Source organism: Desulforamulus profundi (genome assembly GCF_002607855.1).
In genome coordinates this window covers 1-52,015 of the sequence record NZ_AWQQ01000041.1, presented here as the reverse complement: position 1 = coordinate 52,015, position 52,015 = coordinate 1, and the positions used below count along the sequence as shown (strand labels likewise).

The 52,015-nt window shown below is 53.0% G+C and carries 57 protein-coding genes, 1 tRNA gene, 6 pseudogenes and 2 riboswitches; of the genes and pseudogenes, 17 read left to right on the top strand and 47 right to left on the bottom strand.

Annotation, left to right across the window (positions count from 1 at the left end; all coding sequences use genetic code 11):
- Window positions 1-482: 482 nt before the first annotated feature.
- From P378_RS06020 to P378_RS21165, 15 genes and pseudogenes are all read right to left on the bottom strand, one after another.
- Window positions 483-556: transfer RNA gene (locus P378_RS06020), tRNA-Gly, on the bottom strand.
- A 213-nt stretch (window positions 557-769) separates the two neighbouring features.
- Window positions 770-1,258 (bottom strand): metallophosphoesterase, encoded by a 489-nt coding sequence (locus P378_RS06015; RefSeq protein WP_099082622.1) that lies wholly within the window; start codon window positions 1,256-1,258, stop codon window positions 770-772.
- A 3-nt stretch (window positions 1,259-1,261) separates the two neighbouring features.
- Window positions 1,262-1,867 (bottom strand): XTP/dITP diphosphatase, encoded by a 606-nt coding sequence (locus P378_RS06010; RefSeq protein WP_099082621.1) that lies wholly within the window; start codon window positions 1,865-1,867, stop codon window positions 1,262-1,264.
- A gap of 4 nt (window positions 1,868-1,871) precedes the next feature.
- Entirely contained in the window at window positions 1,872-2,618 is a 747-nt protein-coding gene (gene rph / locus P378_RS06005) for a ribonuclease PH (RefSeq protein WP_099082620.1), read from the bottom strand.
- 17 nt (window positions 2,619-2,635) lie between these two features.
- Window positions 2,636-3,602 (bottom strand): annotated as a pseudogene (locus P378_RS06000) (alanine-tRNA synthetase second additional domain-containing protein).
- A gap of 16 nt (window positions 3,603-3,618) precedes the next feature.
- Window positions 3,619-4,365 carry an MBL fold metallo-hydrolase gene (locus tag P378_RS05995; protein WP_099082619.1) on the bottom strand — a complete coding sequence of 249 codons (747 nt, stop codon included), beginning with the start codon at window positions 4,363-4,365 and terminating at the stop codon, window positions 3,619-3,621.
- 24 nt (window positions 4,366-4,389) lie between these two features.
- Window positions 4,390-5,139, bottom strand: coding sequence for an acyl-CoA dehydratase activase (locus P378_RS05990; protein WP_099082618.1), 750 nt, complete (start codon window positions 5,137-5,139; stop codon window positions 4,390-4,392).
- A gap of 5 nt (window positions 5,140-5,144) precedes the next feature.
- Window positions 5,145-6,122, bottom strand: a complete 978-nt coding sequence (locus P378_RS05985) for a 2-hydroxyacyl-CoA dehydratase family protein (protein WP_099082617.1) — start codon at window positions 6,120-6,122, stop codon at window positions 5,145-5,147.
- 83 nt (window positions 6,123-6,205) lie between these two features.
- Window positions 6,206-7,374, bottom strand: a pseudogene (locus P378_RS05980) (methylaspartate ammonia-lyase); the annotation flags it as partial.
- A gap of 27 nt (window positions 7,375-7,401) precedes the next feature.
- Window positions 7,402-8,853 carry a methylaspartate mutase subunit E gene (locus P378_RS05975; RefSeq protein ID WP_099082616.1) on the bottom strand — a complete coding sequence of 484 codons (1,452 nt, stop codon included), beginning with the start codon at window positions 8,851-8,853 and terminating at the stop codon, window positions 7,402-7,404.
- A 151-nt stretch (window positions 8,854-9,004) separates the two neighbouring features.
- On the bottom strand, window positions 9,005-10,393 hold the full coding sequence (gene glmL / locus P378_RS05970; protein ID WP_099082615.1) for a methylaspartate mutase accessory protein GlmL: 1,389 nt from the start codon (window positions 10,391-10,393) through the stop codon (window positions 9,005-9,007).
- A 12-nt stretch (window positions 10,394-10,405) separates the two neighbouring features.
- Complete coding sequence (gene glmS / locus P378_RS05965) at window positions 10,406-10,840, bottom strand: methylaspartate mutase subunit S (RefSeq protein ID WP_099082614.1); 435 nt, start codon at window positions 10,838-10,840, stop codon at window positions 10,406-10,408.
- A gap of 186 nt (window positions 10,841-11,026) precedes the next feature.
- On the bottom strand, window positions 11,027-12,382 hold the full coding sequence (locus tag P378_RS05960) for an N-acetylmuramoyl-L-alanine amidase (RefSeq protein WP_238472943.1): 1,356 nt from the start codon (window positions 12,380-12,382) through the stop codon (window positions 11,027-11,029).
- Window positions 12,383-12,387: 5 nt separating this feature from the next.
- Window positions 12,388-12,873 carry an SH3 domain-containing protein gene (locus tag P378_RS21170; protein WP_238472942.1) on the bottom strand — a complete coding sequence of 162 codons (486 nt, stop codon included), beginning with the start codon at window positions 12,871-12,873 and terminating at the stop codon, window positions 12,388-12,390.
- The gene (locus P378_RS21165; protein ID WP_099082613.1) at window positions 12,870-13,055 is read right to left on the bottom strand and encodes a hypothetical protein; all 186 of its coding nucleotides are present in this window, start codon (window positions 13,053-13,055) and stop codon (window positions 12,870-12,872) included. Before P378_RS21165 ends, P378_RS21170 begins: the two co-directional genes overlap by 4 nt.
- 274 nt (window positions 13,056-13,329) lie before the next feature.
- Here P378_RS21165 and P378_RS05950 point away from each other — a divergent pair, with 274 nt between their 5' ends.
- On the top strand, window positions 13,330-14,049 hold the full coding sequence (locus P378_RS05950; protein WP_274378649.1) for a L,D-transpeptidase family protein: 720 nt from the start codon (window positions 13,330-13,332) through the stop codon (window positions 14,047-14,049).
- On the top strand, window positions 13,986-14,285 hold the full coding sequence (locus tag P378_RS21160) for a peptidoglycan-binding domain-containing protein (protein WP_274378648.1): 300 nt from the start codon (window positions 13,986-13,988) through the stop codon (window positions 14,283-14,285). Before P378_RS05950 ends, P378_RS21160 begins: the two co-directional genes overlap by 64 nt.
- Before the next feature lie 46 nt (window positions 14,286-14,331).
- On the opposite strand, the gene P378_RS05945 is transcribed toward P378_RS21160, so the two are convergent.
- From P378_RS05945 to P378_RS05935, 3 genes are all read right to left on the bottom strand, one after another.
- Window positions 14,332-15,288, bottom strand: coding sequence for a quinate 5-dehydrogenase (locus P378_RS05945; protein ID WP_099082612.1), 957 nt, complete (start codon window positions 15,286-15,288; stop codon window positions 14,332-14,334).
- A gap of 121 nt (window positions 15,289-15,409) precedes the next feature.
- Window positions 15,410-15,607, bottom strand: a complete 198-nt coding sequence (locus P378_RS05940; protein WP_238472941.1) for a hypothetical protein — start codon at window positions 15,605-15,607, stop codon at window positions 15,410-15,412.
- A 23-nt stretch (window positions 15,608-15,630) separates the two neighbouring features.
- Complete coding sequence (locus P378_RS05935; RefSeq protein ID WP_099082610.1) at window positions 15,631-16,023, bottom strand: hypothetical protein; 393 nt, start codon at window positions 16,021-16,023, stop codon at window positions 15,631-15,633.
- A 203-nt stretch (window positions 16,024-16,226) separates the two neighbouring features.
- Here P378_RS05935 and P378_RS05930 point away from each other — a divergent pair, with 203 nt between their 5' ends.
- Together P378_RS05930 and P378_RS05925 are read left to right on the top strand one after the other, a co-directional pair.
- Window positions 16,227-17,588: an S-layer homology domain-containing protein gene (locus P378_RS05930; protein WP_099082609.1), complete on the top strand. Its 1,362-nt coding sequence runs from the start codon at window positions 16,227-16,229 to the stop codon at window positions 17,586-17,588.
- Between the two features lie 142 nt (window positions 17,589-17,730).
- Window positions 17,731-18,072, top strand: coding sequence for a hypothetical protein (locus P378_RS05925; protein ID WP_099082608.1), 342 nt, complete (start codon window positions 17,731-17,733; stop codon window positions 18,070-18,072).
- 91 nt (window positions 18,073-18,163) lie between these two features.
- Here the strand turns inward: P378_RS05925 and P378_RS05920 are convergent, their stop codons facing one another.
- A complete protein-coding gene (locus tag P378_RS05920) occupies window positions 18,164-18,874 on the bottom strand; it encodes a CAP domain-containing protein (protein WP_099082607.1) in 711 nt (236 codons plus the stop codon).
- 293 nt (window positions 18,875-19,167) lie between these two features.
- Here P378_RS05920 and P378_RS05915 point away from each other — a divergent pair, with 293 nt between their 5' ends.
- Window positions 19,168-19,500: an SIMPL domain-containing protein gene (locus P378_RS05915; protein WP_420795975.1), complete on the top strand. Its 333-nt coding sequence runs from the start codon at window positions 19,168-19,170 to the stop codon at window positions 19,498-19,500.
- A 32-nt stretch (window positions 19,501-19,532) separates the two neighbouring features.
- Here P378_RS05915 and P378_RS05910 read toward each other — a convergent pair.
- The 22 genes and pseudogenes from P378_RS05910 to P378_RS05825 all read right to left on the bottom strand — a co-directional run bounded on the left by P378_RS05910 (window position 19,533) and on the right by P378_RS05825 (window position 37,406).
- A pseudogene (locus P378_RS05910) lies at window positions 19,533-21,088 on the bottom strand (helicase-related protein).
- Window positions 21,048-21,461 carry a DEAD/DEAH box helicase gene (locus P378_RS21155; protein WP_238472940.1) on the bottom strand — a complete coding sequence of 138 codons (414 nt, stop codon included), beginning with the start codon at window positions 21,459-21,461 and terminating at the stop codon, window positions 21,048-21,050. The pseudogene P378_RS05910 and the gene P378_RS21155 overlap by 41 nt, the downstream one beginning before the upstream one ends.
- Window positions 21,365-23,467: a DEAD/DEAH box helicase gene (locus P378_RS05905; protein WP_238472939.1), complete on the bottom strand. Its 2,103-nt coding sequence runs from the start codon at window positions 23,465-23,467 to the stop codon at window positions 21,365-21,367. Before P378_RS05905 ends, P378_RS21155 begins: the two co-directional genes overlap by 97 nt.
- Before the next feature lie 173 nt (window positions 23,468-23,640).
- On the bottom strand, window positions 23,641-23,796 hold the full coding sequence (locus P378_RS05900) for a diguanylate cyclase domain-containing protein (protein WP_099082606.1): 156 nt from the start codon (window positions 23,794-23,796) through the stop codon (window positions 23,641-23,643).
- A gap of 116 nt (window positions 23,797-23,912) precedes the next feature.
- Complete coding sequence (gene cobD, locus P378_RS05895) at window positions 23,913-24,989, bottom strand: threonine-phosphate decarboxylase CobD (protein WP_099082605.1); 1,077 nt, start codon at window positions 24,987-24,989, stop codon at window positions 23,913-23,915.
- Between the two features lie 12 nt (window positions 24,990-25,001).
- Complete coding sequence (locus P378_RS05890; RefSeq protein ID WP_180260999.1) at window positions 25,002-25,907, bottom strand: GHMP family kinase ATP-binding protein; 906 nt, start codon at window positions 25,905-25,907, stop codon at window positions 25,002-25,004.
- On the bottom strand, window positions 25,859-26,548 hold the full coding sequence (locus P378_RS05885; RefSeq protein ID WP_238472946.1) for an adenosylcobinamide-GDP ribazoletransferase: 690 nt from the start codon (window positions 26,546-26,548) through the stop codon (window positions 25,859-25,861). The genes P378_RS05890 and P378_RS05885 overlap by 49 nt, the downstream gene beginning before the upstream one ends.
- A 198-nt stretch (window positions 26,549-26,746) precedes the next feature.
- Window positions 26,747-27,703, bottom strand: a complete 957-nt coding sequence (cbiB, locus tag P378_RS05880; protein WP_099082602.1) for an adenosylcobinamide-phosphate synthase CbiB — start codon at window positions 27,701-27,703, stop codon at window positions 26,747-26,749.
- Window positions 27,700-29,238 (bottom strand): cobyric acid synthase, encoded by a 1,539-nt coding sequence (locus P378_RS05875; RefSeq protein ID WP_099082601.1) that lies wholly within the window; start codon window positions 29,236-29,238, stop codon window positions 27,700-27,702. The genes cbiB and P378_RS05875 overlap by 4 nt, the downstream gene beginning before the upstream one ends.
- 32 nt (window positions 29,239-29,270) lie before the next feature.
- Window positions 29,271-29,897 carry a precorrin-8X methylmutase gene (locus P378_RS05870; RefSeq protein WP_099082600.1) on the bottom strand — a complete coding sequence of 209 codons (627 nt, stop codon included), beginning with the start codon at window positions 29,895-29,897 and terminating at the stop codon, window positions 29,271-29,273.
- A gap of 1 nt (window position 29,898) precedes the next feature.
- Window positions 29,899-30,117 (bottom strand): annotated as a pseudogene (locus P378_RS21150) (sirohydrochlorin chelatase); the annotation flags it as partial.
- Window positions 30,102-30,269 (bottom strand): sirohydrochlorin chelatase, encoded by a 168-nt coding sequence (locus P378_RS21145; RefSeq protein ID WP_238472936.1) that lies wholly within the window; start codon window positions 30,267-30,269, stop codon window positions 30,102-30,104. The pseudogene P378_RS21150 and the gene P378_RS21145, both read right to left, overlap by 16 nt.
- 36 nt (window positions 30,270-30,305) lie before the next feature.
- On the bottom strand, window positions 30,306-31,064 hold the full coding sequence (gene cobK / locus P378_RS05860) for a precorrin-6A reductase (RefSeq protein WP_099082599.1): 759 nt from the start codon (window positions 31,062-31,064) through the stop codon (window positions 30,306-30,308).
- Window positions 31,061-31,771, bottom strand: coding sequence for a precorrin-3B C(17)-methyltransferase (gene cobJ, locus P378_RS05855; protein WP_099082598.1), 711 nt, complete (start codon window positions 31,769-31,771; stop codon window positions 31,061-31,063). Before cobJ ends, cobK begins: the two co-directional genes overlap by 4 nt.
- The gene (locus P378_RS05850) at window positions 31,756-32,820 is read right to left on the bottom strand and encodes a cobalt-precorrin 5A hydrolase (RefSeq protein WP_099082597.1); all 1,065 of its coding nucleotides are present in this window, start codon (window positions 32,818-32,820) and stop codon (window positions 31,756-31,758) included. Before P378_RS05850 ends, cobJ begins: the two co-directional genes overlap by 16 nt.
- Window positions 32,798-33,543, bottom strand: a pseudogene (cobM, locus tag P378_RS05845) (precorrin-4 C(11)-methyltransferase). Before cobM ends, P378_RS05850 begins: the two are co-directional and overlap by 23 nt.
- 165 nt (window positions 33,544-33,708) lie before the next feature.
- A complete protein-coding gene (locus P378_RS05840; RefSeq protein ID WP_238472935.1) occupies window positions 33,709-34,131 on the bottom strand; it encodes a bifunctional cobalt-precorrin-7 (C(5))-methyltransferase/cobalt-precorrin-6B (C(15))-methyltransferase in 423 nt (140 codons plus the stop codon).
- Window positions 34,116-34,310 carry a class I SAM-dependent methyltransferase gene (locus P378_RS21140; protein WP_238472934.1) on the bottom strand — a complete coding sequence of 65 codons (195 nt, stop codon included), beginning with the start codon at window positions 34,308-34,310 and terminating at the stop codon, window positions 34,116-34,118. Before P378_RS21140 ends, P378_RS05840 begins: the two co-directional genes overlap by 16 nt.
- Window positions 34,303-34,929, bottom strand: a complete 627-nt coding sequence (gene cbiE / locus P378_RS05835) for a precorrin-6y C5,15-methyltransferase (decarboxylating) subunit CbiE (RefSeq protein ID WP_099082596.1) — start codon at window positions 34,927-34,929, stop codon at window positions 34,303-34,305. Before cbiE ends, P378_RS21140 begins: the two co-directional genes overlap by 8 nt.
- Complete coding sequence (cbiD, locus tag P378_RS05830; RefSeq protein ID WP_099082595.1) at window positions 34,908-36,020, bottom strand: cobalt-precorrin-5B (C(1))-methyltransferase CbiD; 1,113 nt, start codon at window positions 36,018-36,020, stop codon at window positions 34,908-34,910. Before cbiD ends, cbiE begins: the two co-directional genes overlap by 22 nt.
- The gene (locus P378_RS21135) at window positions 36,010-36,522 is read right to left on the bottom strand and encodes a hypothetical protein (protein WP_238472944.1); all 513 of its coding nucleotides are present in this window, start codon (window positions 36,520-36,522) and stop codon (window positions 36,010-36,012) included. The genes cbiD and P378_RS21135 overlap by 11 nt, the downstream gene beginning before the upstream one ends.
- Entirely contained in the window at window positions 36,465-37,406 is a 942-nt protein-coding gene (locus P378_RS05825; protein ID WP_238472933.1) for a cobyrinic acid a,c-diamide synthase CobB, read from the bottom strand. Before P378_RS05825 ends, P378_RS21135 begins: the two co-directional genes overlap by 58 nt.
- Before the next feature lie 203 nt (window positions 37,407-37,609).
- On the opposite strand from P378_RS05825, the gene lgt reads away from it, so the two are divergent.
- Window positions 37,610-38,368 carry a prolipoprotein diacylglyceryl transferase gene (lgt, locus tag P378_RS05820; protein WP_099082594.1) on the top strand — a complete coding sequence of 253 codons (759 nt, stop codon included), beginning with the start codon at window positions 37,610-37,612 and terminating at the stop codon, window positions 38,366-38,368.
- A 44-nt stretch (window positions 38,369-38,412) separates the two neighbouring features.
- Here lgt and P378_RS05815 read toward each other — a convergent pair whose 3' ends face one another.
- The gene (locus tag P378_RS05815) at window positions 38,413-39,591 is read right to left on the bottom strand and encodes a YibE/F family protein (RefSeq protein ID WP_099082593.1); all 1,179 of its coding nucleotides are present in this window, start codon (window positions 39,589-39,591) and stop codon (window positions 38,413-38,415) included.
- 305 nt (window positions 39,592-39,896) lie between these two features.
- Here P378_RS05815 and P378_RS05810 point away from each other — a divergent pair, with 305 nt between their 5' ends.
- Genes P378_RS05810 through P378_RS05800 form a run of 3 tightly spaced genes read left to right on the top strand, consistent with a single transcriptional unit; the run spans window position 39,897 to window position 42,349 of the window.
- Window positions 39,897-40,166, top strand: coding sequence for a FeoA family protein (locus tag P378_RS05810; protein WP_099082592.1), 270 nt, complete (start codon window positions 39,897-39,899; stop codon window positions 40,164-40,166).
- A gap of 3 nt (window positions 40,167-40,169) precedes the next feature.
- Window positions 40,170-40,958, top strand: a complete 789-nt coding sequence (locus P378_RS05805) for a FeoB small GTPase domain-containing protein (RefSeq protein WP_099082591.1) — start codon at window positions 40,170-40,172, stop codon at window positions 40,956-40,958.
- Complete coding sequence (locus tag P378_RS05800; RefSeq protein ID WP_099082590.1) at window positions 40,955-42,349, top strand: nucleoside recognition domain-containing protein; 1,395 nt, start codon at window positions 40,955-40,957, stop codon at window positions 42,347-42,349. Before P378_RS05805 ends, P378_RS05800 begins: the two co-directional genes overlap by 4 nt.
- A gap of 18 nt (window positions 42,350-42,367) precedes the next feature.
- On the opposite strand, the pseudogene P378_RS05795 reads toward P378_RS05800, so the two are convergent.
- Together P378_RS05795 and cobT are read right to left on the bottom strand one after the other, a co-directional pair.
- Window positions 42,368-42,801: pseudogene (locus P378_RS05795) on the bottom strand (metal-dependent transcriptional regulator).
- 301 nt (window positions 42,802-43,102) lie between these two features.
- The gene (gene cobT, locus P378_RS05790; RefSeq protein ID WP_099082589.1) at window positions 43,103-44,161 is read right to left on the bottom strand and encodes a nicotinate-nucleotide--dimethylbenzimidazole phosphoribosyltransferase; all 1,059 of its coding nucleotides are present in this window, start codon (window positions 44,159-44,161) and stop codon (window positions 43,103-43,105) included.
- 72 nt (window positions 44,162-44,233) lie between these two features.
- A riboswitch (cobalamin riboswitch) is annotated at window positions 44,234-44,416 on the bottom strand.
- Between the two features lie 154 nt (window positions 44,417-44,570).
- Window positions 44,571-44,748, top strand: a riboswitch (cobalamin riboswitch).
- A 112-nt stretch (window positions 44,749-44,860) separates the two neighbouring features.
- On the opposite strand from cobT, the gene P378_RS22790 reads away from it, so the two are divergent.
- From P378_RS22790 to P378_RS21125, 7 genes are all read left to right on the top strand, one after another.
- On the top strand, window positions 44,861-45,289 hold the full coding sequence (locus tag P378_RS22790; RefSeq protein WP_274378647.1) for a sirohydrochlorin cobaltochelatase: 429 nt from the start codon (window positions 44,861-44,863) through the stop codon (window positions 45,287-45,289).
- On the top strand, window positions 45,202-45,426 hold the full coding sequence (locus P378_RS22785; RefSeq protein WP_338013847.1) for a sirohydrochlorin cobaltochelatase: 225 nt from the start codon (window positions 45,202-45,204) through the stop codon (window positions 45,424-45,426). The genes P378_RS22790 and P378_RS22785 overlap by 88 nt, the downstream gene beginning before the upstream one ends.
- The gene (locus tag P378_RS22780) at window positions 45,372-45,689 is read left to right on the top strand and encodes a sirohydrochlorin cobaltochelatase (RefSeq protein WP_338013846.1); all 318 of its coding nucleotides are present in this window, start codon (window positions 45,372-45,374) and stop codon (window positions 45,687-45,689) included. Before P378_RS22785 ends, P378_RS22780 begins: the two co-directional genes overlap by 55 nt.
- Before the next feature lie 157 nt (window positions 45,690-45,846).
- Window positions 45,847-46,557, top strand: a complete 711-nt coding sequence (gene cobI / locus P378_RS05780; protein ID WP_099082588.1) for a precorrin-2 C(20)-methyltransferase — start codon at window positions 45,847-45,849, stop codon at window positions 46,555-46,557.
- A 4-nt stretch (window positions 46,558-46,561) separates the two neighbouring features.
- On the top strand, window positions 46,562-47,401 hold the full coding sequence (locus P378_RS05775; protein WP_099082587.1) for an ABC transporter ATP-binding protein: 840 nt from the start codon (window positions 46,562-46,564) through the stop codon (window positions 47,399-47,401).
- Window positions 47,398-47,748: an ABC-2 transporter permease gene (locus tag P378_RS21130; RefSeq protein ID WP_238472932.1), complete on the top strand. Its 351-nt coding sequence runs from the start codon at window positions 47,398-47,400 to the stop codon at window positions 47,746-47,748. The genes P378_RS05775 and P378_RS21130 overlap by 4 nt, the downstream gene beginning before the upstream one ends.
- On the top strand, window positions 47,739-48,131 hold the full coding sequence (locus P378_RS21125; RefSeq protein ID WP_238472931.1) for an ABC transporter permease: 393 nt from the start codon (window positions 47,739-47,741) through the stop codon (window positions 48,129-48,131). The genes P378_RS21130 and P378_RS21125 overlap by 10 nt, the downstream gene beginning before the upstream one ends.
- Before the next feature lie 37 nt (window positions 48,132-48,168).
- Here the strand turns inward: P378_RS21125 and P378_RS05765 are convergent, their stop codons facing one another.
- The 3 genes from P378_RS05765 to P378_RS05760 all read right to left on the bottom strand — a co-directional run bounded on the left by P378_RS05765 (window position 48,169) and on the right by P378_RS05760 (window position 50,173).
- The gene (locus tag P378_RS05765) at window positions 48,169-48,510 is read right to left on the bottom strand and encodes a GerMN domain-containing protein (protein ID WP_238472930.1); all 342 of its coding nucleotides are present in this window, start codon (window positions 48,508-48,510) and stop codon (window positions 48,169-48,171) included.
- Complete coding sequence (locus P378_RS21120) at window positions 48,459-48,689, bottom strand: hypothetical protein (protein ID WP_238472929.1); 231 nt, start codon at window positions 48,687-48,689, stop codon at window positions 48,459-48,461. Before P378_RS21120 ends, P378_RS05765 begins: the two co-directional genes overlap by 52 nt.
- 122 nt (window positions 48,690-48,811) lie before the next feature.
- Window positions 48,812-50,173, bottom strand: a complete 1,362-nt coding sequence (locus tag P378_RS05760) for a methyl-accepting chemotaxis protein (RefSeq protein ID WP_099082586.1) — start codon at window positions 50,171-50,173, stop codon at window positions 48,812-48,814.
- A 338-nt stretch (window positions 50,174-50,511) separates the two neighbouring features.
- On the opposite strand from P378_RS05760, the gene P378_RS05755 reads away from it, so the two are divergent.
- Window positions 50,512-51,915: an S-layer homology domain-containing protein gene (locus P378_RS05755; protein WP_099082585.1), complete on the top strand. Its 1,404-nt coding sequence runs from the start codon at window positions 50,512-50,514 to the stop codon at window positions 51,913-51,915.
- Window positions 51,916-52,015: the final 100 nt, after the last annotated feature.

The following is a 52,015-nucleotide window of genomic DNA, read 5'->3' as shown; positions in this document are numbered from 1 at the left end:
TTAAATTCCCTGGCGGCCGCAAGCCCATGACTGGAACGGGTGCGTGAAATATCGGTACATTAGTGGTGGAAGGAAAAGTTATCAACATTTATGGTCAACTTTCTTTTGCAGTAGTATTGCATGGGAAAAATTTACTTAATTACCAGTTAATAAATGGTTTTAATGGTAATATTTTTCTTATAAAATACACAAAGGAGGGAGAAAAACCACCTTAAACAAGTTCAAAAAAATGTCTTGACATCTTTAGCCACCATAATATTGCCCACCTCCCGGTAAAACCTGATTATCAATCTCTGCATGAGACTAGTATAGAAAATTATTTCTACAGATTTATTAAGTTTCCTCGCGCAAATTTAATAATGGGGAGAATCATCTCATCTAAGGGGATAAATAAACATAAGCCACTTTATGAATAATAAACGCAGTAACCAAGCCTTGGCTACTGCGTTATTATTTGTAGTATGGTATTCCATATAAATAAATGGAGCGGGTGATGGGAATCGAACCCACGTACCCGGCTTGGAAGGCCGGTGCTCTACCATTGAGCTACACCCGCAAAATTTCTATCATTTGTTGTCTTTACGGAACAGATATTATTATATCAAATTACTTACGTTTGTCAACAAAACTGAATAAAATTTTAAACGGTAATTGTTGCCTCTTATCGCCCTGTATATTTTCTTTCCTAAACATCATACTTTCCGAAAAAAGAAAAATGCACTTTCAATGTGCATTTTCCCTAAGACTATGTCATATGATAAGAGGTATTTTATGGGTAGAAATAATCAATATAAATGATTTCCACTTCGATGTCTTCCCCGTGTATTTCGATCAAGCCAACGGAAGGTCTGTCCTTGCCTCTTGGATGTTCCGGACTGCCGGGGTTTAAAAGAATAATGTCATCAACTATCCGAAAATCCGCAACATGAGTATGGCCGTAGATGGCCACTTTGGCCCCCAGTTCTTTGGCCCGTGCCAGGACGGTGTTGGCATCTCCCTTCACCCCGTGACGGTGGCCGTGGGTCATGTAGATTTTATGACCCGCCACCTCCAGCAGTTCTTCCAGGGGACCGTCGCCGGGAAAGTCACAGTTCCCCATGACACCCCGGGCGGGAATTTCCAGGGTGTAGGCCAGGTCATCACAATCCCGGTAGTGGTCGCCCGCATGCAGGATTAAGTCTACCTCTCCCAATTGCTCCAGTACATGATAAATGGCACCCAGCCGCCCGTGGGTATCAGAAACAACCAAAATTCGCAAGACTTAACCCTCCCGGTTAACGTAAAGGCGGTTCAAGATCTCCACAGCCTTTCGCAGGGCTTTGCCCCGGTGGCTGATGGAGTTTTTCTGTTTTAAATCTATTTCAGCAAAGGTTTGTTTATACGTTGGTACGTAAAACAATGGGTCGTAACCGAACCCACCCTCGCCCTTCAACTCTCTCAAAATAATGCCTTCGCAGGCGCCCTCCGCAGTGTGGACCCTGCCGTGGGGCTCCGCAATGGCAATGACACAGCGGAACCGGCCGGTGCGCTTTTCATCCGGCACATCCTCCAGCAGTTTGAGCAGTTTCCGGTTGTTGGCAGCATCATCCTTGAGCTCCCCGGCAAAGCGGGCCGAGTGAACTCCCGGGGCGCCGTTTAATGCGTCCGCCTCCAGACCCGAATCGTCTGCCAGGGACAACTCCCCGGTAAATTCGGCTGCCGCCACCGCCTTCTTGATGGCATTGTCCGCAAAGGTTTCCCCGTCTTCCTCCACTTCCTGAAAACCGGGGTATTCACCGATGGGAACCACCTGCAGGCCCAGGGGGTTTAACATTTCGGCCAGTTCTTTGACTTTGCCCTTGTTGTTGGTGGCTAAAACTAATTTCAACGGTTCACACCTGCCCCATCCCGGCGGATATTCTCTCGCCCAGCACCTGCCGCTGGACTTTGTTTAACTCCTGAATACCCGCTGTGGCCAGGTCCAGTAACCGGTTCATCTCATCCCTGGAAAAAGTGGCTTCTTCCCCGGTTCCCTGAACTTCCACAAAGCGCCCGGTACCGGTCATCACCACGTTCATGTCCACTTCTGCAGCAGAGTCTTCAGCGTAACACAAATCTATTACCGGTGTACCTCTGACGATCCCCACACTGGTGGCAGCGATAAAGTCATGTACCGGTATTTTCTCTAGCATACCCTGTTCTACCAGTTTATTCAAGGCTAAAATCATGGCTACGTAAGCCCCGGTAATGGAGGCCGTTCTGGTGCCACCGTCCGCCTGAATCACATCACAGTCCAGGGTGACCGTGCGTTCCCCCAGGGCTTCCAAATTCACCACCGAGCGGAGGGCCCGGCCAATAAGCCGCTGGATTTCCATGGTCCTGCCCCCCAGTTTACCCTTGGCAGATTCCCGCACGGTCCGGGTGCCGGTGGCCCGGGGAATCATGGCATATTCGGCGGTGACCCAGCCTTTGCCCAATCCCTTTAAAAAGGGCGGTACCCTCTCCTCCACTGTGGCGGTGCAGATCACCCGGGTATCTCCCACCTCGATGAGAACCGAACCTTCGGCGTACTTGTTGTAATTGGGTGTCATAAAGACCGGGCGTATTTGACCCGGTTTTCTTCCATCAACTCTTTCCATAGAAAGGGACAGCCTCCTTATGTGATCTCTTTAGAACGCCGGCGGGCCCGGCGAATCAGCTGGAATTGGTCCGGCGGTTCGGCCGGGCTCTCGCCCTCAATCACCGGTCCCACCAGGCCAACCAGCACGTAAAGTTCCTGAATGGGATCCCACATAAATTCCTTTACCAATCGAAAGTTGGTGACCTCACTGGTCCTTTTTACATGCAAACGGGGACCTGTGCAGGAAAAGGAACCCTCGCCAACCTTAATATGTGTTTCATCCTGGTAGTAAATACAGAGATCTTTATCAATAATCTCCTGAACCCTTTTTTCCAAAGCATCCAGATCAATGTTGGGCTTTTCGTCAAATTCCAACACAAACCCGTGCTTAATATCGCTGTGCACCTTGGGCTTTTTAATTCCCAGCTCATATTCCAGCAGCATGCCGGTAATGTCTTCGGCAGTATGGGCCATCTTGCGGTAGATCAGGGACTCATAGACAATGTCAGCAATTTCCTGGGGTTTTGGTCCAAAAATATTGGGGCGTGTTACGATCACCTCTTCCCCGATGCCGATGAGAATCTGCGCATTCATATGCAGCATAGGATAGAGCAGGTCAAAATGTTCCACAATGACCCGTCGGTCATGTTTAACTGCCTCCCGCACCGCTTCTACGATGGTCCACGGTTGCTGAAGGCCATTTCAAACCGCATATCCAGGTGATAGGTACGGCTGCGGAAGTGTTTTCGTTCAAAATCATCCAGCAGCGGCAGTGGCCGCACATTGATGCCGTCATCGTCGTTGGTAAGCTCCAGTCCGGGAAACATGCCCCGGATTAGCAGGGATTTCCCTGCCCCGGCATCTCCACAAAGCCGATCAAGTGGTCTTCGGGGCTAAGGTAGCGGTAGGCCAGGCTGCCCCCCAGGGCCAGCAAACGGTAGCGACCTCTGGGAGCAAAGTAGACCGCGTGCATCAAATATTCATGAAGAATCGAAACAGGCAAATTGAACTCTCCCCTTCTAAAACTCTACAGTGGCGCCTTCCCTGGCCAATTCCGTCCCCCGGCTAAAGCCTTCCTCCGCCTGTTTTTGCAGCTCGGAGAGAACATACTCGGGGTAGAAATGGGTGATCATCAACCTTTTCACCCCTGCGGCTTTTGCCAGTTGCCCGGCCTGCCGGGCGGTCAGATGATTCTCCTGCAGGTATTCCATATCCTGCTCCAGACCACTGGCCTCACACAGGAATAAATCTGCGCCGGCGGCCAGCTTGATTAGTTCCTCCTGGTAGGCGGTGTCGCCGGAATAAACAAACCGCTTGCTACCCTCTATGGATATACTATAGGCGGGTAAATTATGTTTACCGGGAGTAAATTTCACCTTGAAGCCCGCAATGAAAGCTTCTTTGGACTCCGGCATCCCGTCAATGACCTGGATGGTAAAGGCTTTGGTAAATTCAATAATTCGGTTGAAATCCTCTGCCGGGCCGGTGGGCAGATATAAGGGCACCCGTTTGTCCATGCGTCCTTCCCGGTTGGCCGCTTCGATGGCATGACGTAAAGAATAGATGTCCATTAAATGATCCGGATGCAGGTGACTCAACAGCACCCCGTCCAGGTCCTGAATATCGATGTGCTGCAGCAGGCGGCTCAATACCCCGTTGCCTGTATCAATGAGCAAGTTGCGGCCGTTCTCCTGTAGTAAATAACCGGAACAGGCCCCGCTCACCCTGGGGTAAGGGGCCCAGCAGCCGAGAATAGTAAGTTTCATTTGGTGCACCTCCGGTGGAGTTTGTTAGATGTAGGCGCAGCAGCCGATGGCCCCGTTGTACTGGGGGTGGGTGGGCACTACCACAGGAACTTTCATCTCATTTTCTATTATTTTAACCAGCGCCTGGTTGTGGGCAACCCCGCCGGTGAAAATAACGGTGTCCGAAAGGAGTTGTGTTAGCATAGGTTTGATGCGTTTGAAGATGGTATAATTCACCCCGGCTGCCAGGGAGGAAAGGGAATGCCCCTCCACCACCTTCCCGATCAACTCCGTCTCCCCAAAGATGGCACAGGTGGAGTTTAAGTCCACCGGGTCCTCATGGTGATTTGAAAGTTCTTCCATATCAATATCCAGCACCGCAGCCATGTTTTCCAAGTAACGGCCAGTGCTGGCGGCACATTTGTCATTGGTCTGAAAATCAACCATTTTGCCCCGGGCAACCAGAACTACTTTGCTGTCCTGTCCTCCCAGGTCCAGCAGGGTAAAATCCTGCAGGCCGGTCTGGTGAACGGCTCCCAGCACGTGGGCCTTGATTTCGGGAATGATTTCCGCACCCTTCAGGTTAATGGTCTGCCGGCCGTAGCCGGTGGCCACCACCTTTTCCGGGGTGCCCAGGCCCAGGGCGGCAAAATCCACCTGCAGCTGCCCGTCCACGCTCCTGCCGTGTTCCCGGTAAAAGGAAACGGTGTCAAACCTACGCAAGGTTAGGGCGCCGTCCTCCGCCATCAGGGCCACCTTAACATTCCGGCTACCCAAATCGATACCGCATAGCAAAGTCATCACCTCAACATATCCAGGAAGGCATCCAGCCGCATGCGGGTACGGGCGTCCAATTTGCTGGGTTTATCCCCTTCCAGGGTCAGGATGGGGTATTTGAGTTTCTTCCGTACGATTAAATCCTCGATCTGCCGGTAGCAGAAACTCTGAGCATAGTGGATCACCCCGTCCACCTGACGCCGCTCCAGTTCCCGGCTGATATCTTCCAGGCGGTAAAAGATGCCGTAGGGATAACTGTAGGCCCTGTATTGTTCCACAATGTCTTGTATTGCAAAGGGCATGGTAAACTGCCGCTGCACTTCGTTAAAGACAACCCGGGCGTCCCGCTCTTCCAGGTAGTCATAGAGATCGTCCACAATGGGAGGAACGCCGATGTAGGCCAGCCTAAGCTTTGCTTTAATGGGTTCTTTGTAGGGTAGTTCCCCCAGGTAAGCATCCGCTCTTTTAGCGAACTGTTCCGGGTCCCCGTCAAAGTCGCTGCAGCTGACCTGAAAGAGGTGATTGTCCCAACCGCTGACCTTGTCCCCCTGCCAGGTCAGCCGGTCAATCTCATGGACCTTGCGCCGGACTTGGTCCAGCCTTTCTTTGGTCCGGCAGACCTCCTGCCAGGTGGTACCCAGGGCCTCAACCAGTTTTTCCATCTGGAGTTTCAGCAAATCATAATCCCGGTCGAAGGGAAAGGCAAAGGGAATGACTTTAACCCCTGCCATCTCCAGGGTCTCCATCAGGGCATGGGTATTGCTGCAATCGCCCTGGGTCACTGCCACAATGGTCCGGATGTCTTCGTTCCGCAGGGTGGTGGCATAAATGCCCTTAATCCAGGCACAGAGGTTACGGGGATAGCCGGCCACTTCCGCCTCTTCCACCAGACCCTGGGGGTTTTCATGGGTAATAAAAATATTATTCAAATCCACCGGTATCATGCCGGCAGCATAAATTGCCTCCACCGGGACGGTGGTGGTCATTCCTACCTTCTGCATGCTTTAAAAAATACCCCCTTGGCCCGCAACAACGCTAGGGTACGGCTCATTTCATTATAGGTTATCATCAGGCCCTCGTCCACGCCCATACCCGGTTTGGCCAGGATTTGATCCGGCTGGGTGGCAATGCCGATATGGACGCAAACCCGGGAGGAACGGTCGGTTTCGTTGCAGGTTCCCCCAGGTAAGCTCCGGTGCCCCGTTCTTTGGCATACAGCACTGCTTCGATGGTATTGTTAATACCGCCTAAATCGGGGGTTTTGATTTGCACCATGTGACCGGCCCGGGCATCCACAAATTCCCGAATATCTTCTAAAGTGTTGCACCACTCGTCGGCCACAATCTCCACCACGCTGCCCCTGCTTTCCAGGAGCCGGCGCAGTTCCGCCAAGGCATCAATTTGCGCCGGTTTGCTGCCCCGGTCCATGGGACCTTCAATGCGGATTTTCAAAGGGGCGGCAGCCAATTCCAGCCGGGTCAGGTAATCTGCCATGCGGTCCGGGTTTTCGTCAAAGGCCTGCCCGATGGTGCCGTAAACGTCAATATGTAAAATAGGACGGTAGTCTTCGCCGCCCAGCCTGCGGGCCCGGTCCCTGAGCCAGGACACATAGTCCAGCAGCTTTTCCCCGTGGCGTCCCAGTTTTTCCCGTACGTTATTAATCAGCCCATGGGGCAGCACATCCGCCCGTTTTATGATAATTTTATCGGCGTTGGTATAGCGCTCATCGCCGGTCTGGCAGAAAATGGGCACCCGTTTGTCGGTCAACCTGCAGTTGTACTCTCTGGCCACCACCTCTGCCATGGTGCACCTGGCCTCCCTGGCGGCCGCATCCAGCAGCGCCTGGGTAACGCCGTAGCGGATGGCTGTGTGCAAGGGATTTCCCCCAGCATCGGCCAGATGATCAAATTCTTCTGCCAATTCCCGGAAGCCGGTGACTTCCCGGCCCACCAGCCTCGGCAGCAGGTCCCTTTCCAGAACCGGCATAAAATCCGCGGCTAAAAACAGGGGGTCCCGTCCGCCGGCGCCGGAATACTGCACAGCGGCACAGTCTCCGTAAGCGAACGAGCCGTCCTCCAGCAGGAGCATGACGGAAATGGCTTCACCGCGCTGGCGAACGGCAGAAAAACCCGGGGTGGCAGGCTCGCCCAGGTAGGCAAACCCGTCCTGCTCCCGACCCTTTTTTATGGCTTTCTGGTCATCAAAATAAAAGCCGGTCAGTCCCGGCGAAACAACAGCACCCGTAATTTTCATGTTTGGCCTCCGTTTTCACTTCTTAAATTAGCGGGGCTTTCCTACCAGCATGCCCTTACCGATGGCATAAATATCGTCAATCACCATCTGGAAACTGGGGTCCCTGCCTTCGGCTTTGCCCCTTTGCGCTATTTTTTCCCGGTGGACTTCCTTTATTTCTTCCCCGAAGGGTAAATTACCAAAATCCAATAAGCGCACCGCACCCTGGTAATCCCGGGCCGGCAGGAGGCGTCCCGCATTGTAGCGGCTGGGGGCAAAGGGTACATCGATAATCCCGGCCTGGAAGCCCCGGACGGTTCCCAGGGCAATGTCTCCTTCCCCGAATTCCAGCAGCCGTTCCAGGATGGCCCTGGTCTCTGCCTTGATTAAGCCTTTTTCACGCTGCAGTTCTGTAAATTCCACCAGGGGCTGGTCTTTCAGCATGTTTAATACCTGTTTGGTGGCCCGGATTCCCGCGGCATTGGCCTCCTTGGTGGGGATCCCCATGGCCTCATGGGGAGTCTTGACAATCACCTTGGTGGCTTTGGCCATGGCAGCGGTGGCCGCTCCCCAGCTGATAACACCAAAGGCCTTACTTTCATCCTGGGGGAAACCTCCCATCCACTGGTGAAAAACGGTGGTGACGACAACATCTTGATAGCCAAAGCGTGACAGGTATTCGTCCGCCAGTTCCTCCAGGGAACGTACCGCAGCCACGTCCTGCGTCAGGTTGCCGCACTGGCCGTAACCCAGGGTCAGGCTCTTAACGCCCTGTTCTGCCGCCAGCAGGGCCTCGATAATGGCAATGCTGTGAGAGATGCAGGGTGGCACCAGGGTGCCGGTCAGGGGACCGAAGGGTTCCCGGTTAACGGAGATGCCCTGTTCTTCGTAATAGCCCACCAGCCGGTCGGCATACTGCCAGTCCCGGATGGAACGCTCCAGGGGCACGTCCTTGGCATAGGGAATGTTGTAGGAAATGCCACCTCCTTCATAGGCGGTAAAACCGCCGGCCAGGGAAATTTCCGTGAGCAGCCGGGCATCCGGTGTGCCGTGACGGACCTGCACTGGAACTTTCACCGATTCCACCACCTCCCGGCAGGCGGCAACGCCGTGGTTGACGGCAGGAAAACCGTTCAGCATGGACCGTCCCACCGACCGGCTTTCTTCAATGCCCGCCTGGGCTTCATTGTAGCGGTTCTGCCGGGTGTAGCTGTCGATGGTGGTGGGCAGCAGGTCGGCGCCTCCCTCCTCTACCAGGTAACGCAGCAGCTCAATGTGTTCATGCACCAGAGCAACGCCCGCCCTGGGCTGGGCCAGGGTAATTCCTTCTCTTTTGGCCTGTTCCAGTTTTTCGGCAAAACGACGGCTGGCGGGTATCCCAGACTGATAGGCAATGGCCTCCTCCAGGTTTACTTCCTGTCCCGTGGGCCAACTGTTCAAGACTTCCTGGCGGATTTGCAGGAACTGGTCCCAGTCGAGTTTTTTATTGGTCAGCTGCAAGTGCTTTTCACTCCTTTTTGGCCATTGGCCTTTGGCTGTTGGCTTGTTGGTTCTTGTGATGGGAATTTAAATTAATAGGCATTCGCTCGCTTATTATTCTTCACTATTGAATAACAGATAAAAAGGCTAATGACTAATGGCTAACGGCCAATTATATTTCCACCATATATTTTTTCGCCAACTTCAGTGCCGCGGTTGGCTTTACCTCCGCCAGCAGTCCCACAGCGGCCAGAATATAATCCTTATCCAGCATCATCCTTGGTTTTTGGGGCCGCAGCACGGTGGGCTGTTCTTGCTTGTAAAGGGCCCCCTGTAATATTTCACCGGGGTTGGGATGGTTCACAATCACCCCGCCGGTACCGACCAGGTAGGGCACCTGGGTTAAGTCCTTGCCATGTTGGATGTACATGGCGCCCATGGGTGTCCAGGCGGTTTCCAATGTGCCGGCGTGCCGCTCCATCGCCAGATCCGTGGCCACCCGGGCCATGGCGGTATCGATTTTCCACTGGTTTTCACCGGCCGGCAGAAGTTCCACGTTGCCATGCACCGCATGAACATAGGAAACTACCTCTTCTTCCGGCAGTCCGGACAACGCAGCCAGTTTCCGGGCCCCCACTGTATCCAGCAGGGACAAGGCGCTGACCCGCATGCCCAGGTCTCCTTCCACCGTGCGCTTGGCAAAGGGTTCCGGCAGACCCTTGTAAGTGACCCCGGACCGGGTGGGGTGTCCTTCGGCCAGGGAATGAACATCGGTGGTGGCGCCGCCGATGTCGACAATGACCAAGTCGCCCCAGCCAGTCTCCTCCCCGGTGCCTGTGGCCAACAGTTTGGCCGCATTCAGCACCGCCGCCGGGGTGGGCATTAAAATTCCCTGAATATATCTTTCCGCCCGCCGCAGGCCCTTGACCTCCACGATTTTTTCCAGGAAGGTGGCGCGAATGGTTTCCCGGGCGGGTTCCACGTTTAACTTGTTTAATTCCGGCAGCACATTGGCGGTCACCCGCACGTCCTTGCCGGCTTGCACCAGGATATCCCGGACCTCCTCCGCAGCGGACTTGTTGCCTGCCACAATAATGGTATTGCCGCACCGGGCGGCAGCCAGCATTCTGGCATTGTGCAGGATGGTGTCTTTGTTTCCCCCATCTGTTCCTCCCGCCAGCAGGATAATATCCGGACAGTTGGCGTCAATTTGCTCAATCTCCGCAGCGGTCAGCTGGTGGGCAAACACTCCCAGCACCCTGGCCCCTGCCCCCAGGGCGGCCTGCCGGGCCGCCTCCACCGTGAGTTCCTTGACCAGCCCGATGGCCACCATGCGCAGTCCTCCGGCAGCGCTGCTGCAGGCCAGGCGGTGTTGAAACTCGGGCAGCACACCGCCAAAACGAGGTTTAATCCCCTCCAGGGCCTGCTCCAGGCCCTCCAGTATGTTGGTATCCACAGTGGTAAGCCCTTTGGCTGTGGCGATGACCTCGACCGCCTCCACATCCAACGCCGTGACCTTGGTATAGGTGCTGCCAAAGTCGATTAACAGGGCCAGTTCCATGCCGGTCCCCCCTTAGCATCTCTGGGTAAAACCAAAATCCCTCAACAAGTCATCAATGGCATCCTGGGGCATGGTTCCCGGGGGATACGCCCTGTCAAAGCCCATACCGATAAACTTCTTCTCCACTTCGCCCCAGTCTTGTTTTCCTACCACCAGGTTACCGCCCACATACATTCGGATACTGCCAATGCCTGCCTCCACCGCCTTTTCCCTCAGGCCCCGGCAGTCAATTTCCCCGTGACCGTAAAGAGAAGACACCAAAATGGCGTCGGCATTGGTTTCCACCGCGGCGGCGATGAATTCCTCCTGGGACGCCATAACGCCGATGTTAACCACCTTGAATCCTGCTTCAGTGAGAGCATATTCCAGAATGCGGTTTCCCACCGCATGAACGTCCGCCCCGATAACGCCTAATACTAAGGTTAGTTGCTTTTTCTCTTCTACCAAACGGCAGACCTCCTATGTAGAAACTTAACTTAGACAAAGGATTTTCTCTAGTTTCTCCTATTTTGTAAATTGTTCCTCCTTTTAAGCTGGAACTTCTTCAACTTTTTTATACCCTTGCCACAAGGGAAACATATCCGCATGGATAAAAACAGACCCGGTGAGGTTCGACTCACCGGGCCTGTTTCACTATTGTCCGCTAAAGTAGGCACTGATGCCTCTGGCAATGGCCTCGGCGGCCCTTTGCCGGAAGTCTTCCGCACCAAGCAACGCTTCTTCCTCGGCATTGGATACAAAGGCGGTTTCAATTAGAATACTGGGCATGATACTGGTACGCAGTACCGCAAAGTTGGCCTGCAATACGCCGATATCCCGGCGTCCCAGAGCTCCCACCAGCTCCCTTTGCACATCCTCGGCCAGCCGCCTGCGGTCATCCCTTTGCTCATACAACGCCGGTATGGCAGGTGGCGCATAGTAGTAGGTAGAGGTGCCACCAATGGCAGTATTGGGGTTGGCATTGCTGTGAATGCTGACAAAAACATCGGCGCTTTGGTCGTTGGCCATGCGGGTCCGTTCGTAAAGGTCAATGAAGGTGTCGTCAGAACGGCTGAAGAAGACATTGGCACCCTGTTTTCGGAGGATTTCAGCCACCTTCAGGGTAATATCCAGGTTGACGTCCTTCTCTCTCAGACCGTTTTTACCCGAGGCCCCGTTGTCATAGCCGCCGTGCCCGGCATCCAGGAAGACGTTCTTGCCTGCCAGCCCGTCGCTGTACGAGATTTTACTGATCTCCAGGGTAAGGGCCTTTTTGTCCGACGACAGGCTGACCTTAACCCTGGCGGCCTGTTTTAAGTCCAACACCAGCCGTGAAATGTAGGGGTCCTTACTGAAACCCGTCCTCACCTGCTGCACAAGATTCGTACCGGCCGGGATGATTTCCGGGGTTTTGTCCAGGTAGACATCCCTTAAATTCACCACATAACGGAAGGGATTGGACAAGGTGAATGTGTTATATTCAATGTCATGGTCACTAACGATGTTTATGTAGGTACGATCGCTCTGCTCTGAAATCTGAACATCCACCAGTTTAGCTTCCGGAATGTACTCCTTGTCCGGTTCCCGGGTCGGTTCTTGACCGCTCCCCGGTTCAGGTTGAGGCCCCGGCAACCAGCTCTTATCATCCTGCGGCGGTTGGGGGGGCTCCGGTTGGTCCACGAAGGAAACCAGCCAACCTGCCACCCAGGCCGGGGAACCATTCTCCCGGCTCACCTGTACCCAGTCCCCGGACCGGCTGATGACCGGCAAGCGAACGCCTCTGCTGACCTGTCCGGCCACATTGTGCTGGGTTCCCGGGCCGCTTCTCAAGTTGATATTATCTGCATTTATCACAGCCACCTGGATACCAGGAACCGGCGCAGAATTGGCCGGAGGGGCGGCAGGTTTGGCGGGTGTATTTTGTACGGCTTGTACAGATACCAGCCAGTTTGCCACCCAGCCGGTGGTACTGCCTGATTGTACTTTAATCCAGTCCCCGCTCTGGGACAATACAGTCAGCCGATCCCCCTTTTTACTTGCCCGGCAATACCGTGCTGGGTGCCCGGACCGCTTCTTACGTTCAGGCTGTCCGCTGTCACCACCGCAACCTTGCCGCTGCCTGCGGCAGGGGGACTTGACGGTGTGTTAACCGGCGCTGCGGGGGCATTTTGTACCTTGACTAACCAGCTGGCAACCCAGCCGGTGGTACTGCCTGATTGTACTTTAATCCAGTCCCCGCTCTGGGATAATACAGCCAGCCGGTCCCCCTTTTTCACCTTCCCGGCGATCCCGTGCTGGGTGCCCGGACCGCTTCTTACGTTCAGGCTGTCCGCTGTCACCACAGCCACTTTACTCTGGGCGCCGGCAGCTCCCCTTGAGGGACTGGCAATTTCCTGAACCCCCACCAACCAGCCTGCCACCCAGGCGGTTTTCCCGCCAACCTGAACCTGGTACCAGTCCCCGCTCTTACCGATGACCGGCAACTTATCACCTTTATTCACTTGTCCTGCCAGTGCAGTATGGTCCCCGGGCCGCTTCTCAAATTAAGCTTGTCCGCATTCACCGTGGCCACCTGGGCCGCCTGGGCCGGGCCCGTACCTCCAAAGGGGTTAAAGATAAGGGTTAACCCCAGCCCCACCAGGGCGGCGTAGCGAAAAAAAAGGTTGCCAAATTTAAACGTCATATCCACCACCACTTTGCAAAATTACATACCTAGAAAAATTTCTACTTAATTGACGAAAAATTTCTTGTTTTTGTTGCAGTCTGAGCGGTAGAAACAGGAATAACTTCTAAAATTCAGATTTTATGTTTTTATTACGACAAATAAAATCTCTTTGGTATGGTAAATTGGTTTTTGTTGTAAAAAACTCGCATAAGAGGTTACGTAAAGGTAAATATTTTTATATGATGCTGATTTTTTCCGGCCGGCAGACAACATTTTTATGGAGGGATTCTACTTGAGAGGACCCCTGAAAATTGTAACAGGTATCTTTCTTGCTATCTTGTTATTAAATCTTTTCGGCACCCCTTGTGCCGCACAGGAACAGGATACGGTTTTTAATTATTGTCCCTTCAATGAAGACATTGACCGCACGCTCATCCCTGCCAACCCTCCGGTGCAGGGGGAAGATGTAAAAAATCTGCAGGAGGAATTAAGGGCGATCCGTTACTATGACGGTTCCATCAGCGGTTTTTACGGTCCCCTCACACAAAAGGCGGTAAGACAGTTTCAGCGGGATCATGATTTAAAGGACGATGCGGTGGTAAACTGGGAAACCTGGCATGCCCTGGCCCTCAGTATTGAAAAACCTGTGGCCAAAACGGAGAAGATCCCGCCGCCCTCGGGAGAGATTGCCATTATCGTTGACACAACCAAGCGAAAACTGACGGTGATGGCCAACGGCAAACCCTACAAACAATTTAATATCGCCTGTGGCAAACCCTCTACCCCCTCCCCTGTGGGAACCTGGCAGGTGGTCCACAAGGCAACCAACTGGGGCACAGGTTTCGGTACCCGGTGGCTGGGACTGAATGTCCCCTGGGGCAAATACGGTATTCATGGCACCAATAAACCTTTTCCATCGGCAGTTACGCCAGTCATGGCTGCATTCGCATGCACAATTCCAGTGTGGAGCAGCTTTATCCCTGGATTCCCGGGGGAACTCCCGTGTATGTGATCGGCAGCCCCTTCGGAGTGCCCGGGCAGGGTCACAAAAAGCTGGTACGGGGGGACAGGGGATCGGATGTCTTTGAAGTGCAGCGCACCTTAAAAAGGCTGGGATATTATGAAGGAAAGGTGGACGGCATCTTTGGCTACGGTCTGGAAGCTGCCATTAAAAAATTCCGTAAAGCCAACGGTCTGCCCATGGATAACTGCGTGGACAGCAAGATGTATCAAACCCTGGGACTGTAAACCAAAACCCGGTGCGGGAACTTGACCCGCACCGGGTTTTTTATGCTTAACCCAATTTGCCTGCCGTTGCCGGCTCCAGCACCAGGGCTTCTCTGTGAAATTTTATGATCTTGGGCTGCCAGTTTAATTGCTTGAGCAGGTTGGTATAATCCTCTACCGTGGCTTCCTCCCAAGATTTGTTCAGCAGGGCGAGGAAAACCGCCTCCATCACATTGGTGCCGAAGGTGCGCCCCTGAAATTCCGGGGTGGTGGTAATCAGCATACCGGCACCTCGCTCCATCAGTTCCTCCACATCCTCCCGGGTGGTGGTATTGGTTAAAAATAACTGGCCGTTCAATTTTTCGGGCAGGTATTTCCGGATTAAATGGTAGTCCCCCGCCACAACTTCCGCCTTCAGGTAATACCTGGCAAACCTGTTGGAACCGGTACGGGGATGTTTGTCCTGCTGTTGGCCGGTGGGATAAATAAATTGAAAAGGCAGCCTGGAAACAACCGGCATCAGTTTGGCGGCAATGCTCTGGAGCTTGTCCAGTCGGCGGATAGGAATGGGGATGCCAAGGGCAAACACCAGATCTCCCAGGGTGAGACGGCAACCCGCCTTCTCCAGGGCCTCGGCCATGCCAAAGCGGTCCATGGCGCTGACCATCAACACCCTGGCATCTTTTTTAATCAGCCCCTGTTGGACCAGGTATTCTACTGCCTGCCTTTCCAGGGTGTTTTTTAAACCGCTGCCGTCAACCACCGGCGTCTTTTTCACCGTTTCCAGTAAACGGAGGCCGTCCTGCAATACATAACGAGTGTTGCCGGCATACAAATAAACGTCAATGCCGCCCAACCCGATGGCATCCACGCTGCCGTCCAATTCTTTTAGAACGGAGATGGCCTTATGGATATCCCCGTCGGTTCCCAGGCGGCTGATTTCAAACTCCTCCCCCAGCAATTCCACCCGGACCGTATGGTTGCGCTTGGATGAACCCAGACTGACACTGACAACCTTTTTCACGCAAGTCCCTCCGGAATAAAGTCTTGCGGTCAGTATAACCAAAACCTGAAACTAACAAACAAAGGCTGCCTGGAATAAACAGGAAAAAGGGGTCAGACCCCCATAAGAAGAAAGACCGCATTTAGCGGTCTTTCCACTTGTATTTGCCCTTGGCCACCGTGATGTCATGTTCCTCCAACAGGTCCAGTGCCTCATCATAGCTGTCGATATACTTTGAGTTAAAGGCATCCACCTGCAAATCCGTGAAAGTGCTTCTGGGAAATCCCGTCCTGGGCGCAGTTACTTCTACAAGGTCCCTTACCTGATCCTTTTCCATCATGACACCTCCTTGGCTTGGCAGAGCTAGAGCGACCCGCCATGCTTCTCCAGCACCCGGGCAGCTTTGTCACCCATCTGATCGGTGGTTACCACCGTTACCAGAAAGGCTTTGCCCCCGGCCACCCCGTAATTGTCCGCAGCCATGGCGTAGTTGGATGGATCGGCAGACATTAAAATCCGGGTATCTGTATTCATGAGCCTGCTGGTATTGGCGGAAAACATGGTTAAACCGGTCAGGGTCTCGGCATTATTGATAGGATTGTTGAGTATTGCATTTGCGGTGGTGCCGTATCTGGATACTCTGTCCAGGGAAACCTCACTGATGCCCATGCTTTTCAGTTCTTGCACAGCGCCTTCCGCCCTGGTACTGGAAGGAAAATATGCCAGAAGGGAACGCATCCCCCGGGGTAGTGTCATAATAAGACCCCCTGTTTTTGGTTTTTTTTTATTATCCCCTATCCGGAAATGTTTAACGCTAATTTTTTATTCAAATTTAAAGTTTTTTCGTTACAATTCCGAAGACTGATACGTCTATATTATGGGGAAAAATATGGTTTTCCCGTCCTACAGCAGGTACGGTCACCCCTGTGGGAAATTTTCCTAAAGGAGGAATTTTAAAAGTGCTTAAACGTAGCTTAGTTCTAATATTTTCCCTCTTTTTCTTGTTGACCCTGTTTACTTCGTCAGTCTTTGCCGGAGAATTACAAACCACCTTACTGAATAAGCTTCAGCAGCCCGGCCAAAGTTTAACCCGGGCGGAGTTTGTATCCATGCTGGTGCAAGCTGCCGAACTGCCTGCACCCACCTGGCCGGTTTCTTTACCCCTGGATGTACCTGCCGGTGCCTGGTACGCCAATGACATGAAAACAGCTCTGGTGGCCGGTGTAATCAGCCGTACACCAAAAAATACCATCAGCCCGGACCTGCCAGTTACCCAGGCCCAGGCGGCGGTTATGCTTTCCCGTGTCCTCGGCCTGCCCGGGGTTGAGTCTCCCGGCCCGCTGCCCAGCCCGGTGCCCAACAGTCACTGGGCCTTTGTACCCTTCACCTGGTTAGTTAAGGAAGGTATTGTGGATCCCACCGTTAAACCGGATGCTTTCCTGACCCCCGCCGAGGGAGCAGCGCTGCTGGACAAGGTCTTCGGCACAGCCAAAGAAGCCAAAGAAATTATGGAAAAAAGTCAGGCTACCCAGGCAGTGATTAAAACCATGCGCGGTACCGGCGATATGTCCATGAGCATGAAGGCCAACCCTGCAGTTCCCGTCCAGGGCCTACCTGCTTATATTGGTATGAAAGCCAAAGTAAATTATGAAATGAACCTGGATCAGGGCCTGCACCAGCAGTTTACCATGACCATGGCCGGTCTGCCCCAGACCATCCCCCCGATGGAAGTGGAACAGTACATGGTGGCCGAAGGCATGTTTATGAAAATTAAAGATCCCATGACATCCAAAGTCACATGGATCAAAATGCCGGAGGGTTCTGTCCCTAATTTTATGGAATTGATGAAGCAGCAGTCCAAATTCATGCAGCTTCCCAGGGAGTTTGATAAGTATTTCCACTACCGTCTGCTTGGGGAGAAAAAGGTAGGAGAAAAGACTTTCTTCGAGCTGTCCTTCTTTGGCAACATTCCCAACCTGGCCCAATTCATGAACATGGTGGGTGCCCAGTCAGGACTGAATCAGCAAATGATCAAAAGCTTTGAACAGTCCGGCAGCATGATTCGTGGCATCAACATGGTTGGCAAGATTCTTATTAATAAGGAAAATTTGTATGCTGAACAGTTGAATGCCACGGCCGTAATTGTTTTTGCCGATAAATTTGAGGGTAAGCCCTTCCCCCTGAAATCCCTTACTGCAAATTTTAATTTCTTATACAAGGACTACGGCACAAAAATTGATATTCAGCTGCCTGCTGAAGCAGCCAAGACGCAAGGGCTTCCCATGACACAACCCGGGACAACACCGGTTAAAACCAACTAGTGTACAGGTAGGATAAAGAGTGCCGGTTATTGTAAGATACCGGCACTCTTGCTATTTAAATAAAATTGTTTACCATACCGGTTTTATGGACTACCCAGGTAAAATATGGTAGACTGAATGCAAATGTATCGGAGGTGATTTTTTGAGCCACGAAATCAAACCCACTCCTTCACCGGAGCAATATATTTTAGTGGCGCTGATTGATATTTGCAGGGGGTTAAAAGTAAACCTGCCGTTGGAACTGGACAAAGAAGTGCAAAAGAATGTATTGCGGGATGTGCTCTCCTCCGCCATCAGTTTTGCGGAGAAACAGGAAAGTATGCAGATCATCAGTGACGAATTGTTTACCTGCGTCAGGGATGGTTGTACCCTGCAGGACCAAATGGAGCTCATTGAGAAACAAAGTCCCGACGTTATTAATGCCAAAACCCTGGCAGCGGCTTATCTATTAAAGCTTGTCAATAAAGAAAGGAATCTGCATTAGTACTATATACGCGCAGACGGTTTGAATCAACAAAACAACAGGCAAAACATAGTTAAAAGAGACACCCCGCAGGTGTCTCTTTAACTGTTAACTAGCCATTAAATTCTTGCACGTACATCTTTCCATAGGGACCGCCGCTTACTACGCCGATGCCCACCTTGGTGTATTTATCACTTAAGATGTTGGCCCGGTGACCCGAGGAATTCATCAGGTTGGTATGGGCGGTATTGACATCCGGAGCGCCCGCCAGGTTTTCCCCTGCATAGCGGTAGGTGATGCCGTTATTTTTCATCATATCGAAGGGTGAACCGTAGGTGGGAGATTGATGTGAAAAGTAGTTGTTATCAATCATGTCCTTCGCCTTGGCGCGGGCAATTTGGGTCAATTTGCTGTCCATACTCAGGGGTTTTAAACCTTTGGCAGCACGTTCTTTGTTGATGAGGTTCAGCATAGCCTGCTCGTCCGCCGAGCTTACACCGCCGGAAGGTTGACTGGTTCTGCCGGGATTGTAAGCGGGCTGGCTGGGTTTGCTGTAAGAAGGCTTCTGATGGTTATAGCCATAGGCTCTGTAATTTGTGGTGTTGGTCTTGTTGTAACCGTAGTTGTATTTTTGATATGTGGTGTTGGTGGATTTGTAACTGTTTAAATTATAGTATTTGTTACTATAATTGGTGTAGTTACTCTTGGTGTTGTCGTAGCTCACATAGGCTTCGGCGGACCCTGTACCCGGTGCAGCAAGGGCCAGCACAAAAGCAAAGGCGCCTAGAACCAGGCCTGAAAACAATTTTAATGCTGTTTTCATTGGAAGTTCTCCTTTCGCTTTTTTATTCCCACTAGTGCAGTGGACTAGCAATATAGTAACGTCTGTTAGGTCGCTATGACAACCAATCATATGCGGTCTTATTAGGTGTTAGCCCCGAATACCTTGTCTGACAAAAAAGAATACTGTCTTATACGTCAAATAACTGACAGATGGGAGTTTTTTTAAATTCTTCTCAGAATTCCGTTACATTTTCTGCAACAATGCGTCTATTAGGTACCAGAGTATTCCAATGTACTGGAGAATAATATTTGGAGGGGTATCTATGGATCAAAATGGCAAGGGGAAATATGTTGTTATTTCAGCAGCCCGAGTTGATTGAGCAGGGCGTTGTCTTTGAATCTCAGCCGCCGCAATATTTTTATACCAAACTCAACGACTTAAAAGTAAATATGCTGGCCGAGGCCACCAAGGACGCCAAGCTGCGGGCAGAAAAAATGGCCTCCAGTACCGGAAGCCGCATCGGTTCTCAGCGGTCTGCCAAAATGGGTGTTTTCCAGATTACCGCAGTCAACTCCAACGAAATCTCGGACTACGGCATCAATGATACCTCCTCCATCGAAAAGGAAATCACCGCCGTAGTCAATGTAGAGTTCAGCGTAAAATAATTCAGGTCAGGCCGAGGCCTGCCCTGAATTATTTAAAACACTACAGCCACTTCATCCCGGTCAATGACCCGGCGAATTTCCCGTACCCGCTCCCGCAGGGGCGGGTTGTTGTGGCTGGCATCATCAATCTGGCGGAGTAAATCAATAAGTCTCCGGATGATTGAAACGATGTCGCCCTCCTGCAGGCTGGTATTTTCCAGCAGGTAATCAATTCCCTGGCCGGTGTACCAGGCATGGGCCACAAAGCCCGGGGTGCCGGACCACACCACAAACTGCGGCGGCACCCCGGCCTCCAGCAGACTCTCCTTCAATTCATGCACGGGGGTGGGATCATAGGGCGGGGCCGGGACAAATTCCCGGCGTCCGGGGATGTAATCCACCCCGGCCAGGATACCGGCCACTTCCTCCGGGGGCAAATCCTCCAGCATCCCGCAAAGGCCAGTTCCGTAACGAAAATTTCCTGCACGTGCAGTTCCAGCGCAAAGTTTCCCCGGGCGAAGAATTCCCGTCCCTTAATGTAGCCCAGGTTTTCCAGAATACTTTTTACAAAGTGATATTCATGGATGTATTTCTGGGACTGCTGTTTAATGGCATTGATCTGCCCTACCAGCCCGGCCCGCTGGTATCCCAGGGCCTCCAGCCGGTCCCTGGCATCCGCGCACACCTCGTGCAGGCAGCGGGGACTCTGCTGGTTGGCTAAGATCTGTTTAATCTCCTCAATTCTTTCCCTGGAACCGGGCCGGTTTTTATACTTGGAGGAACGCAGGCGTTTTTGTTCCCGGATGAGTTTGCGCCGCTGCAGGGGGCAGGATACTTCGCCCCTCAGTTCACAAAAGATGCCTTTGGCCTCTTCATACTGTCGGTTTAACTCCTCCAGCAGTCGGTTGATTTCCCGCTCGGCCCGCCTTTCCTGGTAGGCGGAGAAGTTTTGCGTTAAGAACCGGTCGATTTCCTCATCGGTTTTCCATTTTAGCAGGCTCAGCACGGTATTGGGGGAAATGGTCAACCGGCCATAGACTGATTCCACCTCTGACTCGTCAAAGAACCCGGTTTGTTCAGGAAACTTATCGTCAATGCGGATATAAACGTGCCCCACCCGGTCAAAACCCCGGCGACCGGCCCGGCCTGCCATTTGGAAAAATTCCCTGTTCATGAGGGTTCTAAATTCCTTGCCGTCCCACTTGCGGCAGGAATGGAACAATGTGGTGGCCGCCGGAAAATTCACGCCGGCGGCAAAGGTTTCCGTGCAGAACAGCGCCCAGAGCAGGCGGTTTTCATAAAGACGTTCCACCAGGTTTTTCAAAACAGGAGAAAGTCCGGCATGGTGATAGCCGATGCCCTGCTGCAGCAGTTTTCGCAATACCCGGCGGTGGCCCCGCTGAAAGATCTCCGGGTGTTCCTTTTCCGTCTCCATGATGGCCTTAAGAACCTGATCCTTTTCATCCGGAAATAAAAAGTCCCATTCCCGGCCCAGCTCAGCCGCCAGTTCCTCGGTACGGGCCCGCCCAAAGACAAAGTAAAGGGCGGGCAGGTGATCTTGCACAGCCTCAATGGCGATCGAGGGATTTTCTGCTTCGACGCGCTCCACGTCTATTCCACCTCCTGCTTCTTTGCTCAAACTCCTCTTCCCTGGCAGCCTGGCGTTCGGCTCTTCGTTCCTCAGTACGTTTTTTTACAGCCTCTTCGATATATTCACGGGCTTCCTCTTCGTCCAAAATGACCCCGTCCGAGCTCAGCCAATTGATGGCCAGCGGAACTGCCCGGTTGGTTTCCACCACCACCTCCACAGGCTCGCCCCGCACTTCACCCATCCAGTCTGCAATCTCCTGTATGTTGGGTACAGTGGCGGAAAGTCCCAGGAACTTCACATGGTGTGGCGCAAAGATGATGCTTTCCTCCCAGGCCGTCCCCCGTTCCGGATCATCCAGGTAGTGGATTTCGTCAAAGACCACACAGGCCACGTCATCCAGCCTTCCGGCTCAGAAAAACACCGGTTGCGGAAGATTTCCGTGGTCATGATTAACAAAGGCGCATAGGGATTGATGGAGATGTCCCCTGTCACTAGACCCACCGTCTCGTCGCCAAACACAGCTCGAAAATCCACAAACTTCTGATTGCTGAGGGCCTTCAGGGGGGAGGTATAAACCGCTGCCTTGCCCCTTTCAATCACCGCTTCGATAAACCGTTCGGCAATCACGGTTTTGCCGGTTCCCGTAGGGGCGGCCACCAGGACATTACGCCCGGCCAGGGCAGCCCTAACAGCTTCTTGTTGGAAACGGTCCAGTTCCAACGGCCCGGGGGCCGGAGGGGGTGGCGCCACGGCCCGGCGGGGCCGTTTTTTGCCCGCCGGCGGTTTCTCCCGCCTGGCAGTACCTTCCCGGGCAGTCTCCCGCCTTTGCTGCTTGGCGGCCAGGGACCATTCATGCTCGATGCCCGGAAACCTTTCTTTGATGGCCTGGATATCTCCCCGCCGCACCAGGATGCCCATCCTGCCGTCTTCCTTCTCGATTTCCCCGGCGGCATTGATGTAACCCTCCCGCACCAGCCTGCGAATTCTGTCCGGGGTGGTATCCAGCAGGTCCGCTGCTTCCAGGGTGGTTAATTTGGTGGCACGCTTGATAATTTTGTGTAAATCAGGACGCAATTTAATAGCATTCACTTCATCCCGCCACACTCTGGTGCTGCCCGCCATGCGGAAAGAAGCTAACTCCTCCAATTCACACAGGTTTAAAATATCTTCGGTGGCCAGTTTTAATTTATCCGCCGCCTCCTGCACGGTCATGGAACGGGCAGCGATCCATGTTAAGGGCAGGACATCCTGTCCAGCCTGGGCTTCCAGGTGAATACCGGTCAGCCTTTTCAGCTCTTGAACAATGAATTTGGGTGAATGGGGATAGGGAGAAGTCCAGAGACCTACCCCGTTAATATTGATCCGGTAAGAACCATCTGATTGAATCATCCTGGTGGCAATTTCCCTTTGCTCCGGTGTTTCAAGGATGGGTCCCAGGTTGAAAAAAGGTTGCTTGCGGTAAACTTCCTCCAGTTTTTCTTTCAACCCCCGGCCTGCTTGCCGCCGGGCCAGCTCGGCTTGCCCCTCGGGGGTGGCCGAAGTGGTTATTTTGCCATCGGGTAAGATGATAAAGGGATGGTTTTCTTTCCCGGCCCGCAGGGCACCCACCAGGCTGCCGTGTATTCTAAATTTCCTTACGAAATCATCCAGGGGTAAAGGACCGCTCCTGTTCAAGTAATGAGCGGTATCCTCCCAGGCTGCCGGGCTGTCCGCCGGTGCGTAGTGGCCGCTGATGAGCCGTACCACCGGAAATTTCACCTTGGGAAGAAGGGGGCCTCCCAAGGTCTGCTCCAGTTCCTCCCTGCTGACGGGCCTGCCCCCGGCAAAAATCTCGCGCAGTTTTTGTTCCTGAAAGGCATGTTTTTCTTTGAACAGCTGTTGTTCCCTGTGCCGCCGTTCTATTTCTGCCTGCCCGTCCGCAGTGGTGCGCAGGGTAAAACGTCCGTCCGGTAATTCGATCAGTTGGTCCATATTCCTTAGGGGCGGCAATTCCTCATTGCCCAGCTCAAGTTTTATTTGAGTCACGTTTCTCGGTGTCCCGTCCGCTAACAAACTTAAAACCCTGCCCCTTGCATCATCTCCCAACAGGACTGCCAGCTGCCGCTGCCTCACCGCAACCACCTGGGGGCTGTAACTCCAGACCCCCTTACCTGCTCCGGCCAGTTCCGGTTCTGGCACTTCGTTACGGGCCAGCCAAACAGTCTCGGTACCTCCTTCATGTTCTTTCAGTCTGGCAACTTTCAGATAACGGTTTGCTGCCATAGACTGCAGCGCAGGCAGAAGAATTTCGGGCTTCATCTTTAGCTTAAGCACCAAATCCACCAGCTTTACCGGCCTGTCCTCCGGCAATTCTTTGAGGATGAAAGCTTTAAGCTGCTCCTTGTCTTTAACTGCCAAGTTCGACACTCCCCAATATGATCTCATTCAAAACTTTACTGCACCTAAACTTTACCATAACAGAGGGTTTTCGCCAATGTCCTAAGTCTAGGATACCCGAATGAAATATATAAAATAAAAAATCCCCGGATTATTTTCATTCCAGGGGTAAAATGCAGCGTCCAACTTTTCTCTTAGCCGCAACAGTCGTAACGGTTGCGTCCTCGTCTTTTAGCCAGGTACAACCCCTCATCTGCCTTCTGAAGCAACTGGCTGGGGGTTTCCCCTGCCGTTAATTCCGCAATGCCAATGCTCACCGTGATGTGGACAGGTTGTTCCGTCCCGGACAGCGTAAACTCCGCTTTTCAATACTGTAAAGAAAGAATCCATAAATCTAAATTGTATCGTATAAAAGAATAAAAACAAAAAGAGGAAAATCTATCATGATCCGCCAGATTTCCTCCGCTCATTCTTTCTTTTTTATGATAATTTGCCACAAATGATGCAGTAACATGCTGTTTTCTTCCTGGCAGCGGACCGCTGTTCGGAAGTAGTTGCCGTCCAAGCCTGTAAAGTTATCACATTGCCTGATAAGAATTCCCCTGGGGCCAAGGAAGTTTTGAATTTGCGCGGCGGTATAACCACTTTCACTGCAGCCAACCAAAATAAAATTGGCCGCGGGAGGAAAGGGCTTCAGACCGGGGATGGCCGCCAGGCCGGCGGTAAGAAAAGATCTTTGAGAATTCATTAGTTCAAATGTTTTTTCGATATATTCCCTGTCCTGCAGAGAGGCTATCCCTGCCACCTGGGCCGGCAGATTCACACGCCAAGGAGGCAAAGCCGCCAGCAAACCGCTGATAATTTCCGGTGCAGCGGCCAAATAACCCAGGCGAAGTCCGGGCATGGCAAAGAATTTCGTCAGTGACCGGAGAACCAGCAGAGACGGGTTTGCCGGGAGGTCCGGCAAAAGGGATTGTTCAGGGCGCACAAAACCCATAAAGGCCTCATCCACCATGAACCAGGCCCCCACTTCCCGGGCCCGTTTGAGCAACGAATGTAGTTTGCACCGTTCAACCAACTGCCCGGTGGGGTTGTTAGGGTTACAAAGAATCATTAAATCGCCGGGCTGCAGCAAGCCAGCCAACGCCTTGGGTTCGATTGTAAAGTTATTTTCCCTATGGAGAACTACCTGAACCAGTTCAGCGTCCGCAAAACCTCCGGCGTACTCACTAAAGGTGGGGACCGGCACCAATACCCGCCGTGGTTTAATCACCTTTCCCAGGGCATAAATCAGCTCCGCAGCACCGTTGCCAAGAATGATCATTTCCTCCGGCAAACTTGTTAACCTTGCTATCTCCCGGCGGAGAGATTCGGCCTGGGGTTCCGGATAATGTTTTATGTTAGCCAGCGACTTCTGCACTGCTTCTAAGGCCCTGGGGGAAGGCCCCAGGGGGTTAATGTTGGCGCTGAAATCAAGAATATTTTCTTTATGAATACCATAGGTTTGCTCTGCCAACCAAATATTGCCACCGTGCCGCTGCATTCCTGTCACCTCTTAACGGAGGCCGCCGCTGATCATGGATGTATGCCAGACCGTCCATTCAGGCTTCCTGCGCCGGACAAACTCCGCTGCCTCCCGGGGGTCCACCTTGCCGGGGGTCAAAATCATCCCCATGACTGTACCGCTGTGGGCCACCAGCACCCCAAGGGCCCGCATCTCTGAAGCCCACTGTCTCCACAGTGCCAAATGCGGTTTTGGCAGCACTACCTGGTTGGCCTGGGCACTGATGGTGGCGCCCCGTCCCATCATCTCCCAGTCCTCCGTTAATAAGCCACGGGTCACCAGCTCAATGGCCTGCTTTACCATCGGTTCCTTTTGAAAATTCTTGCTGGCCAGGTCTTTCCGGCTGTTAAAGAGAACGGTGTCCACCGATCCCCCGGGGTCAGCAATGACCACGTTCAGGGGAGGGGCCTGGCCCAGGTACTTCTTGGGTTCGCCGGTCAAATGATTGCAAATCATAATCCCGGGGTACATCTGGCCATCACTGGGCTCAATTTGGGCGGCAATTTTAGCGATCACTTCCGGCTCAAGTTCCCGGCCCAAGGCCCTGGCAGTGGCCAGGCAGGTGGCGGCAATGTCGGCGGTGCTGCTGCCCATTCCTTTGCTCTCCGGTAAGGCAGAGACTCTGTTTATGGACACGTTAGAATATTCTAACCCTAAATATTGCAATGTCAGTCTTAACGCACGACAGGATTTGTCCAAGCTTACACGGGCCTCTCCCTGCTGGCTAAGCTCAACGGATACTTCACTCCATAAATCAACAGGGCAGTTTATCAGGAAAGGTTCTCCTTGCAGGGTTCCCTGTACAAGCTCGCCACATGTACCCGGGGCAGCAGCTGTTCCGCGGAACACTACAGTAGACCGGTTTGCTGACCCAAGAGGATTATGAATAACGTCCATGTTTCTACCATCTCCCCGGTGGCGCCGTAAGTGTCACCTGTCATGCCACCTAAACTCTTAACAATCACGCCCGTGAAAACCATCGTAAACGGTACTACTGCCCCTAGGATCACCAGTCCCTGCCAACCGGCCAGCCACACCCCCGCTGCCACCAGGGTTGCACTGGCCATCACCAGTTGGGGGAGCCCGGCCTCTTTAAGACCGGCGCCCAGTCCACCGGCTGCCCTGGCATAAGGATACCGGGTAATGCTAAAAACCATCGCCCAGCGCCCGGCCGCCGGCACTAAAATGAGGGCAGTAAGTTTAAGGCCCAAGTCCAGTTCAAAAAGAAAGGCCGTTTTAAGAAGCATAATGGCGACAAAGGCGATGACACCCATGGCCCCAACCCGGCTGTCCTTCATTATTTCCAGTTTTTTTCCCCGATCCCGTCCGCTCAAGAGGCCGTCAGCGGTATCCATCAACCCGTCCAGGTGCAACCCCCCGGTGAGTATGATCATTGTCACTAATGAAATCACATCCGCCGCCAGGGTTAAACCTAAAGTACGCAGGAGGTAGCACACTCCCGCAGCTGTGGAACCCAACAGCAAACCTATCAAGGGGTAATACGACACCGATCGGGCTAATTCCTGGTTGTCTGCCATTTTTTTGTATACAGGGACGATCGTAAGGAAACTAACGGCGAGGCGGAAACTGCTGAACAAAAGGATTACCTCCGCTTACTTAGGATTTCTTTGGACTACGCTATTCGCTTCTCGCTATTGGTTGTTGGCTTTTAGCCTTAAGGCTAGCAACTGGACCCCAAAGAAATGCCCGTGAGGCGAAAAGCGAACAGCGAACATCTAAAACTTACTTTCAAACACAAACCTTACCAAGACGCCTACTGCCACTGACAAAGCGGTCACTCCGTAGGTTAAATTAAGCGCCTGCTGGATGTGACGGTATGTTAACGGGTATTTCTCTTCCCCCATCAAGGCACGGCGAGAAACTTCGCCCCGGTAATAGTTGGTGCCTCCCAGTTGAACTCCCAGGGCGCCTGCCACGGCGGCCTCGGGAATGCCGCTGTTGGGGCTGGGGTGGGCCGGGGCGTCCTTCAGAATGGCCCGCACAGTGGATCGAAGACCCCCGGGAGAACCTGTGGAAAGGAAGACATAGAACAAACCTGCCAGCCTGGCGGGTAAATAGTTGGCCAGGTCATCCAACCTGGCGGCGGCCCAGCCAAGGTATAAATAATCCTTGTTCCGGTGTCCGATCATGCTGTCCATGGTGTTAATGGCTTTATAAGTCATGGCCAGAGGGGCGCCGCCGATAAAGGCATAAAAAAGCGGGGAGAGAATGCCGTCCACCGTGTTTTCCGCCACTGTTTCCACGGTGGCCCGGGAAATTTCCCGTTCATTCAGCCCTTCGGTGTCCCGTCCCACGATGAGGGAAACTTTCCTGCGGGCGGTGAGGATGTCCCCCCGGGCCAGTGGCTCTGCCACCGCCCGGGCATGCTGGTGCAAACTCTTTACAGCCAGGGTGGTGGAAAGCAGCCACAGGTGTACGACCAGACCCAGCCACAAATGCACGGTTCCTGCCAGCCATATCAAGCCCCAGGTAATCAAGTACGTTACTGCGCAAACCACAGTTACCAGCAGCACTCCGCCAACCTTTAACCCGGTTGTCCCGCCGGTTATTTTTCTTACCGCTACTTCACCTTTATGAATCAAGGAGCCGATCAGGACCACGGGATGGGGGATACAGCGGGGATCCCCCACAAGCAGGTCGACGAGCAGCGCTGCCAGAATGAGGATGCTCATGCCTTGGCTTCTCCCAAACCCATAATTTCATACAGTTTGCGCATATCCAAATGCCGTCGAACGACATCCGCCAGCCGGTCATATTTTTCATCCCGGTGCACCGGAAGTTGCTCCGCCGCTAAAAGGGAAAGCCCCTTTCGTTTTCTCAAATGGTTTATCCAATCCAGCAACAAACCGGTATTATCAAACAAGCCGTGCAGGTGGGTACCGAAGATTTGCCCCTGGTTGGCCACCGCCCCGTCTGCCAGGCGGGTAAACGCTCCGGAACGACGGGTTATATACAACAGGGGCTCCGCTTCTTTCCCCATTTCCACCTGTCCGGTATGGATTTCATAACCCGTTATCTCCCGGTTCGCTGCATCACACCAGCCCAGCGCCGTGCAAGAGATGGTGGCACTGCAGCGGTGGGTCTGTTTTTCCGCTAAAAAGGTGGTTTCTATATCTAACAGCCCCAGACCCGGCAGATTGCCCAGTCCGGCCTCGGTTCCCCGGGGATCATAAAGCATTTTGCCCATCATTTGATACCCGCCGCAGATGCCTACCAGGGGGATGCCCCGTTGGGCCAGGGTCAGTATTTCTTTGTCCAACCCCTTTTCCCTCAGGTAAAGCAAATCCTGAATGGTATTCTTGGTGCCGGGGAGCATCACCGCATCGGGCTGACCCAGGGAATCTCCGGGACCCACAAAGCGAAGAACCACACCCGGTACCCGGCCCAGCAGGTCAAAGTCGGTAAAATTTGATATCCTCGGCAGTTGAATAACGGCAATATCAAGCTCTGCACCTGCCGGGGTTCTTGGTGCCCCGGCCAGGGAAACAGAATCTTCCTCCTCGATGCCGTGCCCATGGAGGTAAGGAACAACCCCTAACACCGGCCTGCCGGTGCGCTGCTCCAGAAATGCCAGACCCGGTCGCAGAAGTTCAAGGTCGCCACGGAATTTATTGATAATAAACCCTGCCACCTTTTGACGCTCGTGGGGTTCCAAAAGTTCCAGGGTCCCCACCAGGGAAGCAAAAACACCCCCCCGGTCGATATCGGCGGCCAGGATTACCGGCGCCTCCGCCAACAAGGCGGTACGCATATTGACAATGTCCCGGTCCTTCAGGTTTATCTCCGCCGGACTGCCTGCCCCCTCGATAACCAGCACATCATATTCCCGCCGCAGGCCCTGAATGCATTGTTCCACCAGGCTGACCGCCCCGGGCAAAAAATGCTGCCGGTAGTCTCTGGCGCTCATGTCTGCCCAAGGCTTCCCCAATACCACCACCTGGGCATTTAAATCCTGCTTTGGTTTTAACAAGACAGGATTCATTTGCACCGTAGCCGTTACACCGGCAGCCTCCGCCTGAGCCCCCTGGGCCCTGCCGATTTCGCCCCCGTCCAGGGTGACATAGCTGTTGAGGGCCATGTTTTGGGCCTTGAAGGGGGCAACCCGGAAACCATCCTGTTTGAAAATGCGGCAGAGGGCGGTGCAAAGCAAACTCTTCCCCACGTGGGAAGAGGTGCCCTGGATCATGATTGTCTTTGCAAGGGCCAAGGGGATACCTCCTTGTCTGGAAGGTTTTTTAACTAGTCAAGGTACAACAGGGCATTAACGGTAGCAGCGGCCAGAGGACTGCCGCCTCTGGTTCCCAGAACGGTGATGTAGGGGACATCTGCCTGTAAGAGAAGTTCCTTGGAGCGGGCTGCCCCCACAAAGCCAACCGGCATGCCCACCACCAGGGCGGGCCGCAGCCCCCGGTGGATCATTCGCAGGAGAACAAAAAGGGCCGTCGGGGCATTGCCAATGGCCACCACCTGGCCGTTCAGTTTCTCGCCAAACCTCTCCATGGCCACGGCGGAGCGGGTGATTTGCCTGACTTTGGCCTCCGCCGCCACTTCCGGGCTGTGCACGGCACAGTGCACTTCCCCGCCCCACCAGTTCAGCCGGCTGCTGTTAATGCCTGCCCCCAGCATGGTGACATCGGTATAAATATGGGCGCCTCTTTTTAAAGCCGCCAATCCCTCCTCCACCGCCCGGGGGTGAAAACGGATCTGCCCGGCCAACTCCGGGTCGCCACTGGTATGTATGATGCGGCCTACCACCGCTTTCTGGCCCGGTGGCAGGTGCAAAGGCCGTAAAAATTCCTCCACCTGGCGCATGCTCTCCCGTTCAATCTCCTGGGGATGCCAGAGAACACCATCGAAAATATCCAAATTACATTTCACTTCCTTGCTTCATACGGTCCATGACAATTTCGGTGATCCGGCGGTCGGCGCCCAGGTGAGGCGCTAAAATAAAAGTAATATGGGGATAAAGCTTTTTTTGCTCCCGCAGCATTGCCGGCAAATCCACCTGGATATGGCTGCCCACCACCAGCAGCAATGGAATAACGGTTATTCTTTTCACCCCGGCCCGGTTCATTTTTTCAATGACCTGGGGTAGGTCAGGTTGTGCGAATTGTAAAAAGCAGGTTTCATAAAGAGCCTTACCCCCCTGGCCTTTACCTGTTCGGTAAGTTCAAAAATCTCCTGGTTGGCCTCCGGCAGGCGGCTGCCATGTCCCAGGATTACCACACCTTCCTGCATAAGGGCCTCCTTTCGTGGTCATACATTACCCGGTTTTTACATGTTTAAGGCAATAGCCAGTATTTCTTCCGGTTTATGAAAGACCAGGGGGTAATATATCTTTGGCCTCTGCCACACCACAACGGGTATGCCCGCCTCGACGGCTGCGGCAACCTTCTCCGCCACCCCGCCTGTGCTGCCGCTGTCCTTGGTCAGTACAACTTCCGCTTGATAATGCCGGTAGAAAGCCTTGTTTAATTCCATACTGCAGGGTCCCTGCAGGGCTATGATTTCACCGGGAGTTAAACCCAATTCCAAGCAGCGGCGGATAACCCCGCTGTCCGGCAGCACCCTTACAATGACCTTTACCCCGGCCTGGCTTGCGGCTGTCAGCAGAGGGGGCAGGGACTTGCTCCCCAGGGTGGAAAATAAAACCTTACCCAGGGACAGGGCCTGGCTGACGGCACTTTCTAAATCTGCCGCCCTGTAAACCATGGGATGGACCGGCAGTTCGGCGGCCGGTCTTTCCAGCCGCAGGTAAGGAACGCCTGTGACCCGGGCCGCAGCCATGGCGGTATGGGAGGCCAGGGCCGCAAAGGGATGGGTGGCATCTACCAGCAGGCGCACCCCCTGCTGAAGAATCGCCGTTAACGCAGCTTCGTCCAGCACACCCGTCAGGATACGGTTCAAACCCTGTTTTTGCAAGAGGTCGCAGCCATAGCCGGTAACCACCGAAGCCGTTACAGGAAATCCCGCCTGCTGCAGCAGGGCGGCGGTATCTCTTCCTTCCAGGGTACCCGCCAGCACCAGGATCACAGGCGGTACCCCCTGGGCGTTACCATAAAGTCTCCCTCCACCCTGGTCTGGGCATTGCCGACGATGACGGTGGTCAACATATCGATCTCATGGCTCAGCATGTCTCCCAGGGTGGTAATGATCTTTTCCTCCGGACCTCGCCGGGCCTGGCGCACGATCCCCACCGGGGTCTCCGGTGATTTGTATCTTAGCATAATCTCCCGGGCGGTCTTTATATGATCCGGGCGTCCGTAACTGCGGGGATTGTACAATACCATAACAAAATCCCCCACTGCCGCCGCCTCAATCCGCTTCAGCATGGTCTCCCAGGGGGTCAGCAAATCGCTTAAACTGATCACGGCAAAATCGTTCATCAACGGCGCCCCCAGGCTGGCCGCCGCCGCCGAGGCAGCGGTAATGCCGGGAATCACTCTGACAGGCACGCGACCCTGGGCCACTTCAATGATAATGCCGGCCATGCCGTAAATCCCCGGGTCCCCGCTGCTGACCACCGCCACGGTTTTCCCTGCCGCAGCCAGTTCCACCGCCTGACGGGCTCGTTCCACTTCTCCCCGCATGGGGGTGGCGACCTTTTCTTTGTCCTGTAGTAAATCGGGGATCAAATCTAAATAGGTATGGTAGCCCACCACCACCTGGGCGGATTTTATGGCCGCCAGCACTTCCGGGGTAAAATTTTCCCTGTTGCCCGGTCCTAATCCCACCACCACAATTTGGCCTCCGCGATGGCTACGGTAACAGGTCCCAGCTTCTGTTTCGGCACCTTGAGCTGCCCCATGGCACTGGCTGTTATGGCAGCCGGTTCGCATACTCCACCAACTCCTATCCGATCCTTTACAAAATCTGACGGGGTAAATTGCCCGTCCAAACTGTCAATCTGCTGCCGGGTCACTTCCAGCAGGGGAACTTTAAAGTAATTGGCCGCCTCCAGCAACCCCGGTTCCTGCATTTTTAGATCCACCGTGGCCAGTGACCGGAGGGAAAGCAGGCTGAAGCCTCCCAGCTTGCAGGCCTTTTTCACCGCAGACACCACCTGTTCCCTGCTGACCCCTTTGCGGCAGCCCACACCGGCCACCAGGTTGCGGGGCCGCAGTATAATCCTTGGCCCCTGTACCGGCTGTACCAATTGATTGGTTATGTAAACTATAGGCCCGGTTTCGCCTGACTCTTCCCCTTCATTATAGGCAAATCCGGTTGTATGTTCGGGCTTCAGGGGCCACCGGGAGCAAAGGCTGATCTTTTCTCCCTCCACCAGTAATCGGTTAAACAGCGTAATCCCTTTAGCCGGGTATATCTTGCAATCCAATTCCCGGGCCAGCAGTTCCACCGCCGGCACCCCGTTCACATCCGTGGCGGTGGTAATGACCGCCGTACCCCTTAAAAGACCGGCCACCTTTTGGGCCAGCCCGTTGGCCCCACCCAGGTGCCCGGCAAGCAAACTGACCGCAAATCTCCCCTTTTCATCCAAAACCACAACAGCGGGGTCGGTTTTTTTAGAATGGACCAGCGGTGCCAGTGTCCGCACCACAATGCCTGCAGCCATGATGAAAATCAACCGGTTATACCGGTGAAAAGCCTCCGCCGCCGCCTGTTGCCAGTTTTCAAAATAAAGGGTGTCCGGCGGCAGGCTTTCACTGCACAGCCGCCCGGGAATGTACAGCTGCACATCTCCCAAAAGTCTTCCCAAAGTACCGGCCAACCTGGCGCCACCAACCGTCAGGGCCAGTATGGCAACCCTATTCTCCCTCGCGATATCCATGCGCAAACCCCGCATCATAGAGTAAAGACCGGCCCCGTGAGGTGAGAAAATCCCCCACCAGAATTAAAGCCGTCCGCGTAATACCCGCCTCCTCAATCAAACGGGCCAACTGGCCCAGAGTTCCCCGGACAACCCTCCCCTCCGGCCAGGAAACCCGCTCCACCACAGCCACCGGCGTATCCGCATCGTAACCCTGCAGCAGCTCCTCCTGCACCCTCCGGGCCAGGCCCACCGACAGGAAGATGGCCATGGACCTTTATGCCGGGCCAAACCGGACAGGGACTGTTCCGGCGGCACCGGTGTGCGGCCCGCCAGCCTTGTAATAATCACCGTTTGGGACCCGCCGGGAACGGTATACTCCCTTTTCACCGCCGCCGCAGCCGCCAAAAAAGAACTGACCCCCGGCACAATTTCGTAAGGCACTCCCAGTTCATCCAGAGCTTCCATCTGCTCCCCAATGGCCCCGTACAAACCGGGGTCCCCGGTATGCAGCCGCACCACCAGCTTATCCCGCTTGTGATAGTCGGCCATCATGGCTACGATATCCTCCAACACCATCGGAGCGCTGTCAACCTTCACAGCATCCTCCCGGCAGCCATCCATTACCTGAAGCGGCACTAGGGAACCCGCATAAAGCACCAGGTCGGCTTCCTTCAGCAAGCGCTGGGCCTTGACCGTAAGCAGTTCCGGATCTCCGGGACCGGCACCCACAAAGTAGATCATACAGAATCATCCATTCAAATTATAGTAACCAAATTGAAGCTTCAACCAAAAAATAACCAACCTGTCACGTACGGCATACCCTAAGGGGAACCACAAGACCCAAAAGCAGTACCTATAAGCCTAACAACAAGACCCCTAAGTAATACCCCATAGGCTAACAATCTCCTACTCCGGCTTCTGTCCACTAACAACAACAACGGGGTTCTGCCCCTGCCACATATGAGACCTGCCCACCCGCCTGGCCTCCGCCACCGTAACACTGACCGCCTCCACCTGCTGGTACCCCTTCTCCTCCAGGAACCCCAGCACCACCGGCCCGGTTTCCAAAGTGACGGCGGTGGCCGCCAACCAGCCCCCGGGCTTCAGCTTCTGATTAGCCGCCTGCAAAATCTCCAGCAAAGCCCCGGCGCTGCCGCCGATAAAGATGCGGTCCGCCGGGGGCAGCTTTTCCATGGTAGCCGGCGCAAAGCCCGGCACCAGCTTGACATTGTTCACACCAAACCGGCGCACATTGGTCTCTACCAATTCATCGGCACTGCCGTCCTTTTCTAAAGCATAGACCGTCCCGTGCTTTATCTGCAGGCGCATTCAACAGTAACGCTGCCGGTCCCCGCTCCCACATCATAAATCACTGCACCTGGAAAAAGCCTCAGTTTCCCAAGAACAATCATTCTGATTTCCTGCTTGGTCATGGGAATGCCGCTGACTCTCTTAAAAAGATGATCCGGTATGCCCGGCGTAACATAGGGCCAACCCACTTTAGACACCGATAACCACCACACAGTTCAGGAATTTTTCTTTACATTCTTTTAAGGAACTCAATGTTCCTCTAAAAATAACCTCATCAGGATATGAAAGATTACAGCCTACGGACACCGGCAGGTCAGGACAACCGCCCGCCAGCAGCTCATCCGCCAGGCACTGGGGATTGTTTTTCGGGTCCGTTAAGACCGCCGCCAGCAGTCCCGCCTGCACAACCCCCGGCAATCGGTTGTCCTCCCTGCCGTGGCAGCTCAGCACCACCGCATCCTGCCAGGGTGCCTTCAACCGGGCAAACATCAGTTGAACCGAACTGATGCCGGGGATAAACTCCAACCGGTCCCCGGGAAACTTCCCGGCCAAACAGGAGGCAAAGCTGTAAAATCCCGTGTCTCCGGAAACCAGGACCGCCACCTGCTTTTCTTCATACCACCGTTCGATAAATTGCACTGCTTCATCGAGGTCCGACCCCAGGGGATATACCTCCTGGCCGGGACGGGCAAACTCCCGCAGCAGGCGCCGGGAACCCACCAGCACATCGGCCCTTTGCAGCGCGGCAGCCCCGGCAGCGGTGATATAATCGGGACTGCCGGGTCCCACTCCAATTACTTTAATGATATTTGCCATCCCAGTTCCTCCCCGATTTGCCTGGCCCCTGCATCATACCCCACAATCTCGCCGCTCAGCGAATACATCAGGGTACCGACTCTCAATTGTTCCCGGACATACCAGGCAGCCCGCCGGCTGGCAGCGGCGGCCAGCCGGTGAAACACCCGGGGCAGTCCGCAGGTCGTTAAGATTTGCACCGCCTCTTCCGCTGTGTTCATATCCATTAATTCTTGGATTACATGCCGGGGCGCTCCCTGCAGGGCCGCATAGGCGGCAATGGTCTCCCGCCGGGCATCGGCCAGCTTGCCCAGGGTATGAAAAATGCCGGCCGCCACCTTGACCAGCTTGCCCAGATGACCCAATAACAGGACCGCTTCCACCGGCCTTTTGGCACACTCTTCCAGCATGGCGCCAATGAAATTGCTGGTTTCGATGACGGCCTCTGGGGGCAGCCCCAATTCCCCGGCTTTTTTAACACCCATTCGGCCGGGTGTTAAAACCAGCGACCGGTACCCCAGGGCCAGGGCCTGGTCAATCTGGGGCACCAGGGAACGCCGGTATGCGTCCTCGGACATGGGACGCACAATGCCGCCGGTGCCCAGGATGGAAATGCCGCCCACGATGCCTAACCGGGGATTCATGGTTTGGGCTGCCACCGCTTCCCCGCCGGGGGCGCTGATCACCACCCTGGCGCCCCTGCCAGGGCCCAGCACCTCCCGGACCTCCCGCTCAATCATCTGCCGGGGCACCGGGTTGATGGCCGACTGCCCCACCGGCACTGCCAGACCGGGTTTGGTCACGGTACCCACCCCCGGCCCCCCTGTGATGCAGATCTCTTCCCCTTGCAGGAAAACTTCCGCCACAATGGTCAGGCCGTGGGTGACATCCGGGTCGTCCCCGGCGTCTTTGATGACCGCCGCCCGGCAGTAGCCTTCCCCCGGTTCTACACGGGATATCCCCAGGGTGATCCGCCCTCCCAGGGGCAGGGATATGCTTACGTTGTCGGCCACCCTGCCGCGAACCAGGGCCAGGGCCGCAGCTTTGGCCGCCGCCGCGGCACAGCTGCCGGTGGTATAGCCGGTCCTTAACTTGCTTTTGTTACCATTCATTTATTCTTCTACCGCACCCTTTATAATTTGCACAGGCAGCAAGAAAATTCCGGGCAGCCTCCTGGTTGTACCTGAAATGCAGGTGCACGTAGGAGGCCAATAAATTATCCTTCACATAGCCTTCGGTACGGCCCTCCCTGCCCCTTCCCCCGCTAAGACTGTAGGCCGGGGCTTGCTCCGCCAAATCCTCCATGGTGGACCAGTGAAACTCGTGTCCTTTGAGCTCCATCCCCGGTCCTCCCAGAATGCCGGGTTGAACCGGTCTGGCCCTGACATACCCCAGGGCAGCCAGCCGGTTCCCCATCTGTACCCTGGCCGGCACCAGTCCTACACCGGAGAACTGCTCACCCGACAGGGTGCAGATGCTTTGGCACAGATACATCAACCCGCCGCATTCCGCATAAACGGGCATACCGTTTCTGCAGGCAAAACGTATCTGCTCCTTCATTGACTGGTTGGCAGCCAAAGCGGGTAAAAATTGTTCCGGAAAACCGCCGCCGATATAAATCCCGTCAATATCTCCGGTAGAGTCCTGTCCTTCAGGGGGCTGAAGTATTGTATGGCCGCCCCCAGTTCTGTCAGAAAGTCCAAACTGTCCTGGTAATAGAAGTTAAAGGCCTCATCTCTGGCCACGGCCAGGCGAACCCCGGCGAAGGGCCCGGCAACAGGCGGGGCAGCGCCCGCTTCCAGGTCCGGCGCCTGCCGGGCAAACTTCAACAGGGCCTCAAGATCAATTTGCTCTTCAACCAAGGTCGCTAACTTAGTCAGGACATTGTGCAAATCATTATTTTCCGCAGCGGGCAGCAGGCCCAGGTGACGCTGGGGCATGACAATTTCCTGCCGGTTATCCATGGCTCCCAGCAGGGGGATCCCCAATTCCCCTTCAACGGTTTCCCGGATGATCTGCCGGTGCCGTTCACTGCTGACGCCGTTGGCAATAACGCCGCAAATATTCAGATCAGGGTCATAGGTCCGGTAACCGTTCAGCAGGGCCGCTGCACTGCGGGCCAAACCTTTGGCCGAGAAAATTAACACCACCGGTGCCCGTAACAGTTTCGCCACCTGGGCGGTGCTGCCGGTTTCTCCCTGTCCCCTGGCCCCGTCAAACAACCCCATGACCCCCTCCACAATGGATAAATCATTTTCCGGTGCCCGCTTGAGAAAAAGCTGTCGGACTTCCTCCGGGGAACCCATCCAGCTGTCCAGGTTATGGGAAGTTTGCCCGGCTGCCACCCTGTGCAAACCCGGGTCTATATAATCCGGCCCCACTTTAAAGGGCTGCACCCGGAGTCCTCTCCGGCGCAGGGCAGCCAGCAATCCCAGCGTTAAAGTGGTTTTGCCAACCCCGCTATGGGTTCCCGCGATTACCAATCTGGGTGTTTTCATACTTGCTCCTGCATCCTATCTTCTAACCCCAACAGGGGTCAGAGAAATTATAGTATAACGTTCCTGGGAATACAAGGAAAGAAATCAAGCCTGTCTTTCGGCTGCGTGTATTTACCGGAATTTAAATGTAATTTCCTTGAGAAAATAGTACTCTGGCGGTTAAAATAAAAGACAGGGTATCCTGTGAAAGAAAGGTGACAAATTTGACTGCTTTAGAGATCAGCCCGTATATTTTTACCTGGGGTCCCATCACCGTCCGCTGGTACGGGGTATTGATGATGGTGGCGGTGCTGCTGGGAACCTGGCTGGCCCTGCGAGAAGCCCGGCGGGTGGGGGTAAAAGAAGACGACATCATTGATATGGTATTAATCTGCGCCCCGCTTTCCTGGCTAGGGGCCCGTATTTATTATGTAATTATGGAGTGGGACTACTTCGGTCAAAACCTCGCAGAAATACCCAAAATCTGGCACGGCGGGCTGGCCATCCACGGGGGGCTGCTGACAGCCATCCTCTGTGGATACATTTTTACCCGCGTCCGGGAATTAAGGTTCTGGCAGATTGCTGATATCGTGGCTCCCAGCTTCCCCCTGGGGCAGGCCATCGGCCGCTGGGGCAATTTTTTCAATCAGGAGGCCTACGGCTACCCCACAGATTTGCCCTGGGCCATGTATATCGACGGGGCCTACCGTCACCCCACTTTCCTATACGAATCACTCTGGAACCTGCTGGTGTTTGTGATCTTACTGGTCAGAAGAAGAAAACAACAGGCCGAGGGGCAGTTGTTTATGATCTACCTGGCCCTCTATTCCCTGGGAAGATTCTTTATTGAGGGGCTACGCACCGACAGCCTGATGATCGGCCCCCTGCGGGCCGCCCAGGTGATGAGTGTGCTTCTCATGACCATTGCTGTAATTGTCTATATCTACCTGGGAAAGAGAACCCGCAGCTCAACCATAAGATAGTACAAAAAACCCTGTGGCCGGCTCAACGGCACAGGGTTTTTTCATTACATGCCCTTGGGATGCTCCGGTTCCTTAACGACTGCATTCGAGGAAGACTTGCCACGGGTAAACAGCAGGCCGGCGGCCAGAGCCGTGACGGGAATGGCCAGGATCAAACCAATACTGCCGGTTAAGGCCCGGACAATTTCCGTGGCGATCAAGTCAAGGTTAATGACTTTTAAAAAAGGCATTTCGTAGGCCATGAAGATGAGGATTAACGGGATGGCCCCACCGGTGTAAGCCAGGATCAGGGTGTTGGCCATGGTGCCCATGACATCTCTACCCACATTGATCCCTGCCCGGATTAAGGCCCGGGTATCCAGGGAGGGGTTGGCCCTCTTTACTTCCTCCACCGCAGAGGCGATGGAAATGGCCACATCCATCACCGCCCCCAGGGCACCGATAATCATGCCGGCAAACAACAAACCCTGGAAGTCAAATTTAACCTGCTGCGGGATATACAACAGCATCTGCATTTCCTCACTGCTAAAACCGGTGAGTTTAGCTGCCGTGCCTACCAGCATGGCCAAAAACCCTGCGGCTATGACACCGCAGGTGGTGCCGATAACCCCGGCCAGGGTTTTGCGGTTAAAGCCGTGGACCAGCACCATGGTGACGGTGGTCATCACAGCAGCCACCAACACCGTCATAAAAAGGGGACTATGTCCCTTAAACATGAGGGGGAGCAGCACATAAAAGATCCCCACCCCCGTTAAAACCAGTGACAGAACCGATTTGGCTCCTTTGATCCCCCCGATGACAACCATCAGCAGGGCAAAAAAGCCGGCCAGCAAATACATTTTTTTGTCCCGGGCATGGTCGGAAATAAAGGCATTGGTAATCTTGTTTCCCTCAACCTCCACCGATAAAATCACTTCATCCCCGGGCTTGACAATCACCGCCATGCCGGGCTGGTCCGGCACCACATGGAAAAAGCTCACTTCCTGCCCCTTATAAACACCACTGAGCACTCTGGCCGTCACCAGCTGTTCTTTCCCCTGAATCCAGCCTTCCAGGTCGGGAACATTGTCCTTCCCTTCGGTCATTTCCAGGATCTTGGCCCGCACGATAATTTCCTTGCCTGCATCCATACCGCCCGCTGCAGTTGTTTCGTTAGCAAAACAGGCTTGTCCGGTTAAAAGTAAAAGTAAAATGGCTGCCAGCCAAAGAATAAGTTTCTTCACATTGCCACCTCTTTTTTACATTTCCTCTTAAATTGTACTTTACCTTAGCAATTTTCGGCAATACCGTGGAACAAATGGCGGATATTTCCTTTTCTTTTGCCACGGCGAATTTCTGTAACAAAGGGAGACCGCCCATCATAGCATGATGGTAGAACCGGCCTGACTTAGTTTCATCTAACTATCTGCCGTTTGTAAAGCCCACAGATACCGTCAATTCACAAATTACTGCACATTGTTTCCTTTGGCTTATTGTTAGTCGGGGCTAATTTTGTTAAACACATCTAACTTGTTGGGGGGAGTTGAGTATGCAGAATAACCGGGGAGTTTTTTCAGGGGAAAATATCATTTCCCTTTGTGACTTACCGGTGGGGAAAGCAGCCGTTATTAATTCCATTGAGGCCGAGGGAATTACCCGGCGGAGGATGATGGACCTGGGACTGGTGCCGGGAACCCGGGTGGAAGCCCTTCGCATTAGTCCTGCCGGGGACCCCAAGGCTTATAAAATTCGCGGAGCTGTGATTGCCTTCCGACAGGAAGAGGGATCAAAAATACTAGTGAACTTTAAGGGGGATTAGTTCATGGGGTTAACGTACCAGTCCTGTGGTAGCGGGGTAAACAAAGAAGTTTTTCTAAATCGTTCTTCTCCGGAGGCTCAATATGTGATTGCCCTGGCAGGCAATCCAAATACCGGCAAGAGTACGCTGTTTAATGCCTTGACCGGTTTAAATCAGCATACCGGTAACTGGCCGGGAAAAACCGTCCTGCGGGCCGAGGGTAAATATGTTTTTCAGGGACTGGTTTATAACCTGATTGACCTGCCCGGAACCTATTCTCTTTTAGCCCATTCGACGGAAGAGCAGGTAGCCAGGGATTATCTCTGTTTTGGCAAACCCGATGCAACCATTGTGGTTGTGGATGCCACTTGTTTAGAGAGAAATCTTAACCTTGTCCTGCAGGTCCTCGAAATTACCGCCAGAGTGGTTGTTTGCGTAAATTTAATGGACGAAGCAAAAAGGAAAAACATAGAAGTGGATATTTATTCCCTGTCTGCCGAACTGGGAGTACCGGTGGTGGCCACCGCAGCCCGGGATGGAATGGGCCTTGAAACATTACTCCAGACAGTTGCCAGGATAGCCGACGGCACAATAAAAACGACTCCGTGCATTGTGAATTATGATGAGGTTATAGAGCAGTGCATCACTAAGCTGGAACCCACAATAAAAGAATTGGTAGGAGAGCAATTTAACAGCCGGTGGTTGGCCTTAAGATTGTTAGATAGAGATCAAACCGTCATCAATTCCCTCAAAAAATGCCTGGCAAAAGGAACGCGTGTCGGGGCCATGGTAGGGGGTGAAATTCTTGTATGAGACAGACGTCTCTTTTTAACGGCCTGGATCATATTTTAAGGGAAGTGAACAATCTAAACCCAAACGGCTCGTTAAAAATAAATGATTCCGTTGTAAGCAAAATTTACCATAGAGCGGAAGAAATCACGCAAAGGGTTGTTACCCAGGAGAAAAAACCACGGGTTGATTGGGATAAAAAATTAGATGATATCCTAACCTCCAGGGTTTGGGGATTTCCATCCATGCTGTTGTTACTGGGGGTCGTATTCTGGCTTACTGTCGCCGGTGCAAACTATCCTTCGCAGGTCATCGCTTCAGTACTTTTCTGGGGCCAGGAACGCCTGACGGATCTCTTTCACTGGCTGCAGGCACCGTCCTGGGTAAACGGTTTTTTTGTGGAAGGAATGTATCGCTGCCTGGCCTGGGTGGTTTCCGTAATGCTTCCGCCAATGGCCATTTTTTTCCCCTGCTTTACCTTACTGGAAGATCTGGGATATCTGCCAAGAATTGCTTTTAACCTGGATCGTTTTTTTAAATGTGCCGGCGCCCATGGAAAGCAGGCCCTTACCATGAGCATGGGGTTTGGCTGTAACGCCGCAGGTATTGTTGCATGCAGAATCATTGAATCCCCCCGGGAACGTTTGATTGCTATGTTGACCAACAACTTTGTACCCTGTAACGGGCGTTTTCCCACCCTCATTGCATTGGCCGGACTCCTGGTTTTTGGACTGGGGAATACCCTGGGGGCCACAGCCGTTGTGGTAGGGATTGTTTTGCTTGGGATCGCAGCAACGCTGGCAGTTTCCTGGATTCTGTCCAAAACCTTGCTTAAAGGGGTTCCCTCTTCTTTCACCCTGGAGCTTCCTCCTTACCGGAAACCTCAAGTAGGTAAGGTCATTGTTCGTTCAATCTTCGACCGGACCTTGTTTGTTCTGGGTCGAGCTGTATGTGTGGCAGCTCCTGCCGGTGCGGTTATTTGGCTGCTGGCCAATATCCATGTGGGAGATTTGAGTATTTTTGCTCATTGTGCTAACTGGCTAAACCCTTTCGCCCAACTAATAGGTTTGGACGGTTTTATTCTAATGGCCTTTATTTTAGGACTTCCTGCCAACGAGATTGTGCTGCCCATCCTGATTATGGGTTACCTGGCCACCGGCAACATGGCCGAATTGGAGAGTTTGCAGGATCTGTACCACCTTTTCGTGGTACAGCACAGTTGGACGTGGTTAACCGCTGTTTGTATGATGTTGTTTTCCCTGCTGCACTACCCCTGTGGTACCACCCTCTGGACCATCTGGCGGGAATCAGGAAGTGTTAAGTGGACTTCTCTGGCAGCTTTAATACCCCTGGGTATTGCCTGCATGGTCTGCTTTATGATGGCCCAAACTGCGAGACTCCTGGGATGGGTTTAATCGTACCGGCAGGGGGGATCAGCTCGGCCCTTTTGTTTTGTCGTCTTCTTTCCGACAGTAGGTTTTAAAGTCATCCAGCCAGGAAGGGTGCTGTTCCGTAAATTTAACAAAATTGATAATGGCTGTCAGAGTTGGCAGAGAAAGATAATGTTCCATCGCCTCGCTTCCGCCGCCACATCGCACTGGGAACCGATTAAACGCAAAAATTCACGTATGATTCTGTTTCTTTCTACTAAAAAATGGCCCAACTGCTTGCCCTTTTCCGTTAAAACGATATCTTTGTAGGGGCGGTAATGAATATGCCGGCTTTCGTTTAACTTCTGCAGGGCCCTGGTAACCGAAGGCAAGCTGACGTTCAAGCAGGCAGCAATATCCGTAACCCGCACCGCTTCACCGCTCTGACTCAGCCTGTAAATTTCCTCCAGATAATCTTCCAAACTGGGAGACAGCATCCTATCACCCCCTTTTATTCAGCATATAAAGGACAGCAATTTTTAGTACCTTTCTTCTTCAAGACATGCAATAAATTGAAAAATTAACGGGTTATAACCGGATAGGTAGACTCTGTTTCTATAGAGGTGAGATGATGAGAGATTATTTATTGGCCATAGTAATTTCGGTAAGTCTCTTTATTGTGAATGTCTCCCTGAAAAGGTATTTGAAAAAGCTTTACTTACTGAGAGTTGCAGATAAATGTACTCTATAATTTTTAAAAAACAAACCCGAGGCAAGATTGATCCTCGGGTTCGTTTTTTATTCACCCTGGCTGACACCTGCCTCGGCAAAGGTGGCCATTTCGTTGAGGATGCGAACGGCCGACTCAATGATCGGGAAGACCAGGGCCGCCCCGGTGCCTTCACCCAATCTCATTTCCATATGCAGGATGGGTTTTAAACCTAACATCTCCAACATGATGGCATGGCCGGGCTCCTGGGAAAGATGGGAAGCCAGCATGTACTCCTTGCTGAGGGGGGCCAGGGAGTGGGCCACCAGGGCTGCTGCTCCGGAGATAAAGCCATCCAGAACCACCGGGATGCCCTCGGCAGCGCAGGCTAAAAGTATACCGGCCATGCCTGCAATTTCCAGGCCCCCCACTTTGGCCAGCACGTCCAGCCCGTCTCCGGCATCCGGCCGGTTCACCTGCAAAGCCCGGGCCACCACAGATGCTTTATGCCGCCGCCGGGCCTCATCAATCCCCGTTCCCCGCCCGGTCAACCGCTCGGCGGGCAGCCCGCTGAAAGCGGCTAAAATGGCTGTACTGGGTGTGGTGTTGCCGATGCCCATTTCTCCGATGCCTACCAGTGCCGGCCGTTCTTTGACCTGCTGATGTAGCAGGTCAATCCCCGTTTCCACTGCTTTTACAGCTTCCTGCCTGCTCATGGCGGGACCCAGTACAAAATTATCCGTACCGGATTTAACCCGGCAGGCAATCAGTCCCTCCTGTTCCATAGGAGGGCCGGCCACACCGATATCCGCCACGATAACCCTGGCGCCCGCCTGGCGGGCCAGTACATTAATGGCCGCTCCGCCACGCAGGAAATTCAGTACCATCTGGGGGGTTACCTCCTGGGGAAAAGCGCTGATTCCCTCGGCCACCACCCCGTGGTCGCCGGCTAATACCAGAGAAACTTTTTCCCGGGGCAGTTCCGGTCGAGGCCTTCTTTGGATGCCGGCCAGCCGCCGGGCAATGTCCTCCAACACACCCAGGCTGCCCGGGGGTTTCGTGAGGTTGTCCAACCTCTGCTGCGCCTGCTGTTCACTTGCCCGATCCGGGGGCAGAATCTTTGCCAGTGTTTGATTGAGTAATTCCATTGATAACCTCCTGTATAAAAAATAAAAAATCCCAGCCCAAAAGGGCTGAGAACTTTGCCATCATCCTCAAAACCTATCCGCTTTCCACAGGCAGGTCTCCTGGCTCACGGGTCATGGCCTTGACATCGCCTTCCCAACCTGCCGGTCAGTGGCTGTTACAGGTATCAGGCTTACCGTTTACAGTGGCGGGACCGCTCGGGATTTGCACCCGATTCCCTATTCTCCCCGCAGGGCACCTGTGAGAAAGATTCAATTTAAGAATATTTTACCGGCTCATCGTTCCCCTGGCAATATTTTCATTACATAATTTCTGATCATTTCTATAAACCAAAGGGTCACCGGCTGCAAGGGAAGGCAGTTGGATTTTTATGGACACTATGCCATAAAGATGGTATCATGGCACTGGAAATGAATCCATTGAGTGTTTGGTACCCTGCGGGGTTTAATAGGGAACCGGGTGAAAATCCCGGACGGTCCGGCCACTGTGAAGGGTTTGTTGGTTTCATCCATGCCACTGGAGATCCCGGGAAGGCAGAAACGAACGTAAAAGTCCGAGTCAGGAGACCTGCCAAACACGTAACTGAGACCTCCCGAAGAGAGGCAAGCAGTTAGCATAGGGTCTCTTTATGCCTTTTGACCTTTAACCTTAACGCTTGCCGGGTTAAGGTTTTTTATTTTTTGTAAAGGTGGTTATAACTTATGAGCAAAGATAAGGCAATCCTGCTGGTGACCTTTGGCACTAATGTGACAAAGGCTGCGGAATCCTTTAAGAACCTGGAAAACAGGGTCAGAGATGCCTTTCCCGGCATTGAGTTGCGCTGGTCCTATACCGCCAAAACCATTCGTGCCGCTTTAGCCCAAAGGGGCAAGGTGGTGGACAGTCCCATCACCGCCCTGGCCAAGCTGCAGGACGAGGGCTATACCAGGGTGGCCGTTCAATCGGTTCATATCTTACCGGGGCAGGAATTTTACGATCTGGTCAATGTGGTGGATAACATGGCCCGCTTCCAGGCTCTGCCGGGAAACACTTTCAAAGCAAGATCGGAAAATTTGGTTTTCTCAAGCTGTCCCTGGGAACACCCCTGCTTTATAACCCGGATGATTACCGGGCGGTTGTTCAGGCCTTAAAGGTCTGGGTGCCTGCTGACCAGGACCACGCCCTGGTCCTGGTGGGCCACGGCAGCGGTCACCATACCTTCACTTCTTACGGCTGTCTCAACGACATGCTCCGGCAAACCTATGGCAATGCTTCCTGGGAACGGTAGAGGGTTACCCGTCACTGTCTGAGGTAAAAACGGACTTATCACGAAAAAAGATGCACCAGGTAACCATCATGCCCTTTATGAACATCGCCGGTGACCATGCCATCAACGATTTGGCCGGAGAGGAACCGGATTCCTGGAAAAACGAACTGTCAACCGCCTACAGAGTTGCCGTCGATCTTAGGGGTCTTTTGGATAATGAAAAAATTGTAGAATTCTATATCCAACATTTGCAGCGGGCCTTTGCAAATCTGGACGATCACTAATTCGTAACTCGGCACCTGGTACTTAAGATATTAAGTTATTGCAGGAGGACTAGATCGATCACTAATTCGTTATCTTCTTTTAATGATTTTTTAATACCAGGGTGGTAAAATCTTTTAATAAAAGTGGACCAATTTTAATGAAGTGACGGAGGTTGCAGTGAAAGGAATTTTATATGGAATTGGTGTGGGCCCCGGTGACCCGGAACTCATTACGTTAAAAGCGGTGAACCTATTAAAAGACATTGATGTGGTGGTCGCTCCGCGCACCGGTAACAAGGTTAACAGCACCGCCTTAAGCATTGCCCGCCCCCATTTGCGGGGTGACGCGGAGATTCTGGAATTAATATTTCCCATGACCGATGATGAGAACCAATTGAACAAGGCCTGGGAAAATAATAAGGAATTCATTCTCTCTTTATTGGAGCAGGGTAAGCGGGTGGCTTTTCTCACCCTGGGAGACCCAATGCTTTACAGCACCTATATCTATGTCCTACGGTTGCTGGCCAAACACCCGGTAACCATTGAAACCGTTCCGGGGATTACCTCCTTTTGCGCCGCGGCCAGCCGGGCGGGCTTTCCCCTGGCGGAAGGAGACGATATCCTGACCATTATCCCCGCCACCTGTGGGCGGGACAAATTAAGCCAGGCCATGGCCGTTTCGGACAATGTGGTTTTGATGAAAGTATCCAGGAATACTTCCGAGCTGATAGAACAAATGCACTTGCAGGGCCTCTCCCAGCACGCGGTGATGGTGAGCAAATGCGGGCACCCGGATGAATCCGTTCAGACGGATATCAATGACCCGTCAAATTTGAAGTCGGTTTATCTATCTACCATACTGGCCAGAAAACGACCCACCGGGATGTGATCAGATGATTGTACTGGACCGTGTATCGAAACTGCACGGCAGCAAAGTGGCGGTTGATCATGTAAGCTTGCATATAAAGCCGGGTGAATTCTTTGGCCTGCTGGGTCCCAACGGGGCCGGTAAAACAACCATCATTCGGATGATTACCGCCCTGACCGCCCCCTCTGCGGGTCAGATCACCCTGAACGGCCATCCGGTGAGCCGAAACAACACCGCCTACAAGGCGCAAATGGGGTTGGTCCCCCAGCATATTAACCTGGAACCGGAACTGACCGTTGAGGAAAACTTACGGCTGCACGGGATGCTGTATAACATGAGAAGGGATGAGATCAACCGGCGAATTGATGAATTGCTGGAATTCACAGAGCTGAAAGAGGAAAAACACGCCCCGGCCAACACCCTGTCCGGCGGCATGAAGCGTAAGGTGTTGATCGCCCGGGCGCTCATGCACAATCCCCGGCTGCTGCTGTTGGATGAACCGACGGTGGGACTGGACGTTTTCTCCCGCCGCCGGGTCTGGGATTTAATCAAGTCTTTGCATGCCCGGGGCATCACCATCCTGTTGACCACCCATTACCTGGAGGAAGCGGAACACCTCTGCTCCAGGATTGGCCTGCTGAAAAAGGGCAGGTTAATCATGACGGGCAGTATGGAGCAGCTTCGGGACAGGGTGGGGCCGGTGGTGGTGGCCTTTTTAGAGGACCGGACCAGGCTGTATTTTTTCAGGGAGCAAGCGGAGGCCCTGGTTTTTGCCTCCGGCCTGACAAAGGAATTCACCATCCGGCAGACTTCCCTGGAGGATGTATTTGTCAAGATGACCGAAGAAAGCGTGGAATTAAATTGAACGGCATGCTGGCGGTGTTGTGGCGGGAATATTTATTCTTTAAAAATAGAATATGGTCCATCACAGGCAGTTCACTGGTGGCACCGCTGCTTTACCTGACTGCCTTTGGCTGGGGCCTTGGGCGGGCCGTCAATATGGCCGGGGTAACCTATGTGGATTTCATTGTGCCCGGTATTCTGGCCCTCAGCACCATGAATGCCAGCTTCAACGCAGTATCCACTCCCCTTTCCATTGCCCGGCTGTACGACAGGACGCTGGAAGAATATCTTGTATCACCCATCACCCTGTTCTCCTTTGCCGCAGGTAAAATCCTGGCCGGAGCCTCAGGGGGTTGTATGTGGGCCTGATCCTTCTGGCCGTGGCCTTTGTCTTTGGAGCAAACTTCCGGCTGAGCGGGCTCTTTCTGCTGCTGGCCTTCCTGAATTGCCTGGTGTTTGCCAGCCTGGGCTTTCTGGTGGCCCTCAAAGTACAATCCCACCCGGATATGGTCAGGTTCAACAGTTTTATCATCACCCCCATGATTTTCTTATGCGGTACCTTCTTTTCCCTGGAGCATATTCCGACCCACATCCAATTGTTTATTAAGGCCTTGCCCCTTACCCCGGCCAGCCAGGGGCTGCGCTCCCTGGCCCTGGGACAGGAACTTTCCTGGCACGCCCCCTCGCTGCAGCTTCTCTACCTGGCCGCTTTTCTCACGTGGGGCCTGTGGGCCAGCCATAAAGTAGAATAAAAATCAACAGCCCCTGATTGACGCAGGGGCTGTTGTCTTACTTCTGTATCACACTTTCATTTCTGGGGATGGGTTTGTCATAGATGGCATGGCCTGTGGTAAGGGGCTTGCGGTCCACCAGCAGCTTTACGCTCTTGTACTGGGGCAGTTCCGTCAGGGTATTCACCAGGGAGTTTATGGCAATAAATTCTCCGGTGGAACCCTGCAGGTTGGCAAAGGCCTGGTTAAAATTGAGCACCAGGGTATCCCCTTCGGTTTTATAAAAGACAAGCTCGGTCCCTTCAGGCAGTACCGGGGCATATTTGTCGAGATTATTCAGTTCCTGAATTAGAGCACCCACCATATCATTGGGTTTATCAATTTCTCTCTCCACCGGCACCAGGCATCGGCCTTTTCATTGGCAAAATAAAGGGTTACCTTGACCTTCTCCGGGGCCGGGGTTTGGACCTGGGTTTCCCCCTGGTTTTTTGGCTGTTCCTGTTCTTTGGGGATATTGCCGGTACAGCCGGTCAAAGCCAGAGACAGAATTAAAATGATCAGAAGCGCAATCCTTTTCATGTTTCCCTCCCTTGTTAATTTCGGAAATAAGTCAAAGTTTAACACATTTTTAACGAAATGACTATAATGCGATTCAAGATCCTATAATAAGACGGTGCAGGCATTGGTTTTGTTACTGGTAATTATAACTTGAACCTTTCGGCAATTTCTTCCAGGTCGGAGGCCATTCTGGTAAGGGCCTCTGCGGATGCGGTCACTTCTTCCATGGTTGCTGTCTGCTCTTCGGTGGTGGCGGCTACGTTTTGGATGCCTGAAGACATCTGCTGGGTGGCAGCAGCCACGTCCTGAATCTGCTGGCTTAAATGCTGAACTGTGGAGATAATGCTGTTAAAGGACTCCCCTACTTCACTGACCACCACATTGCCGGCTTCCACTTCCCGGGCACTGGCGGTCATGGTTTCTACGCCGATTTTGGCCTCGTTTTGAATGGCCTCGATCAGGTTCTTAATTTCCTTGGCCGCACTGCCGGAACGCTCGGCCAATTTTCTCACCTCTTCGGCCACCACGGCAAACCCCTTGCCCTGTTCCCCGGCCCGGGCCGCTTCAATGGCGGCGTTGAGAGCCAGCAGGTTGGTTTGATCGGCAATCTGGGTAATCAACTCAACAATTTGCGAAATCTCCCCGGATCTCTGGCTCAAGTTTTCAATACTTTGTCCAACCAGTCCGGTGGAAGTGCCAATGTTGTTCATTTGAGAGGTGATGCGGTTAATTCCTACCGTTCCTGCTTCGGCATGTTTGGAAGCCTGTTCGGAGGCAGAGGCCACCAGCTGGGTATTCTCGGTAACCTGTTCCACGGTGGAGGATAACTCCGACATGGTGGAGGCTGCCTCATTGGCACTGGCGGTAATTTGCTGGGAACTGGAAGAAAGCTGCTGGGCGGCCGAAGCCACCTGCCCGGATTTACTCCTGAGCTGCCCGGCAATATCCTTTAAACTGACAACCATCTCATTAAAGGCGGTGGCCAGTAAACCAATTTCATCACAACTGCGAACTTCAATTTCATTCACAGTAAGGTCCCCACCGGCAACCCGGCCCACTACCTGTTCCATCTGCTTGATGGGGTTGGCAATGGCGTTGGTGACAAACCAGCCAATGGCACCGGCAATGAGAACTGAAAATATCATGGTGCTGACAAAGATGGTTTGAATGCCTGAAGCATTATGATTATACATATCAGCGACCAATTTCAACTCATATAATCCAAAAAACCCCATGCCCAGCAAAAGCGCTATTATAAAGGCAAAGCCACCCATGATCTTTACCCTTACAGGAACTTTTATTTTGTGAAAAGAACAATAAAAGTTACACTTTCGACATGACCCGATTTTTTGTGCCATCGTCCCCTGGAGTTCACCCCGGCACAGGGTTCTGGGAACCTTCCAGCAGTCACTCCCTCTTTTTTCCGTAAAAGCAGGACACTTGGTTTTTCTTTCTTCCGGACATTTCAGAAACTCCCAGCAAACGCCACTGTCAACCTTCGCCATACAAAACCTCCTACCTCATTCTTTATTTTTCTATTATTTTAGGCCGCTTTTCCCAATTTTTCTATCTCGTATAATAATATAAAGAAATGTCACATTGTGTCAATTAAATGACTAAGATCATTTCTTAAAATTTATTATTTTGTCATTTCAGACAAACCTTTTCAATAGCATAATAAACCTTTTATCTTGAGGCAAAGAGCCATTGCATCTTATCCATTTACCCTCCCAATTTTCTTTTGCTATCCGTAATAGAATGTGTAATCAGAAACCCATTATTGGATGGCGCCCCAATAAATGGCTTGTGCTTTGGAATTCCCGATTTTTGAAAGGAGAATACCATGAAAAAGCTAACCAAACTAATGGTCACCTTACTTTCCGTGTGTCTGCTTACCACGTTGTTAGCAAGTGCAGCCTGGGCAACCCCACCCTGGATGAAAGAAAAGCAGTTGCCGCCGGGTCTGCAGATGCTGCAGCAATCGAGGCACCACCAGAATACCTATGTTTACAGTTTTATTGATGTTCAAAACCACTGGGCGAAAAAAGAAATTGAAAAAATGCAGTCCAAGGGAATTATGAAAGGCTATGAGCACCAGCTGTTTAAACCCCAAAAACCGGTCACCAAAAACGAAGCCATCGCCATCATCATGCGGGTGGTGGATCACAAAGACACCTCAACGGATAAGGCCGAACTGATCAAGAAGATCTTTCCCAGCTGGATGGGTTCAGCCCCGCTTCAGGCCTATGATGCCGGTATTATCGCAGACTGGGAACTCATGGCCTGGAACGGTAATAAACCCGCCACCCGCATTGAAGTGGCCATGTGGTTGTGCCGTGCTTCCGGGGACAAAAACGTATCCCTAAAAGAAATGCTGTCCTTTGCTAAAGATGCTGATCAACTAAGCAAGGATGAGTTATATTATGCTGCGGCCATGTATAACAGGGGGATTATGAGAGGTACTCCCGAGGGTTATTTTAACCCCTTCAAACCCATCTCCAGAGGCGAATTTGCCGTCATGATTTCCCGGTTCATCAGTACCGATGACCTGGATAACGACACTGATGATGTCAAAGACAGCAAAGAATTTATCAAAGAACTGAGCCCTGCTAAAAACTCCAAGGTCGCTGTGGATACCAATAAGTTTGCAGTTAGATTTACCGATGATATGGCCTTTGTTGATGGCAAAGATATGGAAGATTTGCCTGCCGCCGTAAAGATTTTTAAATACCAGAACAATAAGTGGGTCGATGCCGGTCTGGAATATGCCATCGTCTTTACTGAAAAGGATGATGAGCTGACCGTCAAACTGGATAACAGCGAAACCCTGGACCATAATGCTAAATACTGCATCAGCATCGCCGGTGGTATTCTGCAAAAAGACGATGAGGACAACGTCTTTGAAGGAATTAATAAAGGCCAGTGGGCCTTTACCACCGAAAACGCGGAACTGGCGGTGGATCAGGTGAAAGCCACCGATGCCACCACTGTGGTTGTCATGTTCAACCAGAACATCAGCAAAGGGAAAGACTTTGACGCCAGTGGCAACGGCATTCATGTAATGGACGGAGATACCGAACTGGACGTCGACGCTGCCAGCATTTCCGGCAATAAGTTAACCATCACCCTTGATACCGATGACAGTCTAAAAGACGGGGAAGAATACAAGGTTTGGTTCAGTGGCGATATCATCAAGGATTTCACCCTGGACGAAGATGCTGCGATAGAATTTGAATACCAGGATTAATCTACAAAAGGCACCCGCCTCAGGGTGCCTTTTAACTTCAGGGGACAATTCAAGTTGGGGACGGTTCTTGACTTGAATTCCAAAATTTTGAATTCAAGTC

Bases quoted from the DNA above. Each gene is read 5' to 3' on its own strand.
- rph (WP_099082620.1), bottom strand. From the start codon at position 2,618: ATGGAAAGAGTTGATGGAAGAAAACCGGGTCAAATACGCCCGGTCTTT.
- P378_RS05995 (WP_099082619.1), bottom strand. From the start codon at position 4,365: ATGAAACTTACTATTCTCGGCTGCTGGGCCCCTTACCCCAGGGTGAGC.
- P378_RS05985 (WP_099082617.1), bottom strand. From the start codon at position 6,122: ATGCAGAAGGTAGGAATGACCACCACCGTCCCGGTGGAGGCAATTTAT.
- glmL (WP_099082615.1), bottom strand. From the start codon at position 10,393: ATGGAACTGGCCCTGTTAATCGACTTTGGCAGCACCTATACCAAGGTC.
- P378_RS21165 (WP_099082613.1), bottom strand. From the start codon at position 13,055: ATGACGTTTAAATTTGGCAACCTTTTTTTTCGCTACGCCGCCCTGGTG.
- P378_RS21160 (WP_274378648.1), top strand. From the start codon at position 13,986: ATGCACAATTCCAGTGTGGAGCAGCTTTATCCCTGGATTCCCGGGGGA.
- P378_RS05940 (WP_238472941.1), bottom strand. From the start codon at position 15,607: ATGATGGAAAAGGATCAGGTAAGGGACCTTGTAGAAGTAACTGCGCCC.
- P378_RS05935 (WP_099082610.1), bottom strand. From the start codon at position 16,023: ATGACACTACCCCGGGGGATGCGTTCCCTTCTGGCATATTTTCCTTCC.
- P378_RS05920 (WP_099082607.1), bottom strand. From the start codon at position 18,874: ATGAAAACAGCATTAAAATTGTTTTCAGGCCTGGTTCTAGGCGCCTTT.
- P378_RS05915 (WP_420795975.1), top strand. From the start codon at position 19,168: ATGGCAAGGGGAAATATGTTGTTATTTCAGCAGCCCGAGTTGATTGAG.
- cobD (WP_099082605.1), bottom strand. From the start codon at position 24,989: ATGCAGCGGCACGGTGGCAATATTTGGTTGGCAGAGCAAACCTATGGT.
- P378_RS05890 (WP_180260999.1), bottom strand. From the start codon at position 25,907: ATGGACGTTATTCATAATCCTCTTGGGTCAGCAAACCGGTCTACTGTA.
- P378_RS05885 (WP_238472946.1), bottom strand. From the start codon at position 26,548: ATGGCAGACAACCAGGAATTAGCCCGATCGGTGTCGTATTACCCCTTG.
- cbiB (WP_099082602.1), bottom strand. From the start codon at position 27,703: ATGAGCATCCTCATTCTGGCAGCGCTGCTCGTCGACCTGCTTGTGGGG.
- P378_RS21145 (WP_238472936.1), bottom strand. From the start codon at position 30,269: ATGCAGGAAGGTGTGGTAATCCTGGGACATGGCAGCCGCCTGCCGGAG.
- P378_RS05850 (WP_099082597.1), bottom strand. From the start codon at position 32,820: ATGGATATCGCGAGGGAGAATAGGGTTGCCATACTGGCCCTGACGGTT.
- P378_RS05840 (WP_238472935.1), bottom strand. From the start codon at position 34,131: ATGCGCCTGCAGATAAAGCACGGGACGGTCTATGCTTTAGAAAAGGAC.
- cbiE (WP_099082596.1), bottom strand. From the start codon at position 34,929: ATGGCAAATATCATTAAAGTAATTGGAGTGGGACCCGGCAGTCCCGAT.
- cbiD (WP_099082595.1), bottom strand. From the start codon at position 36,020: ATGAATGGTAACAAAAGCAAGTTAAGGACCGGCTATACCACCGGCAGC.
- P378_RS05825 (WP_238472933.1), bottom strand. From the start codon at position 37,406: ATGAAAACACCCAGATTGGTAATCGCGGGAACCCATAGCGGGGTTGGC.
- P378_RS05810 (WP_099082592.1), top strand. From the start codon at position 39,897: ATGCAGAATAACCGGGGAGTTTTTTCAGGGGAAAATATCATTTCCCTT.
- P378_RS05805 (WP_099082591.1), top strand. From the start codon at position 40,170: ATGGGGTTAACGTACCAGTCCTGTGGTAGCGGGGTAAACAAAGAAGTT.
- P378_RS05800 (WP_099082590.1), top strand. From the start codon at position 40,955: ATGAGACAGACGTCTCTTTTTAACGGCCTGGATCATATTTTAAGGGAA.
- cobT (WP_099082589.1), bottom strand. From the start codon at position 44,161: ATGGAATTACTCAATCAAACACTGGCAAAGATTCTGCCCCCGGATCGG.
- P378_RS22790 (WP_274378647.1), top strand. From the start codon at position 44,861: ATGAGCAAAGATAAGGCAATCCTGCTGGTGACCTTTGGCACTAATGTG.
- P378_RS05775 (WP_099082587.1), top strand. From the start codon at position 46,562: ATGATTGTACTGGACCGTGTATCGAAACTGCACGGCAGCAAAGTGGCG.
- P378_RS21120 (WP_238472929.1), bottom strand. From the start codon at position 48,689: ATGAAAAGGATTGCGCTTCTGATCATTTTAATTCTGTCTCTGGCTTTG.
- P378_RS05760 (WP_099082586.1), bottom strand. From the start codon at position 50,173: ATGGCGAAGGTTGACAGTGGCGTTTGCTGGGAGTTTCTGAAATGTCCG.
- P378_RS05755 (WP_099082585.1), top strand. From the start codon at position 50,512: ATGAAAAAGCTAACCAAACTAATGGTCACCTTACTTTCCGTGTGTCTG.